At 62.9% G+C, this 57,126-nt stretch carries 50 protein-coding genes, 1 tRNA gene and 1 rRNA gene (1 of these 52 only partly in view); 20 read left to right on the top strand and 32 right to left on the bottom strand.

What is annotated here, in order from left to right; genetic code table 11:
- A 5S ribosomal RNA gene (rrf, locus tag VIG90_RS11005) occupies positions 1-108 on the top strand; the annotation flags it as partial.
- 91 nt (positions 109-199) lie between these two features.
- Positions 200-276 (top strand) — tRNA-Met (locus VIG90_RS11010).
- 362 nt (positions 277-638) lie between these two features.
- Here VIG90_RS11010 and VIG90_RS19870 read toward each other — a convergent pair.
- Complete coding sequence (locus tag VIG90_RS19870) at positions 639-893, bottom strand: ogr/Delta-like zinc finger family protein (RefSeq protein ID WP_414695494.1); 255 nt, start codon at positions 891-893, stop codon at positions 639-641.
- Positions 894-1,071: 178 nt separating this feature from the next.
- Here VIG90_RS19870 and VIG90_RS11015 point away from each other — a divergent pair, with 178 nt between their 5' ends.
- Entirely contained in the window at positions 1,072-1,737 is a 666-nt protein-coding gene (locus VIG90_RS11015) for an XRE family transcriptional regulator (RefSeq protein ID WP_331593563.1), read from the top strand.
- A 271-nt stretch (positions 1,738-2,008) separates the two neighbouring features.
- On the top strand, positions 2,009-2,266 hold the full coding sequence (locus VIG90_RS11020) for a YjhX family toxin (protein WP_331593564.1): 258 nt from the start codon (positions 2,009-2,011) through the stop codon (positions 2,264-2,266).
- Between the two features lie 152 nt (positions 2,267-2,418).
- Here VIG90_RS11020 and VIG90_RS11025 read toward each other — a convergent pair whose 3' ends face one another.
- From VIG90_RS11025 to VIG90_RS11125, 21 genes are all read right to left on the bottom strand, one after another.
- The gene (locus tag VIG90_RS11025) at positions 2,419-3,315 is read right to left on the bottom strand and encodes an alpha/beta hydrolase (protein WP_331593565.1); all 897 of its coding nucleotides are present in this window, start codon (positions 3,313-3,315) and stop codon (positions 2,419-2,421) included.
- Positions 3,316-3,467: 152 nt separating this feature from the next.
- A complete protein-coding gene (locus VIG90_RS11030; protein ID WP_331593566.1) occupies positions 3,468-4,475 on the bottom strand; it encodes a contractile injection system protein, VgrG/Pvc8 family in 1,008 nt (335 codons plus the stop codon).
- A 3-nt stretch (positions 4,476-4,478) separates the two neighbouring features.
- Positions 4,479-4,889 (bottom strand): phage tail protein, encoded by a 411-nt coding sequence (locus VIG90_RS11035; RefSeq protein ID WP_331593567.1) that lies wholly within the window; start codon positions 4,887-4,889, stop codon positions 4,479-4,481.
- Between the two features lie 10 nt (positions 4,890-4,899).
- Positions 4,900-7,311, bottom strand: a complete 2,412-nt coding sequence (locus VIG90_RS11040) for a phage tail tape measure protein (RefSeq protein ID WP_331593568.1) — start codon at positions 7,309-7,311, stop codon at positions 4,900-4,902.
- Positions 7,277-7,438 carry a GpE family phage tail protein gene (locus VIG90_RS11045; protein WP_331593569.1) on the bottom strand — a complete coding sequence of 54 codons (162 nt, stop codon included), beginning with the start codon at positions 7,436-7,438 and terminating at the stop codon, positions 7,277-7,279. The genes VIG90_RS11040 and VIG90_RS11045 overlap by 35 nt, the downstream gene beginning before the upstream one ends.
- Positions 7,439-7,446: 8 nt before the next feature.
- Entirely contained in the window at positions 7,447-7,767 is a 321-nt protein-coding gene (locus VIG90_RS11050; protein WP_331593570.1) for a phage tail assembly protein, read from the bottom strand.
- Between the two features lie 72 nt (positions 7,768-7,839).
- The gene (locus VIG90_RS11055) at positions 7,840-8,349 is read right to left on the bottom strand and encodes a phage major tail tube protein (protein WP_331593571.1); all 510 of its coding nucleotides are present in this window, start codon (positions 8,347-8,349) and stop codon (positions 7,840-7,842) included.
- Positions 8,350-8,416: 67 nt separating this feature from the next.
- On the bottom strand, positions 8,417-9,562 hold the full coding sequence (locus tag VIG90_RS11060; protein WP_331593572.1) for a phage tail sheath protein: 1,146 nt from the start codon (positions 9,560-9,562) through the stop codon (positions 8,417-8,419).
- 15 nt (positions 9,563-9,577) lie between these two features.
- On the bottom strand, positions 9,578-9,937 hold the full coding sequence (locus tag VIG90_RS11065) for a GPW/gp25 family protein (protein WP_331593573.1): 360 nt from the start codon (positions 9,935-9,937) through the stop codon (positions 9,578-9,580).
- A complete protein-coding gene (locus VIG90_RS11070; RefSeq protein ID WP_331593574.1) occupies positions 9,934-10,485 on the bottom strand; it encodes a phage baseplate assembly protein V in 552 nt (183 codons plus the stop codon). The genes VIG90_RS11065 and VIG90_RS11070 overlap by 4 nt, the downstream gene beginning before the upstream one ends.
- A 104-nt stretch (positions 10,486-10,589) precedes the next feature.
- Positions 10,590-10,808, bottom strand: a complete 219-nt coding sequence (locus VIG90_RS11075; protein WP_331593575.1) for a hypothetical protein — start codon at positions 10,806-10,808, stop codon at positions 10,590-10,592.
- Between the two features lie 14 nt (positions 10,809-10,822).
- A complete protein-coding gene (locus tag VIG90_RS11080; protein ID WP_331593576.1) occupies positions 10,823-11,218 on the bottom strand; it encodes a phage tail assembly chaperone in 396 nt (131 codons plus the stop codon).
- A gap of 2 nt (positions 11,219-11,220) precedes the next feature.
- Positions 11,221-13,599, bottom strand: coding sequence for a gp53-like domain-containing protein (locus VIG90_RS11085; protein ID WP_331593577.1), 2,379 nt, complete (start codon positions 13,597-13,599; stop codon positions 11,221-11,223).
- A gap of 96 nt (positions 13,600-13,695) precedes the next feature.
- Complete coding sequence (locus VIG90_RS11090) at positions 13,696-14,235, bottom strand: phage tail protein I (RefSeq protein ID WP_331593578.1); 540 nt, start codon at positions 14,233-14,235, stop codon at positions 13,696-13,698.
- Positions 14,232-15,134: a baseplate assembly protein gene (locus tag VIG90_RS11095; protein ID WP_331593579.1), complete on the bottom strand. Its 903-nt coding sequence runs from the start codon at positions 15,132-15,134 to the stop codon at positions 14,232-14,234. Before VIG90_RS11095 ends, VIG90_RS11090 begins: the two co-directional genes overlap by 4 nt.
- 204 nt (positions 15,135-15,338) lie before the next feature.
- Positions 15,339-15,827: a phage tail protein gene (locus VIG90_RS11100; protein ID WP_331593580.1), complete on the bottom strand. Its 489-nt coding sequence runs from the start codon at positions 15,825-15,827 to the stop codon at positions 15,339-15,341.
- A complete protein-coding gene (locus VIG90_RS11105; protein WP_331593581.1) occupies positions 15,814-16,014 on the bottom strand; it encodes a hypothetical protein in 201 nt (66 codons plus the stop codon). The genes VIG90_RS11100 and VIG90_RS11105 overlap by 14 nt, the downstream gene beginning before the upstream one ends.
- Before the next feature lie 37 nt (positions 16,015-16,051).
- Entirely contained in the window at positions 16,052-16,519 is a 468-nt protein-coding gene (locus VIG90_RS11110) for a hypothetical protein (RefSeq protein ID WP_331593582.1), read from the bottom strand.
- Positions 16,503-17,171, bottom strand: a complete 669-nt coding sequence (locus VIG90_RS11115) for a glycoside hydrolase family 19 protein (RefSeq protein WP_331593583.1) — start codon at positions 17,169-17,171, stop codon at positions 16,503-16,505. The genes VIG90_RS11110 and VIG90_RS11115 overlap by 17 nt, the downstream gene beginning before the upstream one ends.
- Positions 17,168-17,509, bottom strand: a complete 342-nt coding sequence (locus VIG90_RS11120) for a hypothetical protein (RefSeq protein WP_331593584.1) — start codon at positions 17,507-17,509, stop codon at positions 17,168-17,170. The genes VIG90_RS11115 and VIG90_RS11120 overlap by 4 nt, the downstream gene beginning before the upstream one ends.
- 4 nt (positions 17,510-17,513) lie before the next feature.
- Positions 17,514-17,825 carry a tail protein X gene (locus VIG90_RS11125; protein ID WP_331593585.1) on the bottom strand — a complete coding sequence of 104 codons (312 nt, stop codon included), beginning with the start codon at positions 17,823-17,825 and terminating at the stop codon, positions 17,514-17,516.
- Between the two features lie 646 nt (positions 17,826-18,471).
- On the opposite strand from VIG90_RS11125, the gene VIG90_RS11130 reads away from it, so the two are divergent.
- Positions 18,472-21,195 (top strand): PAS domain-containing protein, encoded by a 2,724-nt coding sequence (locus VIG90_RS11130; RefSeq protein WP_331593586.1) that lies wholly within the window; start codon positions 18,472-18,474, stop codon positions 21,193-21,195.
- A 72-nt stretch (positions 21,196-21,267) separates the two neighbouring features.
- On the opposite strand, the gene VIG90_RS11135 is transcribed toward VIG90_RS11130, so the two are convergent.
- From VIG90_RS11135 to VIG90_RS11150, 4 genes are all read right to left on the bottom strand, one after another.
- Positions 21,268-22,059: an SDR family NAD(P)-dependent oxidoreductase gene (locus tag VIG90_RS11135; protein ID WP_331593587.1), complete on the bottom strand. Its 792-nt coding sequence runs from the start codon at positions 22,057-22,059 to the stop codon at positions 21,268-21,270.
- Between the two features lie 206 nt (positions 22,060-22,265).
- A complete protein-coding gene (locus tag VIG90_RS11140; RefSeq protein WP_331593588.1) occupies positions 22,266-23,963 on the bottom strand; it encodes an alkyl sulfatase dimerization domain-containing protein in 1,698 nt (565 codons plus the stop codon).
- A gap of 143 nt (positions 23,964-24,106) precedes the next feature.
- Entirely contained in the window at positions 24,107-24,928 is an 822-nt protein-coding gene (locus tag VIG90_RS11145; RefSeq protein ID WP_331593589.1) for an SDR family NAD(P)-dependent oxidoreductase, read from the bottom strand.
- Between the two features lie 36 nt (positions 24,929-24,964).
- Complete coding sequence (locus tag VIG90_RS11150) at positions 24,965-26,224, bottom strand: TetR/AcrR family transcriptional regulator (RefSeq protein ID WP_331593590.1); 1,260 nt, start codon at positions 26,222-26,224, stop codon at positions 24,965-24,967.
- Positions 26,225-26,471: 247 nt separating this feature from the next.
- On the opposite strand from VIG90_RS11150, the gene VIG90_RS11155 reads away from it, so the two are divergent.
- From VIG90_RS11155 to VIG90_RS11165, 3 genes are all read left to right on the top strand, one after another.
- Positions 26,472-26,882: a VOC family protein gene (locus VIG90_RS11155; RefSeq protein WP_331593591.1), complete on the top strand. Its 411-nt coding sequence runs from the start codon at positions 26,472-26,474 to the stop codon at positions 26,880-26,882.
- Positions 26,883-27,041: 159 nt separating this feature from the next.
- Positions 27,042-28,355, top strand: coding sequence for an MFS transporter (locus VIG90_RS11160; RefSeq protein ID WP_331593593.1), 1,314 nt, complete (start codon positions 27,042-27,044; stop codon positions 28,353-28,355).
- Positions 28,356-28,439: 84 nt separating this feature from the next.
- On the top strand, positions 28,440-30,848 hold the full coding sequence (locus VIG90_RS11165) for an AI-2E family transporter (protein ID WP_331593594.1): 2,409 nt from the start codon (positions 28,440-28,442) through the stop codon (positions 30,846-30,848).
- 22 nt (positions 30,849-30,870) lie between these two features.
- Here the strand turns inward: VIG90_RS11165 and VIG90_RS11170 are convergent, their stop codons facing one another.
- Positions 30,871-32,100 carry an aminotransferase class V-fold PLP-dependent enzyme gene (locus VIG90_RS11170; protein ID WP_331593595.1) on the bottom strand — a complete coding sequence of 410 codons (1,230 nt, stop codon included), beginning with the start codon at positions 32,098-32,100 and terminating at the stop codon, positions 30,871-30,873.
- A gap of 242 nt (positions 32,101-32,342) precedes the next feature.
- On the opposite strand from VIG90_RS11170, the gene VIG90_RS11175 reads away from it, so the two are divergent.
- From VIG90_RS11175 to VIG90_RS11185, 3 genes are read left to right on the top strand one after another with little or no spacing between them, the layout of a single operon-like run.
- Positions 32,343-33,857, top strand: coding sequence for a S10 family peptidase (locus tag VIG90_RS11175; protein ID WP_331593596.1), 1,515 nt, complete (start codon positions 32,343-32,345; stop codon positions 33,855-33,857).
- A 1-nt stretch (position 33,858) separates the two neighbouring features.
- Complete coding sequence (locus VIG90_RS11180; protein ID WP_331593597.1) at positions 33,859-34,827, top strand: ornithine cyclodeaminase family protein; 969 nt, start codon at positions 33,859-33,861, stop codon at positions 34,825-34,827.
- Entirely contained in the window at positions 34,824-36,875 is a 2,052-nt protein-coding gene (locus tag VIG90_RS11185; RefSeq protein ID WP_331593598.1) for an amidohydrolase family protein, read from the top strand. The genes VIG90_RS11180 and VIG90_RS11185 overlap by 4 nt, the downstream gene beginning before the upstream one ends.
- Before the next feature lie 45 nt (positions 36,876-36,920).
- Here VIG90_RS11185 and VIG90_RS11190 read toward each other — a convergent pair whose 3' ends face one another.
- Complete coding sequence (locus VIG90_RS11190) at positions 36,921-38,408, bottom strand: S10 family serine carboxypeptidase-like protein (RefSeq protein ID WP_331593599.1); 1,488 nt, start codon at positions 38,406-38,408, stop codon at positions 36,921-36,923.
- A gap of 283 nt (positions 38,409-38,691) precedes the next feature.
- On the opposite strand from VIG90_RS11190, the gene VIG90_RS11195 reads away from it, so the two are divergent.
- From VIG90_RS11195 to VIG90_RS11210, 4 genes are all read left to right on the top strand, one after another.
- On the top strand, positions 38,692-39,843 hold the full coding sequence (locus VIG90_RS11195) for a pyridoxal phosphate-dependent aminotransferase (RefSeq protein ID WP_331593600.1): 1,152 nt from the start codon (positions 38,692-38,694) through the stop codon (positions 39,841-39,843).
- Positions 39,844-39,979: 136 nt separating this feature from the next.
- Positions 39,980-40,462, top strand: coding sequence for an Lrp/AsnC family transcriptional regulator (locus tag VIG90_RS11200; RefSeq protein WP_331593602.1), 483 nt, complete (start codon positions 39,980-39,982; stop codon positions 40,460-40,462).
- A 305-nt stretch (positions 40,463-40,767) separates the two neighbouring features.
- Complete coding sequence (locus tag VIG90_RS11205) at positions 40,768-42,267, top strand: S10 family peptidase (protein WP_331593603.1); 1,500 nt, start codon at positions 40,768-40,770, stop codon at positions 42,265-42,267.
- Positions 42,267-43,574, top strand: a complete 1,308-nt coding sequence (locus VIG90_RS11210) for an APC family permease (RefSeq protein ID WP_331593604.1) — start codon at positions 42,267-42,269, stop codon at positions 43,572-43,574. The genes VIG90_RS11205 and VIG90_RS11210 overlap by 1 nt, the downstream gene beginning before the upstream one ends.
- A 3-nt stretch (positions 43,575-43,577) precedes the next feature.
- On the opposite strand, the gene VIG90_RS11215 is transcribed toward VIG90_RS11210, so the two are convergent.
- Both VIG90_RS11215 and VIG90_RS11220 read right to left on the bottom strand, forming a co-directional pair.
- A complete protein-coding gene (locus VIG90_RS11215) occupies positions 43,578-45,146 on the bottom strand; it encodes a hypothetical protein (protein WP_331593605.1) in 1,569 nt (522 codons plus the stop codon).
- Positions 45,143-46,912: a peptidase M61 gene (locus tag VIG90_RS11220; RefSeq protein WP_331593606.1), complete on the bottom strand. Its 1,770-nt coding sequence runs from the start codon at positions 46,910-46,912 to the stop codon at positions 45,143-45,145. Before VIG90_RS11220 ends, VIG90_RS11215 begins: the two co-directional genes overlap by 4 nt.
- Positions 46,913-47,291: 379 nt before the next feature.
- Between VIG90_RS11220 and VIG90_RS11225 the strand changes: the two genes are divergently transcribed.
- On the top strand, positions 47,292-50,297 hold the full coding sequence (locus tag VIG90_RS11225) for a TonB-dependent receptor domain-containing protein (protein WP_331593607.1): 3,006 nt from the start codon (positions 47,292-47,294) through the stop codon (positions 50,295-50,297).
- A gap of 193 nt (positions 50,298-50,490) precedes the next feature.
- On the opposite strand, the gene VIG90_RS11230 is transcribed toward VIG90_RS11225, so the two are convergent.
- Both VIG90_RS11230 and VIG90_RS11235 read right to left on the bottom strand, forming a co-directional pair.
- The gene (locus tag VIG90_RS11230; protein ID WP_331593608.1) at positions 50,491-50,751 is read right to left on the bottom strand and encodes a hypothetical protein; all 261 of its coding nucleotides are present in this window, start codon (positions 50,749-50,751) and stop codon (positions 50,491-50,493) included.
- Positions 50,752-50,842: 91 nt separating this feature from the next.
- Entirely contained in the window at positions 50,843-51,697 is an 855-nt protein-coding gene (locus VIG90_RS11235) for an AraC family transcriptional regulator (RefSeq protein ID WP_331593609.1), read from the bottom strand.
- Here VIG90_RS11235 and VIG90_RS11240 point away from each other — a divergent pair.
- The 4 genes from VIG90_RS11240 to VIG90_RS11255 form a co-directional block, all read left to right on the top strand.
- Entirely contained in the window at positions 51,681-52,031 is a 351-nt protein-coding gene (locus VIG90_RS11240; RefSeq protein WP_331593610.1) for a hypothetical protein, read from the top strand. The genes VIG90_RS11235 and VIG90_RS11240 overlap by 17 nt on opposite strands.
- Positions 52,031-54,379, top strand: a complete 2,349-nt coding sequence (locus VIG90_RS11245) for a TonB-dependent receptor (RefSeq protein ID WP_331593611.1) — start codon at positions 52,031-52,033, stop codon at positions 54,377-54,379. Before VIG90_RS11240 ends, VIG90_RS11245 begins: the two co-directional genes overlap by 1 nt.
- Before the next feature lie 75 nt (positions 54,380-54,454).
- Positions 54,455-55,318, top strand: a complete 864-nt coding sequence (locus VIG90_RS11250; protein ID WP_331593612.1) for an alpha/beta hydrolase — start codon at positions 54,455-54,457, stop codon at positions 55,316-55,318.
- Positions 55,311-57,126 carry the 5' portion of a long-chain-acyl-CoA synthetase gene (locus VIG90_RS11255; RefSeq protein WP_331593613.1) on the top strand. 5 nt of this gene lie beyond the right edge of the window, so only the first 1,816 of its 1,821 coding nucleotides appear in the window; the start codon lies at positions 55,311-55,313; its stop codon lies beyond the right edge, outside the window. Before VIG90_RS11250 ends, VIG90_RS11255 begins: the two co-directional genes overlap by 8 nt.

Below are 57,126 nucleotides of genomic sequence, written 5' to 3' on the forward strand. Positions count from 1 at the left end.
GCCATAGCGCCTGTGCCCCACCCGATCCCATCTCGAACTCGGCCGTGAAACCAGGCAGCGCCCATGGTACTAACGCTTAAGCGTTGGGAGAGTCGGACGCCGCCAGGCTCAGAAGAAGGCTTCACACAAACCCGTTCACAAGCTCACAAGACCCCTGTCTGCTTTGCCCCAGAGGGCCAATCACACAGCACCAGTTCATCGCGGGGTGGAGCAGCCCGGTAGCTCGTCAGGCTCATAACCTGAAGGTCGTCGGTTCAAATCCGGCCCCCGCAACCAAATACACCAAAGCCCCCTTCATGGGGGCTTTGGTGTATCTGGCTGTGTAGGTCTGTGAATGACCCGACCGTTCGGCCGGAGGGAGGGCAAAAGGCCCGACCGAAGGCAACGCGAAGGCCTCGCAGAGGCCAAGCGGTCAATCCGACCCCCGCAACCCAAACACACCAAAGCCAGCCCCAAGGGCTGGCTTTTGGCGTCTGAGGGGCGCTCGGGTCTCGATTAAGTGCTGACCGTTGGGACCGAGTTCCGCATAATCCCAGCAGCGCCGCACTTACTGAAAATCTTAACGGGCCCTAATTCACGGTGACGCCACGTTCTAACCGACGCTGCTGTGCATCAATCCGCCTGCGGTCTTGATTAAATCAAGCTGGCTGCTCTGCCTTACGTCTCGCGCTCAACGGGAGAACGATTCCCGGATTGGGTTTGGCACTTGGCGAAATGGTCCGCATCACACTCAGGCTGGCTGCAAATGTGTGGCCACACTCGACGTCAGAGCATTGATAATGAATTTCCCGGTAGAGCGCGGTTACGGCGCGGCTCGTTCTGGCAGCGGCCGGGGCTGTGCAGTGAGGGCACTGCATTGCCGGAAGGCGGGGGGCTTTTCGCAACTGATGCATCGAACTTACTCCGTCGGTCAAAATCTGAAAGCTGATTTCTGCCTCTCGGTACCGGACCCAATACTGTATCCGATACGAAGGATATATTCATTGCTATACCGATATAGGATTTTGTATAGACAGGCAATACGTAAAAATATAGATAGTCCCTATTTGTTTTCGTATAAAGGTGAAACCCGTGAGCGAGATCGTTGGCGACCGGATTAGAAATCGTATGTCGGAGCTTGGGCTATCACAGTCCGAGCTGGCCCGGCGCGTGGGCGTACGCCAGCCCACCATCAGCCGTCTGCTAATGGGCGAAGCCGCGGGCTCTCGGCACTTACATGTGATTGCCCGTGAACTTGGCACGACGCCTCAGTATCTGACTGGCGAGACGGATGACCCGTCCGAAGGGGCACTGCCTGCTCCGACGCCCGAGGCGCTTGCCGAGCAGCTGGACCTCGTTGAAATCAAGGAGCTGGACCTGAAGTTCGGGATGGGGGCCACATATCTGGATGTACCGGTGGCACCCGAGAGCCGGTTTTTCTCGGCAAGCTGGCTGCGTAACTACACGACAAGTCACCCGGACCAATTGTTCTTTGCTCGTGGCATCGGCGATTCCATGGCGCCGACCATCCTTGATTCCGATATGGTGCTGGTTGACTGCACGCAGAAGACCCCGCTCATGGGCGACCAGATCTGGGCAATCGCATATGGCATGACTGGCATGATCAAGCGCCTGCGGCCCATGCCGGACGGCTCGGTGAAAATACTGTCCGACAACGAGCGTGTACCGCCCGAGATTGCCGTTGATGGTGAGATGCACGTCCTCGGGCGCGTGGTAGCAGTCATCCGCAAGGTTTGACAGTCGTCACTAACAGAAGGCTCGCCGGATGCGGCAATGCGTATCTTTGGGCATGGCGCGCCGACGCGGCTCTCTTGACGGACTAGGTACTGCGCGCTAGCCTGAGCGTGTCGAATTCTTATCGAGGGTCAGATGTTGGAGATTGCCGCCCGCTGAAGATTGCTTTCCGCATGAAATTGCGGAGAGCTCGTCGCGTGCCGGGCAGCCCTGAATTCTCCTGACCTCCTGCCGGTACGCTTGACGTTGTTCCAGGCGGACGGAAATTCCAGACGTGAACATTTCTAAAATTGAGCAGCGTGTGCTTCACACGCTGGCGCAGGGCGGCTGCATTGTGCACCGCCGTGATCAAAGCGGTCGGATTGTCGAGGTGGATTGCTTCAATCGAGATGGCTATCGCCTGACTGACTGCACACTCTCCCTGTTCCAAAAGTTGCGAAAAAGGCGGCTGATCAGCAGCTGTGGTGGGGCACCTTATCGCATCACGCGCGAAGGGCTGACGGCCGTCAGATCCCAACTGGACAATCGATGAGTAACTGCCACCGGGTCAGCGTTGCGTTGACCCGGTGGCAGTATCGAGACGAAAGCCGGAAAATAAGCTGAGCCAGCCTCGCCAGCATTGTCATCGCCAAGCGCATGCCCCGCCGCCGGCGTCCGGGCCTTGAACAATCTCTGGCGCGCAGCTCAGACCTCGGCCAGCCGCGCCGCAATGTCGGCCGCAAGGCGCGCCGTGTGCGTGATCATGATGCCGTGGGCGGCACCTTCATAAATCACAAGCTCGGCGCCGGATATGATTTCGCGGTAGCGCTGTCCGGTGATCTCGAGTGGCGTGGAGGCATCCTGCGTTCCATGGATGACGGTCACGGGGACCTTGAGCGCTGCGGCTTCGGCGCGCAGGTCGGCCTCGGCAATTACTTGCTGGAAATCGAGCAGCAGCCGTCGCGAGGTTTGCAAGACAAGGCCTGCCAGCCAGTCGAGCGTACGCCGGGTGGCACTTGGCGCGAAAGGCTCCACATTCGCATCGATCCAGCTGGGCAGATCGTCGGAGAGTTGACTCAACACTGCGCTGATCGCCTCGCGAGGTAGGCCATACGGATTGTCTGGTCCCCCGATCATGCAGGGCCCGGCCGGGCCGACTAGCAAAAGGCGGGCAAGCCGCGCATCGCCATGCCGGGTGATGTAGCGAATGGCTTCGCCAGCAGCGCCTGAGTGCGTGACGATGGTCAAATCATGCAGGTCGAGGGTTTCGATAACGGCGGCAAGATCATCGGCGAGCAGGTCATAGTCGATAGCGCCCGGGTCAGTTGACCGGCCGTGACCGCGGCGGTCATAGGCGATGGTGCGCACGTTGAAAGCATTTAGCGCGGCCATGGTTGCGCCCCAGATTGAGGAGTCCATCGCCCAGCCCGCCAGAAACAGCACGGGTCTGCCGCGCCCCCAGTCCCGCAGGAATAGCCGGTGGCCCGCGCCAATATCGACGAACGGTCGGTGTGCCTGCTGCAATTGGTCGTCGGACGGGCATGCCGTGTTAAGGGCCACGTTATTAGAACCGAATATCCATTGATCGCGAGTCATCTGCATCTCCATTCCAGCAATGACGGCGATTGTGGAGGGGGCGCTGGCGCAAAGCGATTACGTCGGGGGTAATTCTGCTCAATCCGTCCCGACTCTGGTCATGGTGAGGGCGTCTGACTGAACGCGCAGGCGTAAAGGCCGACACCTAATGGTGAGGGTCAGTCCGGGCTGTTTTCCAGGCTCAGGTCCGTCTTTAGACCCTGAGTAGTAAGGCTGTGGTTGACCTCGGTGATGAGCCAGCGATGGGCGTCAATGTCTGCTTTGAAGCCTGCGAGTTGGACGCGCTGCTCGGGATAGAGGTCTGCCCGGCCAAGCGCCAAGCTGAAGCTCATGGCGACAATGCCGCGCTGGATCCGGCGCCATTCGGCGTCAGCAGCAGTGCGGGCATCCTGCTCCGTCGCATAAATGCGAGACAGGCGCTTGGTATTCTTGTCACTGCCGACTGTCACGTCATGGCGCTTGGAAGCCTTCACGTCCTGCCACGCGGCGATGACGCCGGTATAGTCTTCCCGCTTGCGCCGGCTGAAACTATGGCGGTCGCCCTGCTGGCGCAGAATGGTCACCATGGGCAGGGGTTGGCCGCCCGCGGTCTCACCGGCGCCGATCGGCAGGAACAGAAGACTGCCGTTCTTGACGGTCGCTACCGCGTCGTAGGTGCGGCCAAGCCGCTGCAAGAAGGCCATGTCGCTTTCCCGGCTCTGGACGAGGCTGGGTAGGGCGATGCTAGCAAGCCTGGGGGAGACGCGGGCCGCGAGGCCATTGCGGTCGGCGATGCCCCTGATAACCGCACCTAAGGTGGTCTCGTGCCAGCTTTGGTCCCGGCGTGCGCGCAGCTCGGCGGTCATGTCCGCCGAGCGGGCGCGGACAGTCACGACATCTGGCGATCCGCTGTGCTCAACCTCATCCACAAGGAAAGTGCCCTTGCCGACCAGGCCTTCGGGCACTCCTGTTCCTTGCTTCCAGCCCAACTGCAACTGCAAGCGTGCGCCCTCAACCGGCAGGGCGAGCCGCCCGTCGCTGTCATCGATTTGCAGATCCAGCTGGTCTGCCTCGTCGTCGCGCTTCTCTGTCAGGCGCAGAGAAATAAGGCGCGGACGAATGCGATCACTTAAGTCCTGACCGTCCAGCACCAGCTTAAAATCCGGAATAGGATTACGTACAGCCATGAATTAAGCCTCCGCAGCGACGCGAGCGGCAGCGTCCACATCATCCACTCGCCGCAACTCCAGGCCAAATTCGATCCGCCGGGCCGTACCGTCCGGGTTGAACAGGCTCTGGCTCTCATCCATGCCGGTGATGACGAAGCTGCCAAACACGCGCCCCGTGCCATCGACCAGCGGCCATGCCTCGCCTTCATCTGCCATGGCGCGAAGGCCATCCAGCGAGGCACGCCCATCCATCAGCTCGGGTGCCACGATACCCGAGAGAGCGACGGTTTCATCGCCCGGTCCCAGGAACTGATTGGCATCGCGTGCGCCAACGCGCCCGGACTTCTGGTGCTGCCAGCTTAGGCGATGTTTCAACTCCTGATGGGCAAGAGTAGAGAGGGAGAAGACAAACTGGCCAAGTGCCATCAGCATTTCAAAACTCCTAGAGTGTATCCCGGTAGGATGAGCGGGCACGGGCCGCGCGCTCGCGCTCAAGCCGCTCGATCTCAGTGCGCACGGCCTGCGCAATGCCCTGGCCTGCCGCGCCGGTCGGGGTGTTGATGGTGATGTTGTAGGTGATGGCGGAGCCGGTTGCCCCGGTCGCTGCGGCAACCGGCTGTGCCATGGCGGGGGTGGCAACGAGACCGGCGGTTGCCGCGCCAACCGTCATGGCGTCGGTCATGCGCTGGGCGAGCGAGGAAACCCGGCTGAGCGGACCCTCCTCGTTCATGGCCAGCCCTTGGGATAGACCGGCCATGGTCTGGCCGCCCAGCTCGGCAAAGACACGGCTGGGGGAATGGATGCCCAGTGCCTCTTTGAACCAGTCCCGCACGCTATTGGCGGCCCCCAGCAGGGTTTCCTTGAGCGCCGTCAGCTTGCCAAGGACTCCATCGATCAGCCCCTGAATGAGGTTGGCCCCGAATTCACGAAAGGTGGTCCACAAGGTGGAAAGGGTGGCAAGCGCCCCGGTAAAAGAAGCCGTGACCTGCGACCACAAATTCGAGAAGTAGGCGGTGATACCGTCCCAGTTTGTGTAGAGAAGATAAACAATCGCCGCGAGCGCAGCGATGGCCGCCATAACGGCAAGAACGATGCCGATCAGCGGCAGAAGGCCGATTCCGAACGCCCCGGCGATGAAGGCAAGAGCCGCCAATGGGGCCAGCAGCACGGCTATAACGTTGGCCAGCCCGCCGAACACTATCATCGCTCCGGCAAGAATGCCGGCCACCAGCAGGATGCCTTTGGTCAGACGCGGATTTTCAGCGGCCCATTTCCGCATCCAGTTAATGACTTCAATGGCTTTGTGCGCAAGGTACTCAACTGTGGGCAGCAGTTGCGCGCCGAGTTCCGTCCTGAGCGCGGCGAATGCGCCACCTGCCTGAGCAACTGCGCCATTGGAGGAATTAAGGTAGTCCTGATATTCTTTGCTTGTAGATGTCGAATAGGCATTGGCCTCGGCTACGAGGCGGAGGTTTTTCTCTAATTGGTCCAGGTCGGAGAGCAGCGGCGTCATCGCCTTGGCGGAGTCTGATCCGAACAATTTATTCAGGGTTGCAGCCTGCTTATCCGGAGCCAGGTTCGACACACGTTTCATCACATCAAGAAGAGTGCTTGAGGCATCCGCCTCCATGCCTTTGCTGACCGCGGTCGCATCAAGGCCGAGCGAGCGGAAGCCTTCCTTCTGAGCTTGAGTGGCAGATCCGCCGCGTGTGAAGGCCGTCATCATGTTCTCGATGGTTGTCGCGCCTGTATCCGCGTCAATGCCTTTGTCACTCAGAATCTGGCTGAGGGCTGCGATCTGCGGTGCGGTTTTGCCGGCCATCTTGTCGAGCCCGTCGATGCGGCCGATCATGTTCGTCATTGCCTGGGCATTGCTGCCGTAAGTATCGGTGAGCGCATTGATCTGGTCGCCGAAGCGCACGGCCTCTTCCCGTCCGAGGCTGAAGGCCGTGCGCCAATGGGCCATGGCTGCGCCCGCGGACTCTGCGGGAATTTTCAGAGCGATGGAGAGCTTCGCCGCATCTTCGGTCAGGCCCAGCAACTCCTCCCGCCCGACGCCGGCCTGCGCGGCCGCAGTGGCAACGCGGGCAAGGGCATCGCTGGCCACTGGCACGCGGGCCGAGAGATCGAGGATATCGCGCGACATGGCCGCAAAGGCCTCAGGGTTGGGAAAATTGACCGCTTGCCGCAACCCGCCCATGGCGCTCTCGAATGTCATGGCCTCACTGGCTACGGCAATCAGTGGCGCGCCGATTGCCGTGCCTGTCTGGCCTGCTGCCGCGCCCACCGCTGCCAGGCCGGAAGCTCCGTGCCGTACCTTCCCGAAAGCCGCTCGGCCAGCGGCCAGCCGCTGGCTCCGCTTGGCTGCCGCATCGGCGCGAAGGGACAGCTGTGAGAAGGTCTCATTAGCCTGTGCCGTCTGGGCGCGCAGCTTCGCCTGCCCGTCCACCAGTCTGGTCGTGGAGATGCCAGCAGCTGCCAGTCGGTTGCGAACTTCTTGAAGGCGCACGGCTTGCGCTTGATGCTCTGCCTTCAGGCTTGCGGCGGCGCGGCGGGCGTCGTCGAACCTGGCCTGAAGCGCCTGCGCGGGGGCGCCTGCCGCCTTCATCTGGTGGGCCAGCGAGGCGACTTGGTCCTGAGCGGCGCGCATTGCCTGCTCGGATTGCGTCATCCCGAGCTTGAGTGTTCGGAACTCTCCGATGTCGGCTTGTGTCCGGTTGAGCGCACGCAGCTGGTCCTGGGTTTCCCGGAGGGCCTTGGAGGCCTTGTCCGAGCCGCCAGCGATTTCGCGCAGGGGCGTGTTTGTCTTGTCCAACGCTTCAAACAGCACGCGAATACGCAGGTCGCGGTCCATGATGAGCTCCTTCAGCAGGCGGGGTGGCGCGCGCAGCGGCGCGGGAGCGCCAGGCCATCAGCTCGCTGACGGCCATGGCGCTCATCTCGGAGAGGCTCCAGTGGAAGATACAGGCGATGTCGGCCATGGCTTCGTCTATGCTGTGGGCAAGGCCGCTCGGATCCGCTTCGGCAGCAAAAAATCCACAACCTCCGTGCCCATCTGCATCAGGTCGGACGGGTCGAGTTCTGACACGTCCTGCTTGGTCAGCATCGGCGTGGTGATGCGCGGCAGCAACGTCTCGAGCGCGACGTAGTCCAGTTCGCTCAGCGCGCGCAGGTTGAGGCCGCGCAACTCGCCCGCCTTGGGACGGCGCACCTGAACGGTATCCAAGGTCTGCTCGCCACGGATGAGGGGACAATCAAGCGTGACGGTGCGGGTTGCAGTATCAATCTTGGCTTCGGCAATATCAGTCATGGTCATGGCTCCAAAAACAAGGAAAAGGAAAAGGCGCTCCCGCCCGCAGACGGGAGCCAGTTACAGGGAGAGTTAGAGGCCGATGGCTTGGCGGATGGCGGCGAGACGGTCGGTGCCGCCCACGTTCTCGACCATGTTGAGCAGATCGATTTCGATCACGGTCGCGCCGTTCCAGGTCAGTTTGTAGTAGGAGCAGGCGGTGGTAACGCTGAACTCGGTATCCTCGCCCGCCTGGGCATCACCAAAACCGATCTCGGTGTGGCGGCCACGGACCACCACTTCGACTGCATCGACTGAGCCGGAGCTGTCGCTCTGGTAAGCCCCGGCGAAGCGCAGCTGCACACCATCGACGGTCGTGATGCCGTACTGGGCGAGAACGCCCCGCAAGGGACCGCCGCAGGTCCACTCGAGCGTGATCGCCTCCTGGCCCTGGTCGATCAGGATCGGGCCGGACATGCCACCGCCGCGCCATTCCTCGGTCTTGCGGGTGAGGGTCGGCAGGGTGACGGTCGCAACGTCGCCAAGGTAGATGTTGCCGTCATTGAACAGCATGAAGTTTTTCAGTTTACGGGGTGCGCCCATTGGTCAGTCTCCAAATTTATGAAGGTCAGGGAGGGGGCAGCCATTGCCGGCCACCCCCACGGGGGGATCAGAGGCCGGTTGCGAAATCGGCCAGGTAGCGGTCGGTAATCCGCTGGCGTAAGCTGAGGCTCTCCAGCGGCGGGACGGGTGTATAGTCGTAGTCGATGATCAACTTGCCGGCCGAGAGCTGGCTGGCCGGGTTCTGCTCCGCATCGAACCAGGCGTTGGCATCAATGATGAAACCCTGGGTCTTGAGAGAGCGGAACGAGGCGTTGATCGTCTCGACGATGTCACGCACCAGCGACTTGTGAAGCGGCTTGTCGACCGCCCACATCAGTCCGTCGGCGATGGTGTCGGAGAGCACCTGCGCCGTACGGGTGGCGCTTTCAAAGGCGAACAGAGGCTCATCCGAACAGGTGCGGTTGCCCCAGAACCGGAAGCCGCTGCGATTGACGAGCGTGGTGATGCCTGCCGTATTGAGGACGCCGGCATCGGTCGTCTCGTCCTGCAGGTCCCAGCTGATGTCGCGCGAGAGGCCCATCACGCCATTGACTGCAACGTTGGAGAGGGTCTTGTGCCAGCCCTGCTCCTGATCGATGCGGGCACGCAGGCCAAGTGCGTAGGCGGATGCCGGGCGGGTCACGGTCGCATTGGTGGCGCCATCCCACATCAGGAAATCCGGCCAGATCAGCATCAACTCGCGCGCTGCAAAATTGTTGCGATAAAGGACGGCCTCTTCAACGGAGCTGGCGATACAGCCTGCATAAGCGACAGCCCGCAGCTTCTGGGCGACGCTCACCATCGCGGTTGTGACCGGCTGGGTATCAAGGCCGGGCGCGCCGATAATGCGGGGCTTAACGCCCAGCTGGTTCTCGGCGGCAAGCAGGGCCTGAAGGCCCGTCATTTGACCGTCGGCAACCGTCCCGATCACATTGCTGTTGGTTGCGTCTGCGTCCTGCCCTTCGGCAACCCGCACCACGACGATGATGGGTGAGCTCTGTGCAGCGATGGCCTCCAGCGCTGGCCGCAGGGTGCCATCGGTGCCTGCCTTGGAGATGGCGTTGGCAAGATTGGTGATCAGCACCGGCCGGTCCAATGGAAACAGGGTGGCGTCCGCCGTCGTGCCGGTGGCGACCAGGCCGACAACAGCAGTTGAGACGGTTGTTAGCCGACGAGCGCCGTCGTTGATTTCAATTACTTTGATGCCATGCATTTGAGTGAGGCTCCTTCAGGATAAAGTGCCGCTGAGCGGCAGGGTAAGGTGGATGAGGCCGTTGGCGACGGGCGTGTCCGCAGGCACACCCTCAACGGTGAGATGGAAGCCGCCGGGCTCGCCCGACGGCGCGATGGTGACGCGATGGAGGCGCAGGCGCGGCTCCCACCGCGCCAACGCCTGGGCCACCGCAGAGGAGAGGCGCAGGCGGGTCGCGGGGTTGAAAGGTTGGTCGATGAGTTCGCTGATCAGCGATCCGTAATCGCGCCGGGCGACACGGGTGCCGATGGGCGTGGTCAAGATGTCGGCGATGGACTGGCGCAAGTGCGCCTCGCCCTCCATCACCTTGCCGGTGATGGCGTTCATGCCCTTCATTGCGGTGCTCCTGAAACAGCTGAACCGGAGGCGACGCTGCCGTGGCGGTGGTCTTTGAGGCTGATGCCGGCGGCCTTGACGTCCTCATTGGATTCCGTCAGGCCTGTCACAGACAATGTGCCGTTGATGCGAACGTCGCCTTCGATCTCGATGCCACCGGGCGCATGAATGCGAGCCGCACCGCCTGCAGGCAGGCTTGCGCTCAGCCTGTGGGCTCCGGGGTCGTAGGTAAGTACCGCGCCATCGGAGAAGGTGAGGAGCATGATGTCCTCACTCGCTGGTGCAGGGTTCTGATCAGAAAACAGACCCGTCACCACCAGCCCGAGTGCGATATCGGCCTCTGGGCAGAGCAGTATCACCTGCTCACCGATTGAGGGGGGCGACCAGATGCGGCTACCACCTGCGCGCGGAGCGAGCCAGGGCAGGGGCGGGGTCGTGATTTCACCGACTGTCACCTTGCAGCGTGCAGCCTTGAGGTCGACCTCGGCAATCGTGCCGATGCGGATTAAATCGCCGATTAGGCGGAGGATTTCTGGGGTGTCTGTCATGCGGGTAGCATGCCCGCATTTTTTACTTAAAGCTCGGCCCCCATGTTGTGCATTAAAGCGTCACAACATGGGGGCCGAAAACTTACTCAGTAAGGCAAAAGTTATTAAGAGTGAGCGGGCGCAGCGGTGATGATTCCGAGCGCGATTTTATTGGCAACACCGCGCGCGACCTCTTCGATCCGCTGGGCAGTTGCTGCAGCATCGTAGGCGCCGTTCTCATCATGACAGGCATTAACGTGACGCTCGTGAACGACAGCGTCTTTCCGGAACGTCACCGGGACGTTCCGCTGTTCTTCGTTATAGGTGCCAACTTCAATTTCCATGGAACTTCTCCTTTTTAAAGCTGTGCGGGCGGTACGGGCCAGATGGCCTCGCCCGGATTGTTGAAATAAAGTTCGGGCAGGTCACGCAGTGCCTGCCGGTAAATGCGCCAGGTCTCGCGCTGGGCGGGACTGAGCGGTGCGTCGGGGATCTGGGTGAAGTCGCTCTCGCGCAGCCGCTGGTCGCGCTGCCGGCGCAAGCGCGCGAGCTGTTCTTCAAGGCTCGGCGCGCGCGGTTCAGCCAGCGTCGGCGCGCCGTCTGCGTCTGCGACGATTTCCAGCCCTTCAGTCTGACCTGCCATCAACGCTGCGTAGTCGTCGCTGGAAACGGGCCGGGCATCAGCGGGAATGGCGCTGCCGTGAATCGCCGGGTCGAAAAACCCGGCAGCTGTGGGGGAATAGAAGAGAGCCATGATTAATATCCAAAGGCGATGAAGAAGGCCTGGGTGGTGTCGGCGGCGTTGAACACCTGAAACTGATTGAGCAGCACGGTGCCGTTGCGCACGGCCGGGTTGTTGTCCTGCGCGTCGGCGCTGAGGTGGGCGGTGCCAGAGACGACGACGCCCATGCAGAGGCTGGGAAAAGCAATGGGGAACGTGACTGTGACGGTCGTATCATTTGATGCCGTGAACCGGCCTGCCTGAATGATCATGCCGTTTGGCAAGCGGCAGTAGCCGTTGGTGGTTTTGCTGGCGATAAAATCGGCTACCTTGGCGTAATCGCTGCCATGGAGCCCGTCGAGTGTGTCGGCATCAAGGCCGGAGCCCGAGCCGTCATTGCCCGAATGCCAGATCGGACCCGTGGAGCCCCCACCTTGCGTCCAGACCAATTCCGAGCCCGCCAGCTGGAGTTGCTTCCATGCTGTGTTTTGGCGGTCATATGCATAAACGAAGGCGCGGTTCGCAGCAGCATGGCCCCCGATCTCGATACCCGTTTCAAGGTAGCTACTGGCCCCCACACCGTAGTCGCCGGCTGCTCGGATGCCCTTGGCGGAAAGGATACGGGCCCCGACGCTCACATCTCCCGTGAAAGTCTCGCCCGACTTATTCGCGGGGGTGTACCCCAGCCGCGCTGGAATGTTCGAGTAATACGAACCCTGCTGGCCATCGAGCAAATCCGCGTCAAGCCCAGAGCCTGCGCCATCGTTGCCCGCGTGCCATACCGTATTACCCAGCACGGAGAGGACCCCACCTTCGGTAAGGGCCATTTTTTCGATGAAATTAGAGCCTTCCCACCGAAAGATTTGATACTGCGGGGAACCCGTGATGATGTTGAACTGCCCCATCGCCGTTCCCACCGTCCGCAGGCCAATGAGGTCCGGGGCATTGTTATAATACAGGCTGAAACGCCCCGTGGTTTTCACGTCTCCCGTGAAAGTCGCCCCGGAAAGCTGAGCGAAGGCCGCCGCCTGGAGCCCATCGAGCAAATCCGCGTCCAGGCCGCTGCCAGCACCGTCGTTACCCGCATTCCACATGCGGTTCTGCCCGGGCAGAGGGCCCGCATACCAATCGGAACCATCGGTATACAGATGCCAGCGGGCCTGCCCCGGCGTGCTCGTTTGGCGTTGGTAGAACCCCCCTACGCCTTCCGCGTTGAACATCGCGGCGGTCGCCGAGAGTGTTTCACCGAAGAGAATACCGTAATATCCGCCGCGTGCCGCCTTCAGCCCATAAGCAGCGTAATCGTGATAAACGGACGCCGGGCCGATGTATTGGCTGGGCGTAAAGCCCCCTAGCAGGCCAGCGTCCAAGCCCGAGCCCGCGCCATCGTTCCCGGCGTGCCAAACAGGGACGGAGACAGACGAGCTGCCTTGTTTCCAGACCAGTTCCGAACCGGCTAAGAGGAGTTGCTTCCAGGAAGCTGCGGACCGATCATATGCGTAAACAAAGCCCCGCCCTCCGGCTTGGTCACCCCCGATTTCAATGCCCGTGCCAAGATAGTCTGCGGATCCAGAAAGGATGTTACCCGTGGCCCGCATGGCTTTCGCGGATTGGACGTTCGCCGCGACGAGGATATCCCCCGTAAATGTGTCGCCCGCCTTATTTGCGGGGGTGTAACCCAGGCGGGCGGGGATATTCTTGTAATAGTCCCCGTGCTCGCCATCGAGTAGATCCGCATCCAGTCCCTTGCCTGCGCCCTCGTCCTTCAGGGCGGCAGATTTAAGCCCAAGTGATAGGCGCAAAGCGGCTGCGCTGGAGCTGGTCAGCAGGCCTTTGACGAAAGGGGATGGCGCGCCGTCCCCAAACCGGGTGTTGAGCCAGCTAGTGACAGCCCCCTTCAACCCCTTGGGCGTGACGGCGCGGGTCGCATCGATACCGGTCGTAGCCTCGGCATCGGTCGCCAGTTCGACGACGCCTTGCCGTTCGGTAGTGGCAGGCGGGTTGATGAAGAACGTGTCGCCAAAGCTGATCTGGTTGGCGTTGATGTCGGCAAACGCGACATCGATGGCCAGGAGCAGCATGGCCTGCGCCGACTTCTCCATGATCGGGTTGGCCTGGCTGTAGACGGCAAAGAGAGTGCCATCAGACAGGTAGAGGCCGAACGAGCGTACCGTGTAAACGGCATTACTCTCGTCGCGAACGGTCACATGAATGGTGTCGTTGGCGACCGCCTCCCCGGCGATGGTCGAGATACGCTTGATCTCGCCCGGCAGACTGGCGGTTGCGGGCGAGGGCGTGAAGCTGGTGGCCGAGACGCCGACGCTCGCCATCAGGACTGCATTTGTGCCGGTGTTGGGCAGGTTGACGAGGGCGGCACGCCCCGCGTTGGTGACCGTGAGGATCAGTCCGCTCATGCCTCGGCCCTCCTGAGCAAAGCACCAGCAAGCGCGGTGCGGGTAGGCAAGCGCTCTCGTTCAGTTTGGTGTGGTCTTGATCGTTTCATTGGTTCCTCATGCTGCAAAAGCGAGACGGGTGTAGGTGACAGTGCGGACCGCGGCAGCGATCCCAGTGTGGGCGCTTCCCGCAAATCCCTGAGTGAAGGTGAAGTGGCTTCTGGCCGGCTTGGTGCGGGACACCTCGGCAATGACCGCATCGACAAAGGCGGCGCTGGCCGGGGTGGAGGCGCCGCCCAGCGTCAAAACCAGATCGAAGGTGTGCGGGTCTCCTTGGGGGGCTTTTTGCCACCATTCGCGGATGGCTACCGACCCGCCGAAGCTCTTGACCACCTGGCGCACGCTTTGGGCCGTGCCCTTGCGGCGCTGAATGGCAATGGCCTGACGCACTCGCTCGCGCTTGACCTCCTCCGGCCAGTCCGAGGACCAGCTGTCGATGGAGAGCGCCCAGGCAAGCCAGGGGAGAAGGTCGGCAGGGCAGGCGTCGGGATTCCACAGTTGACGCAACGGAACGGGGATGTCGGCAAGACGGGCGCTTGCGCTCTCAAGCGCCCGTTCCAGCGCCGAGGCATTGGGGGGGAGAAGGGAGGTCGTCATTCGCCCACTCCCGTGTGACTAACGCTGACTGCGGTGCACCAGCTGGCTTCCATGCGACTGACGATGATGTCGGTGGTTGGCGCAAGCAGTCTGACCTTCTGCACACCTTCGGCATGCAGGGCGGCGTAGAGGCCAGAGAGGGTGATGTCCCGGCCAAGGCGATGGCTGGCCGTGATATACTCATCGAGCCGGCGGCGGCTCTCTGCCATGACGACGCCGCCGTCCGGCCCCGAGAAGGTGGTAATTTCAGCCTTGACCGTGTAGGGAATGATCGTTGCAGACTGGACGTTGACCTGGTCGGTCAGCGGCCGCACCGCTTCGTCGGAGACCTTTGCCGCGACCCGCTCCAGGAGCGCGGCGGAAGCTGTGCCGTCACCGGTACGCGACAGCACGGTTACAGCGACGGTACCCGGCGTCGGGCTGGTGGCAGAGGCGTCGAGCACATCGCCGTCGGCGGACAGTGCATGAAAAATATAGGCGCCCTCCGGTCCGGCGACAGAATAGCCCTCGGGAGCCAGCACCATGCGGCGGCGTAGATCTATATCGCTCTCAAGTGCGGGCGGGATACCCCGATCCGGATTGCCGGGGTCAAGTTGTAGGCGGGTGATTCCGAGGAGCGCAGCCAGATTATCGAGGTCCGGTCCGATGGCATAGGCGGGCATGACAGCACGGGCTGCCTCGTTGATCCGCTGTCGCAGCAGCAACTCGCGGTAGGCTGCAACCTGCAGGACCTTAATGGCCGGGTCTGATTCAACGGCCGCATTGAAATCCGGCAGGAGTTGACGCAGTCGCGCCAGCATGGCCGCATAAATGGTTTCATAGGATAGAGTCTCGACCACTGCCGGTGCTGGCAGTTTGGAGAGATCTACGGCGGTGAATGTAGCGGAATGTTCAGTCATGTCTGGCATGAGACCAAGACATGAGCGTCTGCGGAAGGGAGGCGCTGTTGTGGCAAAAGCTGTCACAACAACGATCGACCAGCCTGGGACCAAGGCAATGAAAAAAGCACGCGTAGAACGTCAGTCCCGCTTCTGCAGGGGCCTGACGAACGCATGCATGTAGAGTTTGCTAGAGCCGGAAAATGTAGTACCGCCTAAGAGGCATCAGCTCTCGGGTGCTATATCGAACACTGTCGCGCCGCCTAACACCAGCGTCCACAGCCGAGCGCTGTCAGGAACACCATCAAAGGCGGAATCATAGTCCGGCTCAGGAACATAGGTCAGGGTGTAGCTGCCGTTCTCACCTGCCTCGACAAGCACCTTTTCGGTCAGCGCCAGCACAATCGTGGCGTTGATCCGGTTGGTGTTCGTCGTCTGCATCTCGAAGGTCAGGGCTTCATGGGCTGGAAGGCGCAGCCGCTCGGGCTGATGGCGCGCCAGCCATGCGAGCACTGTCACCATAATCACATCAAGATTGCCCTCAAAGTCGCTGACAGAAATAGTCAGGTCGTAGCGATATTCAAAGCTCAGGGTTTCAGACTGGGCGATGGCGGTTCGTCCCTGGGTGATGGACAGTCTCAAGATCTCCGGATTGAGGGCGAGGCCAGGCACCGCCTCAAGGAGATGCTGGCGCAAAGAGTCAGGTTTGATCATCAGATTCTTCCTTACAGGTATTGGGTGCATGCCAAGCAATAAGCCGTTCAAGCTGACTGATCGCTTCGGCATAGCTCTGGGCAAGGCGCATGATGGCCTTGCGAACGGGGCGCGGCACCACCGCTGTGACTTCGGTTGGAAAGCCCTCGGGGCGTTCGGGGCAGGCGAGGAGCTCTGCTGGCGGCATATCCCGAGTTTCAACCGCAATGATGGTAGGCGGGGTTTCAGCGGCTCGTTGGGCGCAGGCCTGCAACGCGGTTGAGAGCAGCAAACCAGCTGCCATTGACCTGATCATCATGAACCTGTTCCTCAGCATGAATCATAGCGGTGGCGGCGGCGCGCTGCGCTTCAAGGGCAGCTGCGCGCCGTTCGGCATCACGTGACTGCTTGTCCTCCCGCTCCTGCAGCACGGCGATCAGGCGCTGCGCGGTTGCCGCCTGGGTGTCGCTTCTGAAAGCAGAAAGCAGCTTTACTTTTCTCGCACACAGCTCGCCGGGTGTGTCCTTGTTGGATTCAAATGTACTGCCGGCACTGGCGCAGATCAGTTCGGCCATGGCGAGGATGTCATCCCGCTCCGCACGCACATTGGCATATGCGGCCCACAGTCCAGCTGCCATTCCAGCGACCAGGAACAGTGTGAGAAAGCCGCGATGCTGACCCAAGAAAGAGAGTAGCTTAGGCAAAGCGATCATGGCTCAACCCCCAGATGGCTTTGGCACGGGCAAGATAAGCGCGCCGGTCGGCAAGCCCATTGGTGCCGCCATTGATCCGACGCGTGACGGTCTCAAGGTCATCCCTGTCGGCTGCGCTGTTGAGCGACCGGTCGGTCCAGAACAGGCAGGCGATGCGCACAGCCAATTCCGGTTCGGCCGCACGGTCCGGGTGGCTGATAAGGTCGATCCCCAGCCGCGCACCATAGGTCTGGTAATTGGCTCGGCCAGTCAGCTGAAAAATGCCGCGGCCGCGATACCGCTCGCCATCGCCTGCGGCGAAATTGCCCAGATCCTGCCGGTGATCGTAGCGCTGTAGATAATCATCCCATGGATCCGGATCAGGTCCATCGCCCGAGCCCCGCTCGACAAGATAGCGAAAGCCGCCCGTCTCATGCGCTGCCTGGGCCAGGAAATGGCTCATACGCAACGGCGTGACGATGCCGAAGTAACGAAAATCGGCGGCCATGGCCGTACCCAGCTGTTTGCCGCGCGCGGCTAATTGGCGGTTAGCGGTGTAACTGGACCAGGCGGCAAGGCTCCTGGGGCCAAAGACTCCGTCAACCGGGCCTGGGTCATAGCCAGCCTTGAAAAGACGGGTCTGGGCAGTCAGATACTGCGCGGCTGGGATCATTTTGCTCTCCCAAGAAAACTTCTGAGGAAGCCCGGAATTTCTGCCGCCAGATCGCCGGCGGCACGGGTGAATTTTGGCGCGGCCTCGAACGCCACCATGGCGATGACAAAACCCACCGCTTGGGCGACAAACGGCGAGAAATCGAATAGCTCGCTTGCGGCCATGGTCACGTAGTAGCTGACGCAAATGCCGGTCACCCACTGGATCAGGCGTTGTCGCCAGGAGAGGCCGGGCCGCCAGGCCTGGCCAACGGCCGAGCCAAGGGCAGCCGGGGCCAAAGCTGCCGCAGCAGTTTGACCCCAGCCCCAGATATCGTTGATGATTTCAGAAAGGGGCATCGCGCTAATCCCAAAGTTGAACCAGGGGAAGGCTGGCTGGACCCGGCCGGAGGTCAGGCACGACGACTGGGGTCCCGAGGGGAAGGCGCGGGCCCAAATCGGCAAGGCCGGGGTTGGCCTCGAGCACGGCCGGCAAGGCGTCCACACTAAGGGCGGCCTCCCGCCAGATGAGACTATCAAGGACATCTCCTTGGGCAGCGGTCAGGGTACGGGGCATGAGCAGATCTCCAGGATGGCTTGGGAGTTGGAAGGGATGAGCGGCACGGAGGGTGGCTTCAGGGCAAGCCCAACCATGAAGGTTGGGCGAACGCGGCATGCTGATCGTGTTGTGGCCATGGTCCCCCTCGGTCGGCTGTCCGCAGCCAACAAAAAATTCATGTGGGTATGAGGGGGTAATCAGCCGTTTCGCTCAAGCACGGGCTGTTGTGTGGATCAACCATACAACACGTGAGCAGGCACACGCTTGACCTTGGGCCGGGCCGATGAATGGTTTTGTGACCGGGCCAGGCGGCAAGCTCTGCCATTTGAGAGATCCCCGAGGATAGCCAACGGTTACGACACGTTGGCTGTTAACTTCCCTGTAACCAACTGTTTCACTGCAGCTTATATGAAAAGAGCCCAGTGATGCGGCGGTTGGCCGCCAGCGCTCTCGGTTTTGCACTCTAAGGCTAGGTCACTTCTGCGACAGCCGCCCCCTAATTGTGCTGTCTTGCCTTTTTATTAGTAGACGTTGCTCTAATATACGTTGGCTGGTTCCTTGCTGAAGAGCTTGGGATCAGCAGGTTGTTAACGTGACAGGCTGAGCCTTTATGTATCCCGATGACGCTGTCAGTGAACCAGCCCGTAGCTTCCTGAGCGCGGAGTGCGAGACAGCCGCGCTGATGCGTAGCCTAGACTGGGCCAGCGGTCCGCTCGGTCCGCCGCACCGGTGGCCCCAGTCCCTCAAAACCCTTGTGGAGGTGATGCTCGCGGCCAAGCAGCCCATGTTCATTGCCTGGGGTGCAGAGCGGACGCTTCTATATAACGATGGTTATATGGAGATTCTGGCCTCCAAGCATCCAAGCGCGATGGGACGGGACTTCCTGAAGGTGTGGTCGGAAATCCAGGACGACCTCATCCCGATTGTCGCGCAGGCCTATGGCGGGCACCCGGTGCACATGAGCGATATTACGCTCTTCATGGAACGCAAGGGGTATCGGGAGGAAACACATTTTTCCTTTAGCTATACGCCGGTTCGTGACGAACGCGGTATAGTTGCAGGTTTCTTCTGCCCTTGTGTCGAAATAACGGATCACGTCTTTGCGGAACGACGTCGCATCGCTGAGGCAGCGCGGCTGCAGCGGCTGCTTGAGAGTACGCCGGGTTTTTCGGCCTTTCTCAGCAGTCCGGACCTTCGGTTCGAGTTTACCAACCGGGCGTTTTCGAGGTTGGTCGGAGGGCGGGATTGCATAGGCCGCACGGTAACCGAAGCCTTGCCTGAGATCGCGGCTCAAGGCTTTCCGGCCGAACTCTACAATGTCTACGAAACAGGGGTGCGGTACAAGGCATACCGTACGCCGGTTCGCATCCAGGCGTCTCCGGATGCACCGGCAGAAGAGCGCATTCTTGACTTTGTTTACGAGCCTGTCTTGGACGACATCGGCGGTGTGACCGGCGTTTTTGTCCAGGGATATGACGTCACTGAACAAGTACGCGCCGAGGCGAACGTTCAGGAGCATCAAGCGCGTCTGGCTGTCATTCTTGAGCAAGTTCCGCTTGGTGTCGGGATGTTCGGTCCGACTGGCTGCTTTACACTTCACAATGCGGTGCTCGCGGACTTGATAGGGGATAAAATACCGTCTCGCCAGCACAAGGCGATGGAGAAGTGGCAAGCCTTTGACGCGAGAGGAAACCTGCTGGATGTGGAAGATTATCCTGGTGTGCGCTCCTTGCGAGGAGAGGACGCATCCCAGCCGGTGAACTTCCGGCATGTGCAGGGCGGAGAAGAGCGATGGATTCGTGCATCGGCAGCTCCGCTGAGGGATTCGGCAGGCCAGGTAACTGGCGGTGTGTTGGTGGCGCAGGACGTAACCGACGAGGTCAACAATCAGCGCGCGTTGCGCCAGAGCGAGGAACGCCTGCGCAAGATGCTGGAGATTGGCACGGTCGGTATTATTTTCTTCCGTATTGATGGCTGTATCGTTGAGGCAAATGACGCCTTCTTCGCCATGACCGGATACACCCGAGACCAGGTTGCCGCCGGTGCGCTACGCTATGATGACCTGACCTATACGGGGTGGGAATGGCGCGACCATCAGACATTTTCTGAACTCTCCGCCACCGGGCAAAGTGGGCCATTCGAAATGGAGTTCTCCCTGCGGGATGGCTCACGCAAGTGGGTTCTGTGCGCGAGCCAAAAGCTGGATGATGCGACCGCTATCGAGTTCATCATCGACATCTCTGCCCGCAAGGAAGCGGAGACCAAACTGCATGAACTGAACGATACTCTCGAATACCGGGTCTCACAGCGAACGGCCGAGCTTGCGCAGGCACAGGAGGCGTTGCGGCAGAGCCAGAAACTGGAAGCCATGGGCCAGTTGACGGGCGGTGTTGCTCACGACTTTAATAATCTGCTGATGCCCATCATCGGAGGACTGGACCTTCTGCAGCGGCGCGGTATCTTCGATGAACGCGCGCCCCGTATCATTGAGGGCGCGCTGGCTTCGGCGGAACGTGCAAAAACGCTGGTGCAGCGGCTGCTGGCTTTTGCTCGGCGTCAGCCGCTCCAGCCGACAGCCGTGAATATAGGAAAGCTCATTGAGGGCATGGTCGACTTGATTTCGAGCACGACCGGGCCGCAGGTGCGCGTGACAACGCAAGTGGAGGAAGGCTTGCCGCTGGCCTGGGCTGAGGCCAACCAGATCGAAATGGCCCTGCTGAACCTCAGCGTCAACGCCCGTGATGCCATGCCAGAGGGGGGCGTTCTCACCATTTCCGCCACCGAGGAAACGGTGGGCGGAACGCATCAGGCTGGATTACGTGTAGGGCGCTATATCTGCCTCTCGGTTACCGATACCGGGATCGGCATGGATGAGGCCACGCTCAAGCGGGCAATCGAGCCGTTCTTTTCGACCAAAGGCATCGGCAAGGGGACGGGGCTTGGTCTGAGTATGGTCCACGGTCTGGTGGCGCAGTTGGGTGGCGGCATGACGATTGCCAGTCAGCCAGAACGCGGCACGAAAGTTCAGATCTGGCTACCCGTAGCGGCAAACTCTGTTGAAGTCGTTGCAGCAGAGGAGGCGGCCGAGGCGACCATGACCGTCGGAACCGCACTTCTTGTAGATGACGATGAACTGGGGCGCACCAGCACGACCGACATGCTGGATGATCTTGGTTACACCGTGGTTGAAACAGCCTCGGCTGAGGCTGCTCTACAGTTGCTGGCGGAAGGGCTGCGACCGGATATCGTCATAACCGATCACCTGATGCCGGGTATGCCCGGCACGAAGTTCGCCCGGAAGGTCCGCCGTCAGTTCCCGGCAATGCCTGTTCTGATAATTTCGGGCTATGCCGAAGTGGAGGAGATTGGCTCGGATCTTCCACGTCTCACAAAGCCGTTCCGGCGGGCTGATCTTGCCGCAGCGATTGCCGACATGAAAACCGCAGCGAGGCCGGAGCCGCTGTTATCCGGGCAGCCCTCCGAGTAGCTCTGGTTGAGGACCGCTGTGAAGGCATCCCTCGTGCCGATTGTCGCAGCACGAGGGTCGCACCGATGCGCTTCAGTCTTCTACCTCTGGTCTCCAGGGAACGCCGTTTATATGGCCGCCGCCATCAACGAAGAACGTGTTGCCGGTGGTGTAAGCGCTACCCTCGCTTGCAAGAAACACGGCAACCGGTCCGATATCTTGAGTTGCATCACCAAAACGACCGGCGGGAACCTGGGCCAGAATCTTCTCGGTCATCTCGGGATTGGCCGCGAAATAGTCCTTCGCCTGCGGGCTGGTGGCAGAGGGACAGATGATGTTGCAGGTGATGCCGTAACTGCCCCATTCAACGGCGGCTGTGCGTGTCAGGGCGCGCACGGCTTCTTTGCTGGCGTTGTAGGCGACGGTGAACATGTGGGCGTTGACGCCATTGAGTGAGCCCAGGTTGATGATGCGGCCGTACCCCTGCTTCTTCATGAACGGAAAGGCCGCCCGCATGGCCCGGAATACGGCCCAGTAGTTGAGATCGAAGGACCGGGCCATGTCCTCATCGGTATGGTTTTCCAGCCGCTTCGGGAAACTGCCGCCCGCATTGTTGACGAGAATGTCGAGGCGGCCGAGTTGCTCAACGGCGCTGTCGATCATTCGGTTCACGTCATCGGCCTGGGTAACGTCAACCGCCTGTGCAAAGGCGCGCACGCCGTGGGTATCACGAAGCCAGGCAGCTTCACGCTCTGCTTCCTCTATCCGGCGTTGGGCAATAACAATGTCGGCACCTGCCTCGGCAAGCGCGCGGGCAATACCCTGTCCTACCCCCTGTCCGCCACCGGTTACGAGCGCGGTGCGCCCCTCAAGCATTTTCCCCATGTTGCCTCCGCTGTTATCTTGGCGTTTGCCGTCAAGGATAAGCCCAAACAGCGGGGCGGAGTAGCTATGCAGATACTGCAGGTTTGAGGCGGGCCATCGGGGCGTGTCGTAGGCCGGATCAAGCTGTAACTGGACAGGACGAGCGAGGAGTGACGGGGCTGAGCCCGCATCACTCCTCCAGGCCCCTATCACTCCTCGAGGATCGCCTAGCGAACCACGAGATTAATGGGTTCGGCCTTGAAGTCGACGGTAGACAGGATGCGCTCCAGCGCGTCGGCACCTGCTCCCGTGACCTGCCCCGCTTTGACCAGGCCGGAGACAGGGCTGCCGGAGACAAGCTGAGCCAGCGCGGCACGGTCCAGCGCCGCTTCCGGCGTATCCAAAGCTGGCGCATCCTTAAGCTGCACGGCCTTCAAGGTGCTGTTGCGCAGGTGCAGCAGCCAATTGCCGTCGGCACCGAGGTTGAGGCGGACTTTAGCGTCAGCATCACCGGCGCGGGTTGGATCGACGCGGAACCGTAAAGTCTGGAGCATGGCGGGAACGGGAAGGCGCTTCACGTAGTCCGCGCTCACGTAGCGCTGTGTCAGGTTCTGGCGATTGAGCGACCCATCAAGCTCCTTGGCTCCCATCAGATAAAAGCCGCGGCGGCTTGAGTTGTCCGTCGCATACCCGAGTTTGCGGAACGCGGCGGCCTTGATCTTGCGGGCCTCCATATCCTCGTGATTGATGCGGATCAGCGGTGTGGTCAGCTCGGCGGCCCACTGGGCGTCGCCGGCCTTGAACGCGTTCATGGCTGCGGCAAGCACGCGGTCACGGCCCCCCATCAGCTCGACGGTGCGCTGTGCGGCCTCGATCGGCGGCGTTGGGTCCAGCTCCGTTGCATCGCCTGAAAACCAGCTGATGTAGCCCACATAGTAGCTGCGGGCAGAGTCAGGCACCGTACCGTAGTACTCCCCCGTATAGGGATCGGAACGCAGGAAAGGGGGGAGCTCGTCCAGCGCTTCGGGAAGCTCCCGCACCGTCAACCCCTTATTGATCAGCCGGATGGTCTGGTCGTGCGTGTACTGGATAGCGTCTTCGTACTTCGACAGCAGGCTTTTGACCCGCTGCGTGCCGCTCACCACCGGGCCATGCAGCGGCACCATATGTTCGGCATCGAAGGCTTGCATCCGCCGGAGCGCCTCAACCCAGCGCGGCGCATCCCGCATCTTGGTGCCACGCATCGAATGGAGTTGAGGGAAGGTCGGCCCCTGCACTTCGTCGCCCGAGATTAATGTTCGATGATCGGGCAACCAGACCGCGATGTGGGAGGCAGCCTCGCCGCCTGTGTGGAACAGGTGCATCCGGACCCCTGCAATCTCTACGTCGCGCGCGCCATCCACATCAACGAACTGTGTCGGCGCGATGTAGCCGGACGTGTTGGCGCTTGCGGTCCCCAGACGGCCGCAGCATCCAACGTGATAATCCGCAGCTTCCTGTCCTTCCAAGGCGAAGCCGAACATATAGGCCGAACGGGCAGCCACGATCGGAACTGTGGCGACGCCCTCGTCCGCAAGCTCCTTGAGGAAATTCGAAGCCGCAAAAACGGGCACGGCGCCGCTGGCAACATCCTGTGGATCGGCAAAGACCGCCGCGCCGTTGATATGGTCAGTGTGGTGGTGCGTGTAAATGATCGCCTTGACCGGTTGCGTGCCGATCTCCTTGCGGATCTTCGCAAGGGCACGGGTGGCCAGTTCGCGGTTCATGCCGGTGTCGACCAGGATCAGGCCATCCTGTCCCTGAATGACAACAAGGTTTTGGCCGTGAAACTCGATCTGCCAGACAGGTGCATTGCCAACGCGGGTGACCCGTTCCTGGAACATTTTGCCGTGGGCGATGTAGTTTGCCGGTGCCGAATAAGGCACTTGAAGCTCGGTTGCGCTTTCGGCGGAAACCGGAGAGACAGGCGCGGCAGCAATGCTGCCTGCCGCAAGCAGCGCGTAGGCGCCGCTGCGGAGGAATGTCTGAATGTTCATGATAGGGCTCGCCTTTCGTCTGGGCGTAAAACTTACATGCCGAGCGGCGCCGGCGCGCGGCGGCTCAGGATCATGTCCGTGCGCTGCTTGAGCGGTTCATCAACCGCCTCGGGGTGAGGCAGGAGCCAGTAGTCCCCTTTGCGGATGCCGGAGAAAACGAAGTCGGCCAGCGTGTCGGGCGACATACCGTTCGACGTCAGCATGTCGCGCAGCATGGCGACGAACTTCTCTTCGGCCGGACCGGTGGTTTTGCCGAACGGATCCTGGAAAATAGCGCTGGTGACCGGACCGGGGGCGAGCAGGGAAACGCCAATCGGAGCATTGATCATGCGAAGTTCGGTCTGCAGAGATTCCGTCATGGCGACGGCTGCGGCCTTGGTGGCCGAGTAAGGCGCCATGAGTGGGCTGGGCAGGAAGCCGCCGATTGAGGCCGTGTTGACGATATGGGCCGGACGGCCGGCTTCAAGCATGCGCGGCACGAAGGCGTGAATGCCGTGCATGATGCCTTTAACGTTTACATCCAGAGAACGGGCCCAGCGTTCAGGCTCGATTTCCCAGGAAAAGCCCGTGGCCATGACGCCCGCGTTGTTAAAAAGCAGATCAACGCTGCCGAAGGCAGCGTACGCTTTTTGAGCCAGCGTCTGGACGGATGCTGCGCTGGCCACGTCAGTCGGCACGGCCAGAACTTCACCGGCCAGAGTTCTGGCGAACTCCTGAAGCTGATCCGCCTGAATATCGGCCAGCACAACGCGCATGCCCTCTGCCAGCGCCTTGCGCGCCAGACCGGTGCCAATGCCGCTTGCCGCTCCGGTAATAACGGCAACGCCTCCTTTTATACGCAAAGCATCAGACATTCTGTTCTCCCCATTATTATGAACTTTGTGCCCGCCTCAGGTGAAATGCGGGGGTGTTTGGGCGCAGCCGCGCAGAAAGAGGCGCACGCCGGTTGCGGCGAGGTCTGCATGGTGTTGCTCGTTGAGATCTTCTGCTGTGATGACGAACCGCAGGCCGTACGTCACGAGGGTGAAGAAGGCGCGCTTGGCGAATGGGCCGGGCGGCGGCGCGCGATGTGCGGCGATCCGCTCCTGCAGCGCACCCTCCGGGGCCGCCAGCATCTGTTCGTAAACCCAGCGCGCGGTCGCGGGAAACCGGTCGGCTTCGCGGATCATCAGGCGCTGAAGGGCAAGGCTCTCCGGTGCAAGGTGACGCTCCAGCGTCCAGCGGGCAAGCTGGGCCAAATCCTCTTCAAGCGAGGCATCGGGGCGCGCTGCGGGGCAGTCTTCGCACCAAAGTAACTTAGCCAGATGCTGGACCGCGCGTATGAACAAGCCGTTTTTGTTGACGAAATGACGATGAAGGGTGGCCGTTGAAACGCCAAGGGTGCCGATGATGCGATCGAGATTGGCCTGTCGAAACCCGTATTTCAGAAACTCGGCGGCAGCGGCATCCAGAATTGCCGCGACGCGATCTTGCGGCAAACGCAGGGACAAGGCCTTGGCTTTCGGGAACTCGCCTTCCAGATCAGTCTGCGAGCCCGCATCGCAACCGTCCACGCCTTCAGCCAGGCAGGCCATATAGCCTTCAAGCATCATCAGGACGCTGGTGCGCGCCAATGTCTGCAGCGCCTCTGGCGTCGGCTGATCATAGCCGAAAAGGTAGCGCGAGCCCTCAGCGGCAAGGCTGGCAAGGCGGCGGCTGGTCTCGACCGCATCTGGGGCAGAATGATCGCCGGCTTCCAGCAGGGGTGCCAGCTGCTCGACCGGGATTGCGAACGTGCCGAGGCGAAGGCGTCGCAACTCCTCGTACAATTCCGGAAACTGTCTGGCCGCAACGATGTTGGCTCGAACCAGACCCCGACGCTCAGCTGTCAGGGCGGCTTGCAGATAGTGCTGAACATGGCTCGTCAGGAGCTGGCTGGGCGAACGGTTTTCTGCCGATGCCGCCACAGGCTGGGGAACGGCCGGGTTCTGCATGGCATCCCGCATAACCGCTGCAAACAAGTCTGCCTTGCTGGGGTGCAGGGTGTAGATGCTCTGCTTGCTGACGCGAGCGACCCGCGCAATCGCATCAATGCTTGCGCGCTCGAAACCTTTGTCCAGAAAGACTTGGCGAGCGGCGGTCATGATGCGCTGCGTGGCTGAAGTCTGCATTGCCAATCTCCCGGCTGAAACCCTCGCGCAAGTGTGCATGAGAGGTGCACTGCCAACCGCAGGCATTCCAACCACCCCTTGGCGCCAAGGGATAAGACCGCTTTCCAGTCTTAGCAAGTACGAAAATTTTTAGTACAGAGATGCCTGAGGTCAAAATATACCCTTGGGGATAATTGCCTTGCATCCGGATGCGGAGATGCCGCAGATTTGAGGCCTTGGTGGTGTCCACGGCAGGGAGAGGATATCGGTGAGCATCAATTCGCTTGATCACGTGAACATCCGAACCTCGCGGCTCGATGAATCGATCGCGTTCTACCGGGACATCCTGGGTCTGACCGTCGGAACCATCCCCGGGTTTCAGGACACGTCGCGGGGGGCGTGGATCGAGGCAGGGAATGGACGCGCAGTCATTCACCTGAACGCGGCGATGCCGGGGCCAGACTTTCTGGGAGAGGACCGGAACTGGTCAGAAATCAAGGGGTCGGGCCGCGTTCACCATGTGGCGTTCGACTGCACAGATTTCGAAGCCATGCATCAGAGGCTGACGGACGCAGGCATTCCGCTGAAGCTCAACACGGTGGAGGCCATAAACCTGCGACAGATTTTTATCCAAGACCCCAACGACGTACTGCTTGAGCTGAACTTCCACGGCGATTGATCGTCGCTGCAGAATTGCATCTAGCGGCCTCGCGCAGTTGCGTGACCAGCGGCCGATCGTGATACGGGCTGGCGGCGGGGGAAGGATCGCGTTACCAGAGCAGGCTGTGCTGCCGAGTGCGGCGGTGGAACAGGGCTTGGCAAGGCGAGGGGGCGGCAAATGAGCGTGACGACGGTTGACGCGGTTCAGACCATCCAGAAGAGCCGTTTGAAATCAATCGTTGGCGGGTCTGCCGGCAACCTTGTCGAGTGGTTCGACTGGTATGTCTATTCGGCCTTCACCCTTTATTTTGCGCCCAAGTTCTTCCCGGATGAAAACCCGACGGCGCAGCTGCTGAGCGCGGCGGTGATTTTCGCCATCGGCTTTCTGATGCGCCCCATCGGCGCATGGGTGCTGGGGACCTACGCGGACCGCAAGGGGCGCAAGTCGGGCCTCAGCCTGTCGGTCAGCCTGATGTGCCTTGGCTCGCTGATCATCGCCTTGACGCCCACCTACGAGACCATTGGCATATGGGCACCCGTCCTGCTCGTGGTGGCGCGCCTGATGCAGGGCCTGAGCGTTGGCGGCGAATACGGTGCCAGCTCCACCTATCTCAGCGAAATGGCCGGTCGGAACCATCGCGGTTTCTTCTCCAGCTTTCAGTATGTCACGCTGATCTCCGGGCAACTGCTTGCCTTGCTGCTTCTCATCCTTCTGCAATCCACCCTGACGGATGAACAATTGCACGACTGGGGGTGGCGCATCCCCTTCTTCATCGGTTCGGCACTGGCGGTTGTGGTCTATTTCATCCGTCGCGGCCTGCTGGAAACCCAGTCGTTCGAGGAGAAGGACAGCCACGCCCGCGCCGATCAGGAGAAATCCAGCCTGTTTACCCTTTTCATGCGGTATCCACGCAAGGCGCTGACGGTGATGGCGCTGACGGCAGGCGGCACGCTCGCCTTCTACACCTACACCACCTATCTCCAGAAGTTTCTGGTCAACACCAGCGGTTTTTCCAAGGAAGCCGCCACGCAGATCACGGCTGGTGCGCTGTTCGTTTTCATGCTGGTCCAGCCGCTGGCTGGCCTGCTGTCGGACCGCGTCGGGCGCAAACCCCTGATGATCGGGTTCGGCATTCTGGGGGTCGCCTTTACCTATGTGATCTTTGATGCCTTGGCCAATACCCAGTCCGTATGGGTGGCCTTTGGCTTGTGTCTGGCCGGGCTGCTGATTGTCACCGGGTACACCTCCATCAATGCCGTGGTGAAGGCGGAAATGTTCCCGGCGCATATTCGCGCGCTGGGCGTTGCGTTTCCCTATGCCTTGGCCAACACTCTGTTCGGCGGTACCGCCGAGGCCGTGGCGCTTGGGTTCAAGCAGGCGGGGGCAGAGAACTGGTACTTCTGGTATGTGACGGGAATGATCGGACTATCACTGCTCGTCTATATTTTCATGAAAGATTCCAAGCGCCATAGCGAAATTCTCGAGGATTGAGCCGGCTCCCTTCCAGTTTCATTTCGGATCTGGAACCCCAAGGCGCGCTTTGGCGTTCAGGTTGGCAAGCTTGGAGCCTTTCAAATGCCCCGAACCCGGTCCCTGCCGCCGCATGGTCGATCCCTGAGCCCTCCTGAATATCTGGCTGCTCAGCCCAGAGTTTCAGGCCTGATCAAGGTGTCGGCCACGCTGGTCTCAGCCGCCGTCATCATCGCCGGGCTGTACTTCGGACAGGATCTTCTGATCCCGTTCGCCATCGCCATTCTGATCAGTTTTGCCCTTAACCCTGCCGTTGCGTGGCTTGGGCGGCTCGGCATGCCCCGGGTGGGGTCGGTACTGATTGTGCTGGCGCTGATGCTCGGCCTTATGGGCGGGTTGCTGTTTGTCCTTGCCACCCAGGTTCGCGCCCTCAGCGCCGAGCTGCCGACCTACCAGACGACCATCCGCGAAAAGATTGCTGACCTGCGCTCCAGCATGACCAGCCCCGGCATGTTAGATGGCGCGTTGCAGACGGTCGATATCGTCCAAAGAGAAGTGGAGGCCGCGGAGGCTCAGGCGGAGGCACGGGAAGATATCCAGCGGGTCGAGATGGTGCCGGCGCCGCAGTCCCCGTTCGACATGGCAATGACCTGGCTTGGGCGGTCTGCCGATCCGCTGGCCACGGCAGGTATCATCCTGATCTTCATCTTTCTGGCTCTGCTCGACAGAAGTGATCTGCGGGACCGCTTTTTGCGCATGCTGGGCGGCAACCTGCACCGTTCAACGGATGCAATCGAGGAGGCCGGTGCCCGCATCAGCAGATATCTTCTGATGCAACTGCTGGTGAACGTGACGTATGGCGTGCCGATGGCGCTCGGCCTGTGGGTTATCGGCGTGCCCGGTGCCTTGCTCTGGGGGGTGGTGGCCACTGTCCTGCGGTTTGTGCCGTACGTCGGGCCCGTGATCTCGGCGCTCTTCCCGCTTACGCTGGCTTTCGCGGTTGACCCCGGCTGGAACATGGTTCTGTGGACGGCAGCGCTGATCGTGGGGCTGGAGCTTGTCAGCAACAACGTGGTCGAGCCATTGCTGTACGGCTCCAGCACCGGGCTGTCGGTCATGTCGCTTATTGCAGCCGCCATGTTCTGGACGGCGCTTTGGGGACCGGTCGGCCTGATTCTGTCCACGCCGCTGACCGTGTGCCTGCTGGTGCTTGGCCGCAATCTGCCGCAGCTGCAGTTCCTTGAAATTCTCCTGGGTGCAACGCCGGTGCTCGACCTGCCGACGCGCATCTACCAGCGTCTGATTGCCGACGACGTCGATGAAGCGGTCGAAATTGCCGAGGCCGAGATCGAAGAAGGGTCCGTCACGGATTTCTACAATGACGTCGGCATCCCGGTTCTCCGGCTGGCGAGTGAAGATTACCTGCACTCTGCAACGGCCGAACACCGCCTGCGCTTCGCCAACGGCATGGACGACATGCTGGAGGAGTTGCAGGAGCACTATGCTCCGCGCGAGCTTGCGCCTGATAAACCGGCAGTTATCTGCATCGGCGGGAAGTGGGAAATCGATGCCATGGCGTCGGTCATGCTGGCGCATGCGCTGTCTCTTGAAGGGGTCTCGGCCGCGACACGCCCCTTGAAAGCGCGATCAAGCGAACCCGCGGCCTTGCCGGAACTGGATGGCGCGAAGGTCATTTGCCTCAGCTTTTTCAGCGCATCGCCCGTCATGAGTGCGCGTGTTCTCTGCCGCCGCCTGCACCGCCGCTGGCCGGGCGTGCGTATTGTTCTCGCCTTCTGGAATGCCCCGGCGGATATTCTAACCGATGAAATGCTGGAGCAGCTTGGCGCGGATGAGGTGGTGACTTCCATGGAAGAAGCCGTGCTGCGGCTTCAGCGTATGGTTTCCCCGGGCGACGCGCGCGTGATTCAGCGTCCGGAGCGGCCGGAAAACGAGCAGGAGCGGGTCAAGGCGCTGCACCAGTCAGGCCTTCTTGAGGACCGCTACCGAGAGCAGCTTGACGCCATCGCCAAGCGGGCGGCGGATGTGTTCGATGTGGGGCTGGCCATCGTCACTGTGGTGGCAGAAGATGAGGAGCGGATCATCGCCCAGAGCGGACCACTGCCGCGCAGTCTCGTGGATGAAAGCAACCGTCCCCGGATGCTCCCGCGTGACGATGCCATTTGCAGTTACGTGGTGGCGGACGGCCAGACCCTCAGCATCGCGGACCTGGAGCGGGATCCGCGATTTGCGGACAATCCGGCAATAGAGGCGTCAGGCCTGCGGTTTTATACCGGCGCGCCGCTGCGCGTCGGCAAGGATCTGGTACTAGGGGCCATCTGCATTCTGGATACCAAACCGCGCGCTCTGGATGCGGATGAAATCGAGCTTCTGGAGACCATGGCGGCCGACGTGATGGAGCTCGTCGGCGCGCCAACCCAGAAGGAGCCGGCGCGTGGCAAGGACGCGGACAGCGACGGCGCCACCGCAACGGTTGGCCAGAAAGTGCCGGATTGAGCGCCGTCGGTCGGCCCCGCCCTCAGGGCAAGGCCGCCAGCAGCCGCTCGATGTCTTCCATGTCGTTGAAGACCGAAGGGGTCACCCTGAACCGGTTGCGGCTGACCATGATCTGGACGTCTGCGGCGGCCAGACGAGGGCGCAGCTTGCCGGCAGCGTCCTCAAGGATACACGTCACGATCGGCGCGCGGCTCTCCGGCGGGGTTGCAAGAACGTAGCCCCGCTTCGGCAGTTCGTCCTTCAGCCGGGCAGTCAGGGTCTGCGCGTGGGACTGAATGTTCGCGGGCCCGAGCTTCAAGATGTAGTCCAGCGAGTGGTGCAGCTGGGCAACAACGGTATGCGCGTAGGTCCCAAAAGCGAAGTGCCCCATGGCCGATGACGGAAAGCCGTAATCGGCAATCGTCTCGCCCGGCGGATCGAGCGGGTAGGCGTGGGAGGTGAAGCGGTTGAGCCCGTAATAGCCCCACTGGGTGCGCGGCAGCAGGTCGAGCCGATCCTTGCGCGCATAAAGAAAGCCCAGGCCAAAATCGCCCATCAGCCACTTGTAGCTGGCGCAGGCGGCAAAATCGACGCCGCTTTCCTTCACATCCAAAGGCATGCAGCCTGCGGCGTGGACGATATCCGCATAGACCATGGCCCCGTGGGCATGGGCGATCTCACAGACCTTCTTCAGGTCATGGGTGAAACCGTTGAAAGTGGAGACCAGAGACAAGGCCACCAGCTTGGTGCCCTTGCGCACGGCGCGCTCGATATCCTCCAGCATGATGCGACCGTCGCGCGGGCGCAGCCACGTGACATCACAGCCGAGCTTTGCCATTTCCTCATAGAGCGGGAACGAGCCGAAGAAGTGCAGGGTATCGGTGACGATATGGGCATCCCTGGCAGGTAGACCGAGCGCCCGCAGCACCATATGCTCGCCTGTCGTCGTGCTCTGCACGAAGGCGATTTCGTCCGGCTCGGCATTGATCAGCCGCGCAAACTTTGCCCGCACGCCATCGGAGTCCAGTTTGTGGCCAGCGGCGGCGGGATCAAGGCTGCGCTTGGCAAGGTAGGCCTCGATGGCGGCACGCGCTCCGTGGCTCATCGGATGGCTGGTGCCGGAGTCCAAATAGACCCCGCTTGTTTTCTGAAACGAGGCCTTGTCCGGCAGTGAAGGTGGGGCCGGCGTTGCCGTATGACCTGAGCGAGAAGCCATGGCGACGACAGGCAGGGTGGCTGCCATGCCGATCCATTCCCGGCGGGTTACGCTCATGCCTTGTCCTCCTTGTATTCCGGCGCGCAGTATAACACGGCCCATGGGCACAAACCGTTCAGGTCGGGGGGTGATTGGAGGCGGCGCGGGAGAATTTTATTCCCTGAATCTGCCAATAGAGCGTCTACTATGTCGGGAAGCGCTGCTTTTTTCTTGCATGAAAAGCAGATTGCCCTCTGGCCTCCGGTACGATTGAGCTGTGGGGAAACCGAGTGCGCACACCGACGTGCGGGGGAATTTGCATGAAGAACTGGCTGTTGTTGCCTGCGGCTTTTGCCTGCCATTTGGGGGTAGCTACGACTCCCGCAGCGCTCGCCTCCAGTCCGGTATCGCAGGCACAGATCGCCTCGGCTCAGCCTGCGGCGATCGTGACCCAGCATGTCGGCACGTTCAATGGCAAGCGCGTTGTCTATTCGGCGCTGGTGGAACCCATCGACGTGCCCGATGCCAGCGGCAAGCCTGCGGCCCGGCTGGTGAGCTTTTCCTATGTGGCTAGGGATCAGGGCAAGCCTGCGAACCGCCCCGTCCTGTTCCTGTTCAACGGCGGGCCAATCACGCCTTCCATCTGGCTGCACATGGGCTCGGTCGGCCCCAAGCGCATCGCATTCCCGGATGACCTTGCGGCGGATCCTTCCAGCTACAAGCTCGTCGATAACGCCTATTCCCTTCTCGATGTAGCGGATCTGGTGTTCATCGATCCGGCCTCGACCGGCTACAGCCGCACCTTGCCGGGCACGCCGCCGGAGGCCTATTTCTCGGTCGACAGCGATGCGCAGCAGGTCAGCGCATTCATTGTGGAATGGTTGAAGCGGCACGACCGGATGCAGTCGCCCAAGTATGTGCTGGGGGAGAGCTACGGCACCAACCGCGCCGCCGCCGTCACCAGCCAGCTGGCGGCACGGCCGGAGCCGGTGCTGCTGGATGGCGTCGTGCTGTTCGGTCAGGCGTTGAACATCGTTGAGTACGTGCAGCGCTCGGGCAACATCATGAGCCATGTCGTCTCCCTGCCGACGCTGGCGGCGCTGGGCTGGTATCACGGCAAGGTGGAGAAGAACGGGCGCACGTTCGAGGCCTTTCTGGATGAAGTGCGCGCCTTTGCCCGCACGGAGTATCTGACGGGGCTGGTACAGGGCAATGCGCTGGACGTGCAGACGCGCGAACGGCTGGCGGTGCGGCTTGCCGGATACACCGGCATTCCGGCCGGCTATTTCCGCGTGAACGACCTCAAGATCAGCAAGGAGCGGTTCCGTGCGGAACTCCTGAAGGAGCGAGGTCTCCTGCTGGGCCGCGCGGATGCGCGCTACACTGCGCCTTTAACCGAGAAGGGGCTGGGGCCTGATCCCTCCAACATCACCCGGCCTGCCTTCGAGCAGTTCATGAACCAGTATGTGCGCGAGCATCTGAAGGTGACGTGGGATGCGCCCTACGTGCTCGACTCCCCAATCAAGGGCATTGATGAATGGGACTGGGGCGGCTCGACCCCGTTCTCCGACTGGCCCTACATGTCCCTGATTGGGAAGGTTATGGAACAGGCGCCGCAACTGCGGGTCATGATGAGCAACGGCTATTTTGATACCATGACCACTATCGGCGCGATGGAATATGCCGCCGTGCAGTCGGGCTGGCCCAAGGAGCGCGTGAGCCTGGCCTACTACGAGGGCGGACACATGGCCTATACGGTCGAGCGCAGCGCCCGCAAGTTTGCGGATGACCTGCGCGCGTTCATGCAGGCAGGCCAGCACGAGGGCGGACGGTGAGATGACGGATTTCCTGACCTTTCAGGCGGCGGACGTCGAGGCGCTGCTGGACTATGACGGCTGCATTGCGGCCATACGCAAGGCCATGGCGGCGCTGTCCGCCAGCAGCGAGCCACAGCCGCTGCGCACGATCCAGACGCTCGCGCCGGGCAAGATGTTCGGCCTGATGCCGGGCGCGTTGCCAGGAGAGGGCAGGTTCGGGGCCAAGCTGGTCAGCGTGTTCGGTGATCCTGAGCGCCCGGGCCGTGCGGCCCACCGCGGCGTCGTCGTGCTGTTCGAGGGCGATGCAGGCACGGTTCTGGCCGTGGCGGATGCGGGCACCATCACCCACATCCGCACTGGCTGCGCCAGCGCGGTGGCCACCGATGCGCTGGCCCGCCCGGATGCCCGCACCCTGGCCGTGTTCGGCACCGGTGCGCAGGCAGAGTCTCATATTCTGGCGATCAGTCGCGTCCGCAAGCTTGAGCGCATCCTGCTGTGGGGCCGAGCGCCGGAGCGCGCCGCAGCGCTGGCCGCGCGGTTATCGCCCGCCGTAGGCCTGACCATCGAGGCAACGACGGATGGGCGGGCAGCAGCCGAGGCGGCAGACATCATCTGCACGGTCAGCGGCGCGGACAAGCCGATCCTGTTCGGGGCATGGGTGCGCCCTGGCACCCATGTGAACGTGGTCGGCTCCAGCTACCTTGGCCCGGTTGAGGTGGATGCCGATCTGGTCGTCGCCAGCCGGTATTTCGCCGACTATCGCCCGTCAGCGCTTGCTGCTGCGTCAGAGCTAGCAGAGGCCAAGGCCGAGGGGCGCATTGATGACAGCCATATCGCCGGGGAAATCGGCGAGGTGCTGCTGGGGCGCATCATGGGGCGGCAGAGCGCTGAGCAGATCACCCTCTACAAGTCTCTCGGCCATGTCGTGCAGGACCTGGCCGCTGCCACCTATGTTTATTCCCGTGCCGCCGAGCGGAGGACCAAGTGAAGCTTTCCAATCTGTTGCGTATTTCCGCGCTGTTGCTGCTGACGTCGGCATCAGGGGCGCTCGCCGCCACGATCGAGCGGCTGTCCGTCGTCAGCAACGGCGAGGTCGTCGGCACGGTTGTCGGCACGACGGAGGGCAACCGCACGGAAGTGACGTACGCCGTTGACGACAACGGACGTGGCCCCAAGCTGCGCGAGGAAATCGAGCTTGGGAAGAACGGCATTCCGGTGCGCTGGACCTCGACAGGCCGTTCGCTGATGGGCGGCACGGTAGACGAGCGCTATGTGTGGGAGAAGGGCCGCGCCACGTGGTCCAGCCAAGCGGACAAGGGCGAGACCGAGGCGGCAGCGCCGCCGCTCTACATCATGAATGACAGCAGTCCGTGGGCGGAGGGTGTTTATGCCCGCGCCGCGCTCTTGGCAAAGGGCAACCGGCTTGCGGTTCTGCCCGGCGGCGAGCTGCGCCTGACCAAGGTGCGGGACCTGAGCGTGGGTGCGGGGGCCAAGGCGACCGCGGTTACGGCCTACCGGCTGGACGGTGTGCAGCTGGAGCCGGGCTACCTGCTGCTGGACGCTGAGCAGCGGTTGTTCGCCACGTTCAGCGCAAAAAGCGCCACGGTGCGCGAAGGCTACGAGGCCGAAGTGCCGCAGCTTCTGGCGCTGGGTACGGAGCTGGAAACCGAGCGGATGCAGACCCTGCAACAGCAGCTGGCGCATCGCTTCGATGCACCGGTGCGCATCCGCAACGTGCATGTTTTCGACCCGCGCACTGGAAAGCGCGGTCCGTTGTCGACCGTTGTCGTGATGCGGGACCGTATCACGCAAGTTTTGCCTGAGGACGGCAAAGCGGCACCCGCCGATCAGGTGGTGATCGACGGCGCGGGCGGCACGGTCTACCCCGGCCTGCACGACATGCATTCCCACACGACCCTGCAATCCGGCCTGTTCTATCTGGCGGCGGGCGTGACGGGCACGCGTGATCTGGGCAACAACAACGCTTTCCTGCAGAACCTTTTGCCGCGCCTCGAGGCGGGCCAGATCGCCGGGCCGCGCATCGTGCCGACGGGGTTCCTTGAGGGACGCAGCCCGTATTCGGCCCGCCACGGCATCATTGCCGCAACGGAAGAGGAGGCGGTTGCCGCCGTGCGCTGGTATGCGGACCGGGGTTATGAGCAGATCAAGATCTACAACTCCCTCGCGCCGGAATGGGTAAAGCCAGTGGCGGACGAAGCCCACAGGCTTGGTCTGCGGGTAACGGGCCATGTTCCGGCCTTTTCCAACCCGGACCGGGTCATCAATGACGGCTACGGCGAGATTGCGCACATCAACCAGCTGATGCTGGGCTGGATATTGGGGCCGGAGGAAGACACGCGCACGCCGCTGCGCCTCACCGCTATGGCGCGCGGCGGTGACCTCGACCTGAACAGCGCGCGGGTGCGCAAGACCGTTGACCGGATGAAGAAGGATGGCATCGCGCTCGATCCGACCGCGCTCATCCTCGAGCGTCTGATGCTGAGCCGTGCGGGCGAGGTCAATGCGGGGGATGCCGATTATCTGGAGCACATGCCGATCGGCTATCAGCGCTACCGCAAGCGCAGCTTCGTCACCATCAAATCGCCGGAAGAGGACCAGGCCTACAAGGACGGCTTCGCCAAGGTGCTGGAAGTGCTGGCAACGCTGCACAAGGAAGGCATTCAGCTGCTGCCGGGCACGGACGATACCACCGGCTTTACCGTCCACCGGGAGTTAGAGCTTTACACCAAGGCGGGCATCCCTGCGTCCGACGCGCTGCGCCTCGGCACGCTGGCCAGTGCCGAATATCTGGGCCGTGACCATGAGCGCGGCACCATCGAGCAGGGCAAGCTGGCGGATTTCGTGCTGGTGGCCGGCGACCCGACGCAGGATATCCGTGAGATCAAGAAGGCGCGCATGGTGCTGAAGGGCGGTGCGATCTACTTCCCCTCGGAGATCTACAGCGCGCTCGGCATTCGGCCGTTCGCCTCCGCGCCGGAAGTCAAAAAGCCTACAGAGGCTGCAAGCGCAAACTAGCCTCTGGCTGATGGGAAAGGGGGGGGAGGATGGCCTCCCCCCTTTCTACTTTGCCCGCAGGAACTGGCGCACGATATCCGCCGTGTGCTGCCGGTTGGCGTCGCCCTCGAACGGAGAATGCCCGGCGGGCAGGAGGACGCGGTTCACCCGCTCCAGCGGCACGCCGCCATGAGTAATGGCGTACCACGGCCCCAGCACTGGCGTTGCAAGGTCATAATAGCCGCCGAGCAGGAGCAGGGAGACATCAGGCTTGGCCTGCATCAGCTTTGCGATGTTCGGCGTCGCGTCACGGGAGGACGGGTAGCGGTTGTCTCCGCGCCAGTCCCAGTTGAAGTTCACGTCGAGCGTCAGGGAAAAATAATCCCGGCGCGTTTTGACGCCGATGTCCCGCCGCAGATAGTCGGCGATGGGGGCCGAGCGGATGACGTTGGTCTTGCCGAGCCCCAGTGCGGGGTCATTTGCCGCCGCCGGGCGGTTGCTGTTGGTGGGCGGCTGGGCCTTGGGAGCGGTCACGCGCACATCAAGGCGGCCGACCAGCTTGTCCGCCAGAAGGGATTCCAGGAAATTCTGGCTGCCGACGCGCAGGTTCGCCTTGCTGATGGCTTCCTGAGGCAGGCCGATCAGCGTCGCCATGCGTTCGGCCAGCCGATCCCGCTCTGGCCCGGGCAATGCGCTGCCCTGTTGCAGGGCAAGGGCATAGTCGCCTTGCGCGAAGGCGCGCGCTTCTTCCCAGACCATGTCAGGCGTGCGGGTGTCATCGCCAGATTTGCGATGATGCCAGGCGGCGACGGCCAGTGTCGGCAGGGTGATGATGTAGTGCTGGTCGCCCGCGCTGAGGCCGGGGTCGAGCAAGGGAGAGAGGAGGATCAGCCCTTTGACGTTGAGGTCCTCCATATGGCGGGACATGAGAGCAAGGCGGTAGCCGCCGTAGCTTTCACCGGCAACGAACACGGGAGAGGCGGTGCGGCCCTCCTCCTTCAGCCAGTTGCGAATGAAGACATGAGCGGCCTGCGCATCGCCCTCGGGCGACCAGTAGGCCTTCCCGCCGCCTTCGCGCAGCTCCCGGCTGAACCCGGTGCCGACAGGGTCGATGAACACCAGATCGGCAACGTCGATCAGGCTTTCGCGGTTTTCAACCAGCCTGCGTTCGCCGCCCGGCTTGTCCTGCGCAAGGCGGCGGGGGCCGAAGGCGCTGAAATGAAGCGGGGAGGAAGAGGCCCCCGGCCCGCCGTTGAAGAGGAACAGCACCGGCCGCCGAGCCGCATCGCGCACATCCTCGCGGACATAGCTGGTGGCGGAAATGGTGGCCTGAGGAGCGCCGGCATCATCCCTCAGCACGGTCTCCGACCAGCGGGCCATATAGCGGACGGCAGCATTGCCCACGGTGACGCTGTGCCGGGCGCGGGCAGGGGCAAGCGGACCATCGCTGGCAACCGGCGTCGGGTCCGGCCGGACGGCGTTGATGTCGGGCTGGGCCACGGCAACCGTCATGAGGGCCAGTAGTGCCGTTGCGGTAACGCCAAGCAGTTTCACGCGCGTTGCTCCCTTCCGGTTGTGGCAACGAAGTATAGCAACGCCGCCTGCGGAAATTTTCCTGTGTTGGGCGGATCTGGCGTTCTCGCGCCGGTTTTTATGCCGCAAAGCCCCGCGCGTTGAATTCGGGCGGACAGCCCGGGCGGCTGTGCCACCACATTGGTTGCAGAAGCGACCATTTTTATGCGCGGCGCGCCATAAAGGTCCGGATAATGAGAGAACATATTCTTCCCGCTCCGCCGTAGGTTCCTCTCAGTTGAGTAGTAGAGAGATCGGCGGACCTGTGACCCGAGTGTTTGAGCGGCCCTCTGAGGAGGCCTATGCCCAGTGGATTCGGCGTGTCGTCAGGCGCAGCCGGCAGGATGGCCGTTCGTTCATCTCCCTGTTCGACAGCTCTGTGCCCGAGCCGGTCGAGCTGTTGCAGGAAACGATCGCGGCGGGCTTCTCCCGGCCGCTGACCTCCCGCTATACCAGCGCATTCTCTGGCGGTAACCCCTATGTGCTGGACGTGGTGGCGGCCCGTCATGGTGTGCCGCGCGATCAGGTGATCTGCACCACCGGCGCAACCGGTGCGCTGGCATTGCTCTACCGTGCCCTGACCCGTCCGGGCGATCATGTGCTGGTGGAAACGCCCGGCTTTGACCTGTTCACTGATCTGGCCAAGGCACAGCACCTCTCCGTCACCTCGTTTGCCCGGACTGGAGAGCGCTACGAGATCGATGTGGATGCGGTCATGGAGGCGGCGCAGCCGAACACCCGGCTGATCGTGATCTCCAACCTGCACAATCCGTCCGGTATGTTGGCCAGCCCTGAGACTCTCGTGGCGCTGGCAACGGCTGCCGAGCAGAGGGGCATTCGCGTGGTTGTGGACGAGGTGTATGGCGACTATGCCGATGTGGCGGCGCGGCCCGAGCCGGCGGCCTGTCTTGCGCCGAACCTCATTACCATCAACAGCGTCACCAAGATCTATGGCCTTGCGACCCTGCGCTGCGGCTGGATCGTTGCCGCGCCAGATATCATGGCCAGCATCCGCGCGCTCAGCGACCGGACGGAGTTCGGCATCTCCAACCTGTCCCATGCCGTGGCGGCACTGGTGCTTGAGAACAGCGCGCCGTTCGAGGCTTTCTCTGCGGACATGATTGCGGCGGCCCGCCCGGTGCTGGAGCGCTACTACAACCGCTGGCAGGCCGAAGGGCTGGTGGAAGGTCAGTTGCCGGACGCCGGCTGCATCTGTTTTCCGCGCCTTGCCGGCATTGCGGACAGTTACAGCTTCTCCGAATGGCTGGCGGCGGAGCAGCAGGTGATCGTTGCTCCCGGCGAGTATTTTGACGCGCCCGGCCATATCCGCATCGGCTTCGGCAAGGAGGCGGACCAGCTGGAGCAGGGGCTGATGCGGCTGGAGGCAGGGCTGCGCACCTGGCGTGCCGGGGTGTAGCCGGCCGCTTTGCTGCCCTGCGCCATTCGCAGTGCCTTTGATGTTCGGCGTTTGAAAAGCGCACATATTCCCCTATTGATTGGGAATCGGCCGGGTAGAGTTCCGGCCGGTTCGCTGTCTCGTGCGTGGGGTAAGTATGTCTGAGGGACTGACCGCCTTCGATATCAAGATTCTGGAAGTGCTCCAGAAGGACGCTTCCCTGTCGACGGCGGAAATCGCGGAACGGGTCGGGCTGTCTCAGTCGCCCTGCTGGCGGCGGTTGCAGCGGCTGCGGGAGGAAGGGTACATCTCCCGGCAGGTGGCGATCCTCAACCGCGAGAAGCTGAACAACGTCATCTTCATCATCTCGACACTGAAGATGTCGACGCTGACCGACGAGCAGCGCCGCGAGTTTCTGCGCAAGATCGATGCCATTCCGGAGATTCTGGAATGCTACACCATCTTTGGCGACCGGGACGTGATGATCAAGGTCGCCGCACCGTCCATGCCCTGGTACCAGACCTTCCTGACCGATGTGGTCCTGAAGCTGCCGGGCGTGCTGGATGCGCAGTCCATCGTCACGCTGGCCGAACTGAAGCACACCACGGCCATTCCGCTGCGGGGAAATCTTTCCCTCTGAGGCAGGCAATCAGAAACGAATTATGCGCTGCCGCACTCCTCGTCGCAGGATTGGCATAACCTGCGCCAGAGCCAGTCTCTAGAGTTCGATCCGTCATGGGCCTGTTTTCCGCGTCAGGGTGGGGTCGCATGGCAGGGACTTCGCCGAAGGCTGATCCGCGGGGCGGAAGCATGGGGCCTTCGGGGAACCAGAAAAGGAACAGCACGGTGCGCCAGCGTCTCGCGTGGACGACCTTCACGCTTCATCACCCGGGGACTGCAAAAGGTGAGGAGACGCGGCGCAGTCCGTGCCGGGCGGCCGGTATCATGACGGGCTTGCTGGCTGCGACCCTGCTGGCCAGCCAGGCCCTGATCCCGGCCGCCCACGCTGCCCCGGCGCAGGACAGTCAGGCCGCGGCGCCGCGCAGTTTCACGACCGGCCACAGCGGCGTCTTCGGGGGGCAGCGGCTGAGCTACAAGGCGGTGGTGCAGGAGCACTTCGTCACTGACGCCGCAGGCAAGCGCACCGCCAGCATTTTCACCACCAGCTATGTTCGCACCGATGGCAAGGCCAACGAGGCCCGTCCGGTGATCTTTGCCTTCAACGGGGGGCCGGGCTCGTCCTCCATCTGGCTGCACATGGGGTTCCTCGGGCCGCAGCGGGTGGATTTTGATGATGCGACCAGGCCCGCCACCACGCCGCCGTTCCGCACGCAGGCCAATCCGGACAGCCCGCTGGACGTGGCCGACATCGTGCTCATCGACCCGCCCGGCACCGGCTTCAGCCGCGTGCTGCCGGACGGCAAGCCGGAGCAGTTCTACGGCGTCGAGCAGGATGCCCGCGCCACCATCGAGGTCATGCACCAGTGGGTCCGCGCGCACGGCCGCTGGAACGCGCCCAAGTATCTGGTCTCGGAGAGCTACGGCACGGTGCGGGCGGCGGCCGTCGCCAAGCTGGCCGCCGGCGGACCAATGGAAACCGGCGGCATGGACGGCCTGACGCTGAACGGCATCATCCTGCTTGGCCAGGCCATGGACATGAGCGGCGGCGATGGCGACCTTGGCGTGGCGATGGCTCTTCCCTCGCTTGCAGCAACGGCCTGCTATTTCGGAAAGGTGGCCGAGGGGTGCACGGCGGAGGGGCAGGCAGAGGCCGCCCGGCGGTTCGTTGCCGAGCGTTACCTGACGGCGCTTTATGCCGGGTCCGCCCTGCCTCAGGCAGAGCGTGAAGCCGTGGCCGCAGAGCTTTCCCAACTGCTCGGCCTGCCCAAGCCTGCCATCCTGGCGAGCGATCTGCGGCTCTCGCCAGGCGCGTTCGCGCGTCAGGTGCTGGCGGGCGAAAAGAAGCAGGTGGGGATGTATGACGCGCGCTTCACCCTGCCGCTGGCGCCCAATGGTAATGATCCGGTCGCGGATGATCCAGCCATGGGCCAGTATGTGCCGGGCTTTGTGGCTGCGTGGAACAGCTACGCGCGGGCAACCCTCAAGGTGACGCTCGACTTGCCCTACGAACCGATCGCTTTCCGCTCGGTCAACGCGCGCTGGGACTACGGCTTTGGCCCCGGCGTACCGGTGCGCCGGAACTATGCAACGGATCTGGCGGTTGCCATGCGGCGCAACCCGCAGCTGCGGCTGCTGGTGGGCACGGGCTATTATGATCTGGTGACGACGCTGGGTGCCGCCGAATACACGGTGCGCCATGCAGGCATGCCGCTGGAGGCGGTCACCTTCCGCGAATATGAATCCGGGCACATGCCCTATCTGGGCGCGGCCTCCCGCGCGAAACTGGCGGCGGACGTGCGCGCCTTCGTGCAGGGGCAGAAGTGATGGCGACGAGCGTATCCGAGACCGCGCAGCGCCGGGACGTGGGGCTGGCCGGGGTCGTGATGTTCGGCACCGGCACGGCCATCGGCGTTTCCATTTTCACCGTGTTGCAGCCGGCGGCCTCCGTGGCCGGAAGCGGGCTGCTGCTGGCGCTGCTGCTGGCGGCGGTGCCGATGCTGCTGTTTGCCGTCACCTATGCGTATCTGGGCTCCGCCGTGCCGGTGTCCGGCGCGTCCTATGAATGGCCGCGCCGCTTCCTGCATCCGTTCGTGGGCTTCCTGATTTCCTGGCTGCGCATTCTCAGCAATGTGGGGGCGCTCACGGTTCTGGCGCAAATTCTGATCAGCTATGTGGGCATGGTGGTGGCGCTGCCGCTGAAGCCCACCATGGCAGTGCTGCTCACGATTATCTTTGCGCTCAACTACATCGGCGTCTCTGTTGCCGCTCGGGTGCAGAACCTGCTGATGGTTCTCCTGCTCGGCGTGTTCGGCGTGTTCGTGGCGGGCGGCCTGCCGCAGGCGGATTTCTCGGTGCTGACGCAGGCGCTGGAAGCACAGCCGCTCGTCGTGCTTGCGGCCGTGCCGCTGATGATCAGCCTGTTCCTCGGCATCGAATCCGCCGTCGAGATCGGCGAGGAAGTGCGCCAGCCAGGCCGCAACATTCCGCTCGGCATTGCGCTTGCCATCGGCCTGACGGCGCTGGTCTACGGTCTGGTCTCCATCACGGCACTGGGAGCGCTTGGGCCGGAGGGGTTGTCGTCCAGCGCTGCACCGCTCCTCGAGGCGGCTCAAGGATCGCTGGGCAGCTGGGCAACGCCGGTGGTCGTGGCCGCAGCGGCGGTTGCGATCCTGACCTCGATGAACTCCATCGCGCTCACCTTCTCGCGCAGCCTGCTCGCAATGGGGCGGGCGGGCGCATTCCCGACGGCGCTTGGCAAGATCCACCCCCGATTTGCAACGCCGCACCGTGCCGTGGTGGCGGGCTATGCGCTGGCGATGACCGGCTTGCTCATGCCCACGAGCCTCATTTTCCTGCTGCTCGCCGTGAACATTCCAACCATGCTGAAATACGTCGCCTGCTCGCTCTCGGCGGTGCGCGTGGCAAAGGCGCACCCGGAGATCCACGCGCGCAGCTCGCTTGGCCTTGGCCGCCGGGCGGCGGCACTTAGCGGCATTCTTGCCGCCGTATGCGGTCTTGCGATCATTGCTGTCGGCTTCCAGGCGGACTGGCGGGCCTATGCGCTGGTCGCGGGCTGGGCCGTGGTGGGCGTCGTTTTCTGGGTCGTGCGCCGCCGCATTATCGCGGCGTAACGCCTACCACACGCGGCACTGGTCCTCCGGCACCGTTGGCACCCGCACCCAGCGGAAGCCTTCGCGGGTCTCGCCCGCCACTGAGTAACGGGCGGCCAGACGGGCAAAGCATGGCCCAAAGGCGTTGCTGGCGGGCTGGAGCACTTCCGCGCCTTCCAGAATGACGCGCTCGAAGCGCTCGCGCTCGCCCTCGTCCAGCTCCTGCGTGATCAGCTCCAGCCAGCGTGCGTGGTCGAAGCGATGGCCGCTTTCCCGCTCGCGGAAGATCTGGAACAACAGGGTCTCCAGCGTGCGCGCGCCGCCAGATTTCGCCCGGATGCGGGCGTCCAGATCGGCAAAGTAGAGCGCGCCGCGCTGGTAGGGCATGTGCCGGATGACGGCATCGCTGAAGCCGACTTTCGTGATCTCGGCGGCGGACATGCGCAGGGCAGGGTTGGAGTAGTAGTCAGACGCCAGATCGTTGATGGCGGCCTCATACTCGTCCAGAGTTTCAAAATTGCCGCGGGCCGGCAGAATGGTCTGGTAGTAGGTCGTCAGTCCTTCGCTGAACCAGCTGGAGATGCCGTGGGGCGCATCAATGCCGCCCGTCCACTGGTGCAGCATTTCATGAATGAGCGTGGTGCGCGGGGCGACCGCGGCTTCGCCCGGCTCGAGCGGCCCGCGCGACAGCATGAACGACTTTGGCAGGGCAGTCGCCCCGCCATAGGGCGGCTGCTCGTGGAACCGCATGAAGACGCGGTAATCCGGCATCGGCTTCAGGTGCGGGAAATAGCCGGCCAGCCAGCGATAGACCTCTGCCGCCCAGGCCATTTCCATGGGCGCATCGAACGTCGGCGTGCCGAGCCATGCGGCGCTGAAGCCATGGCTGCCGTTCTCCCGGGGATGGCGTCCGGCCGGGCCTGCCAGATACCAGCCTTGCGCCAGATCGCTGGGGGAGGCGGCCGTTGCCGTGCCTTCGCCGTGGGAGGTGACGGCAATGGAGCCTGCCGGAAGATCACCCAGATCCCAGTGCAGGGTGGCGGGCATGTCGGTCTGGTCCGCGGGTTGGATCAGAATGCTGACGCCCGCGCCCGAGACGCCGCCGCCAACCGGGCGCATGGCGAACGGCGGGCCGTTGGGGGCGCCGTCGGGCAGAACCTGCGCGCGGTAGCGCACGGTGACCGGGTAGTGCGCGGTGCGCTCCGCCGTCCAGTGACGGAAATAGGGAAAGCCCCCGGGCACGGCCGGGTCATCCTTCACGGACATGGGCAGCGGGCCGGACTGGTCCTCGATCACGAGATCGATCATCCGCTCCGCCGCGCCGGGCACGCCGGGGTAGACGATGGGAGCAACGAGGCGCAGCGGCTCGCCCCGTTGGGACGCGGGCGCGCTGATTTCCAGCGTCACGTCAATGGCGCTGACGTGCGCGCCGCCTTCCCTGACGGGCCTCAGTGTGGCGACGTACCAGCCCTTGCTTTCCAGCGCCTGCGACGGGGGCGAGGCAGGGGCGGCTGCATGGCCGGGCAGGGCAAGCAGCAGGCCGCCCGAGAGTGCGGTCGCAAGCGCGGTGGCGAGAAGGAAATGCGGGCTCATCGAGCGGCTTCCTGCTGTACCGAAGCGCGGCATTCCGCCTTGCCGACACTGGCCGGGTTCAGCTCCCACTGATAGGCGTCGACCGTCTCGCCGCGCGGCTGGTAGCGGATGGTGAGCTCCTCGTCGCCGCGCCGGATGTTCAGCGTCAGATATGCGGTCTGGTTGGCCTGTAGGCCATCCTGCGAGAAGGTGTTGAGGATCACATCGCCATCGCGCAGGCCCGCCGCTGCGGCCTCTGAGTTCGTCTTCAGCCCGCGCACGATCTTGGGCGCTTGCAGGAGCGAGGCGGGATCGAAGCCCAGATCGAAGCGGCGCAGCGGCTTGGTCACACGCCGGAAGCAGGGGCCGAAGGCATCAGAGGGCGGCAGCACGGTGCCGCCTGCCAGCATGGCGTCGAGCTCGCGAATGCCGCTCTCGCCGAGTTCCGCACGCAGCAGGCGCAGCCAGAGCGCCTGATCCATCGGCTCGCCGCGCAGGCGGGTCGCCAGCATGGTGCGCACGAGATCGTCCAGCGAGCGCTTGCCGTGGCTGCGCGCGCGGATGTCCGCGTCCACTTTGGCGAAGTAGAGCGAGCCCCGGTCATAGGGCAGCACGCGCACGCGCGTGTCGCGCCAGAAGCCTGCTGGAATGTCCGCGTTGGGCGTGCCGATCATCGCATTGGTGTAATAGCGCCCGGCGGTCTGGTTCAGGTCTTCGAGGAACTCGGCCTGCGACATCAGACCAGCGCGATAGGGGAGCAGGCGCTGATAATGAACCGCCAGCCCTTCGCCGAACCATGAGGCAGCCAGTCCGCCGCCTTCATAGTCCTGATTGTCGAAAGAGCGCACCCAGGCGTGCAGCATTTCATGGGCCAGAAGCCCTCGCAGCCCCCCAGGCTCTGAAGTGTGGTTGTAGGTGAAGGCGAAGCTGTGGGTCAGGCCGATGCCGCTGCCGGGGTTCACCGGGTTCGGGCGCATGAACACGCCAAAAGTCTCGGGCATGTAGTTGAAGAAGCGGCCGTAGAACTCCTGGAGGTTCGCCGCCCACTGCATCAGGCCCGTGGCGGGGAAGGGCGGCTCGCCCTGCCATGCGCCGAAGAAGCCGCCTTGCTCGGCTTTGTACAGGCCCGGCTTGCCTGCCATGATGTAGGTGGAGAACATCTGCTCGGGCTTGAAGGCCTCTTTGGTTTCCACGTTGCCGATGCCAAAGCTGCTCACGCCCAGAGCACCGTCTCCCAGCGCCGAGAGATCCCAGCGCACGTTCACGTGACGCGGCGTTGCATCGTCGGGAAGCGGCAGGAAGCTGGAGGCGCTGCCGGAAATGGTGGCGTCGCTGGTGCGCAGCTCATACTGCGGCTTGGCAATGGGCGGCTGGGTTGCATCAACCGGCACGCGGTAGCTGAAGCGCAGCGTGCCGTTGACCGGCCGGTCGGCGACCCACGTGCGGTAGGCGATGGAGTTGCTCTCCGGCAGATCCACGGCCTTGATGCCGAGGGGGCCGGCGTCGTCAGAAGCGGAAAGGGCGGTGATGTCCCTGGCGCTGGTCACCACCGTATGCAGGGAAGACGGCAGGCGCACCACGGTCTCGCCGGCCTCGGCCTGGACATCGGAAATGGCAACGCTCACGTCGATTGAGGGGATGACGCCGGAGACATCGGGCTTGGCCGGTGTCAGCGTGATGCCGAAGTGGCCGGGTGTGCCCGTCGCTGCGAGCGCGAACGTTGACGTGCTAGTTGCCAGCAGCACGCCGCCTGCCGTCAGAGATGCCAAGAGTGCCAGCCGCCGCATAAGTTTTCCGCCCCAATTCACTGTATCTGCCCGGTGCCGTGTGGCAACGGGGGATGGAAGTCTCCTACGGCTGTGATCTTACTGGCCGACTGACGGGCATTTCTATTCTTTCTGGCGCTCGTGCGGCCCGCCCGCTGGCAAGAAATTGCGGCAGCAGGGGAATAATGCGCGCGCGGCCTGTGGAGCAGGGTGAACAGATTTGCCGGGTGGGGGCTCCATTTGGATAAAAGTTGCACAACCGCTGGTTGGGGAGCCGAGGATCGCCCAAAAAAATGCGGCCGCATCCCGCTATGGTCCGCACGCTCAGGAAGTGCGGAACAGCACGCAGGGGCCCGAAGGTTGCGGAAGCGCCGAAGGATCAGAACAGGGGTTAAGTGAAGTGAAGACAAAGGCAGTTTTTTCCCGCGGCCTCATGGGTTCGGCAGCGGCGCTTGCATTGCTGGCAGGCGGCATGGCTCGGGCTGCGGCCTATCAGGATGCGGCTCAGGATGCTGCAGCGCAGGCGGACGGCTCGGCTGTGCTCGATGATATCGTGGTGACCGGCTCGCGCATCCGGCGTGGCACAGCGGAGACCGCACAGCCGATCATCAGCCTCGGCAGCCAGGCCCTGACCGATCGCGGCAACATCAGCGCGGCAGAACTGCTGAACCAGATCACTTCCCTGACACCGATGCTGAACCAGGCGGACGGCAGCGGCGAGTCCAGCGGCACGGGCCAGCAGGCCCCGCAGCTGCTGGGCATGGGCCCGGGTCGCACCCTGACGCTGGTCAACGGCCGCCGGTTCGTCACCACGTCCAGCGGCCTTGCCGACGCTCAGGTTGATGCGAACATCATCCCGACCGGTCTTATCGAGCGCGTCGAGGTCGTGCAGGCAGGTGGCGCGGCCGTTTACGGCTCTGACGCCATCGCCGGTGTCGTCAACTACATTCTGCGCAAGGATTTCGAAGGTGTGGAGCTGGACGGCCAGACCGGCATCTCCTCGCGCGGCGACTACGCCACCTACAGCCTGCGCGGCACCTTTGGTAAAAACTTTGCCGACGGCCGGGGCAACATCGCCGCCAACGTCGAGTGGTCCAAGTCTCCGCAGCTGCGCTTCTCCGATCGCCCGCGCACCAATCTGGCGCGCCTGACGGTGACCAACCCGGAAAACACCGGCGAGAACGACGGCATTCCGTCGGTCATGGAGATCTTCGACGCGCACTTCTGGCCGTTCAATCCGAACGGCATCGTGTTCAACATTCCGGCGCCGCTGGATTTCATGCTGACCAAGGTGAACGGCTCGGCCGTTCAGTTCGGCAAGGACGGCAGCCTGATCCCCTATGATCCGGGCACCATTCACAACATTCCGTTCGCAAGCGGCGGTGACGGCTTCCGTTACTCGAACCTGCTGGGCTTGCGCACCGGCGTCGAGCGCCTGACCACCAACGTCATCGGCCACTACGAGATCAGCGACAGCATCACGCTCTCGACCGAGTTGCTGTACGCGCGCACCAAGGGCGAGTCCCTGCCGCAGGGCATCTCGCGCACCGTGCTGAACACCACCTCCCCCGTGCTGGGCAGCATCGGGTTCAACAGGAACAACCCGTTCCTGACGCAGGAGACGATCGATGCCCTGAGCGCGGCCAATGCGGGCTTCGCGAGCGGCGGCAACCTGTATCTCTCCAAGTACTTCTATGACCTGCTGCCGAGCGGCATGCAGGAAAACACCACGGACACCTATCGCGCCCAGATTGGTCTGGATGGCGATTTCTACGTGGGCGACCGCAACTTCTACTGGTCGGCCTCGATCAGCCACGGCCGCGTTGAAGGCAAGGAGCGCCTGTGGCAGCCCCACACCCAGCGCTTCAACAATGCGCTGAGCGCGGTGCGCGACGGCAGCGGCAACATCGTCTGCGCCATCAACGCGGATGGTATCTCCACCAATGACGACGCGGCGTGCGCGCCGATCAACCCGTTCGGCGACGGCAACGTGAGCCAGGCGGCGCGCGACTATGTGTCGATCATGACCGGCACGGACTACGTGAACAAGCAGACCGACGCGCTGCTGACCATCGGCGGCTCGCTGTTCACCCTGCCTGCCGGCGACCTGCAGTTCAGCGCGGCCTACGAGCACCGCGACGAGCGCGTGACCTTCACGCCGATGGAGGCGAACCAGCTGGGCCTGTTCGGCGTGGGCGGCCGGGAAGTGCCGCAGTCCGGCCAGTACAACACCGACGAGTTCTCGGGCGAGCTGCTGGTGCCGATCCTGGGCGAGGGCTTCAACCTGCCAGGCGCACAGTCGCTCGAACTCAGCGGCGCCTTCCGCTATGTCGACAACTCCCTTGTCGGTACCGAGAAGGTGTGGAACGTCGGCCTGAGCTGGGAACCGGTGGATGGCGTGTTGCTGCGCGGCTCGCGCAGCCGCAACTTCCGTGCGCCGACGCTCGCGCAGCAGGTTGCACCCACTGCCGTTTCATATGACTCGACCGGTTACGACCCGTGCGATGCCGACCGCATTGCAATGGGTACCAATCCGGCCGTACGCCGCGCCAACTGCGAGGCGCTGTTCGCCGCGCATCCGGAGTGGGGCAATCTTGCAGACTTCCAGAGCTCGTCCGAAAACTTTCAGATCGCCGAAATCACCACCGGCGGCAATCCGGACCTGAAGAACGAAGTCTCCAAGACCTGGACCTACGGTATCGTTCTGCAGCCGCGCTTCATCCCGGGCCTGACCATTATGGCCGACCGTATCGAGATCGACCTGCGGGACGGTCTGGAAGCCTTCACCACCGAAAACTTTGCAGCTGCCTGCTTTGACTCGCCGGACATGCCGGAAGAGTACTGCAACGCGTTCCAGCGTCTGGCCGTTGGTTCGGACGGCATGGCTGGCGGTTCGATCATCTCGGGCCGCACCACCACGGTGAACGCCGGTATCGTGCGGTATCGCGGCGAGGTCTATACGGTTAACTATCTGGTGCCGCTGGAGAGCATCTTCGCCAATTCCAACCCGGGCAGACTGGAGCTGGGCCTGGAAGCCACCCACACGTCGCTGCTGACCACCGAGGTCACGGGTTCGTTCTTCGAGCGCAAGGACAACACCGCCTTGCAGCCGGAATGGACGGTGCGGTTCGATGCGCGCTATGGCTACGGTCCGTTCCGGTTCACCTACCAGCTCTTCTACATGGACAAGGTGAAGGCGAAGCCGGACGCCACGATCGAGAACAACCCGAACCCGATCATTGCCAGCAACATGACCCACAGCATCTCGGCGCAGTACACGATCGGGAACATGGAACTGCGGGCCGGCGTGTCGAACCTGTTCGACAAGCAGCCGTCCTATCCGTCCATCGGCTATGGCGACATTCTGGGCCGTCGTTTCTACGTCGGCGCCCGCGTGCGCTACTAACACGTTTTGCCGGGCTGGGACCCCCTCTCTCAGCCCGGCAATACGTTTGTTCGTGTTGCTTTTTGCGGAAAAGTTGCGTTGCGCCGCCCCGGTTCATGAAGGTGAGCCGGGGCGGTTTTTCATTGGCGCAGGCAAAAGCGGCGCGGAAGGGCATTCCTTCCACGTCCGGCGGTCTTGCAGAGTGCGGCAGTTTCTACCGGTAGAAGCCGGGAGGCGTCGGGCCCTGACGGCGGCTGCGCCCGCGTCGCAGCTGCGCGCGGATCAGGCCCACGGCAATCAGGGTGACGGCGACAACGACCCCAACCAGAATGGCGCCGAGCGCAAAAGCGGCGAGCGCGGCCAGGAGGGCAAGGCCGCTCAGGGTGACCAGCAGACGGGAAAGCCTGCTTTGCGGCTGCCACGAATAGGTGCGGCCGTCGTTACGGGTCAGAGTGATTTCGGCGTGCTTATCCATGCCCCCAATATAAGCACGTTACGGCCCTGATGAAACCTCTGCGCCAGCTGTGCGGCACAAAATCACCGCACCGGGAGGTGATTCCGGCCCGTTACTGGTACTCGGTGCGGTAGCTTCCGGGGGTCAGGCCGGTGAGGCGGCGGAACGCCAGAGAGAAGCTGGCGGGCGTGGCAAAGCCCAGCTGTCCGGCAATCTGCTTCAGCGGCATGTTGGTTGTCGCCAGCAAGGTTTGTGCCTGTTGCAGGCGAAGCTGCTCCACAAAGGCATGGGCCGTCATCCCGGTCGTGGCCTTGAACAAGCGCATGAAATGGGCTCGGCTGAGACCGACGAGCGCCGCAAGATCCTCGCACCGAACGCCGCCGGCTGGCCATTCGCGCACATAGTCCTCGATGGTTTGCAGCTGCCGCTGGCTCAATTGCCCACGCTTGGAAACCGGCGTGGTTTGGGCCTCCGGGTGGGTCTGGAAATACCGTGAAAGTTCGACGGGCAGGGCGTTGATGAGGGCATCGATGAGGATGTCGCTGGCAAAGCCCGGGGTCAGGACCTCCTGCGTAATCCGCCGCAGGGTATCGGAAATGCGCGGAGAGCGGATATCGTAGCACTGGGTAAGGTCGCTCAGATCCCAGCTCCTCTCCAGAGGAGACAGGGCGGGAATGGCGCCGGCTTCAAACGAACAGGCAATCATTTCCTGCGCGCCGCCCGGACCCATGCCGAACAGGGAATGGCCCGCGGGAATGAACATGAGGCTGCCAAGATCGGACAGACGATCGGCCTGATGGCGGTTGAAGAAGTGCCCGCGGCTGGATTTCTTGCGGGAGGACATGAGCGCCAGCGTGTGCCGCGAGGGCCGCCGCACCATCTCCGACGGGCTTTCGTAATAGAATGTCTGGACACGTAGCCGTGTGGCGCCTTTGGTCAATTCAGCCTGAATGACACTGCGTTTCATCGAGCCTCCCCATCCGCAACTGTACATTATCGTTCTTATTGCGGCGGATATTTACGCAAAAAAGCTATCACGTGACGGGCCCGACAATCAAGGGCGTGACACCGGGCCGAATCTGGCCCGTAATATTTTCCAGATGTTCACACAGGAACAGGCCGGGTGTGCCCGATTTGCCGATTGTGATCACTTTGGCAAAAAAATCGCACGAATTGAAAACGGATGCCCCCCTGTGCCGGCCGATTTAATCGGTACCATTCAGGTCGTCGGCGTATCGGCGTCGATGCGCGGACCGGTCCAGGCGAGAGACCGGCCGCACCTAGAGGGAGGATGGCGGTGATGACACCCGTGAAGCAGGGCAACACTCGTTGCCTGAAGCAATATTTCATATTCCTGCATGCGACCGCGGCGCTGATGCTGACGCCGATGCTGGCCCATGCTCAAAGCAATGATCAGGCTCCGGCCGATGCCCCGGCGCAGGCGAGCGGTACGGCGAGCTATGGTCTGGAGGAAATTGTCGTCACGGCGCAGAAGCGCAGCGAGTCCATGCAGCGCACGCCGCTGGCGATCAGCGCGGTTGGTATCGAGGCCATCGAGAGCCGTCGCATCAGCGACGCGACCATGCTCGGCTCTCTGGCGCCCAACCTGACCACCACCACTGGCCCGTCGACCAAGAACCACGTGATCGTGCAAATTCGCGGCGTTGGTGAATCAGAGCCCATCCTGACCGCCGACAGCCCGGTTGGCGTCTATGTGGACGGCGTGATCATGGGCCGCTCCACCGGTGCGGCGTTCGAGCTTCTTGATCTGGAGCGGATCGAGGTGCTGCGCGGCCCGCAGGGCACGCTCTATGGCCGCAACACCACCGGCGGCGCGGTCAGCATCGTGACCAAGAAGCCCGCTGATGAATTCGGCGTGGACGCCACCGCCAGCTACGGCAACCGGGATTACTGGCAGGGCAAGCTTAGCGTTGATACCGGCGAGTTCGGCGATACGGGCATCAAGGCGAAGATCCATTACCTGCACAAGCAGGCCGATGGTTATGTCGACAACATCAGCCAGAAGGGCAGCCGGGATCCGGGCGCGTACAACACGGATGCCTTCCGCATCGGCTTGGCCTACGACAAGGGCGGTGATTTCCGCATGACCTACTCGTTCGACTGGATCGACACCCGCGCGGTGGCGAGCCTGTCGCAGATCACGGTCGCCAACCAGAACCTGATCGATTATTTCAGCCGGTCCGCATCGCTGGGGGGCACGGAATTCCTTGGGCCGTCGGCCGAGCGGCGCGATTGGGCCAACCCGGATGTGACCTCGACGCATGACCGGAACATCAGCCACACGATCAACGCCGAGGTCGATCTGACCGATTCCATGACGCTGCGCCTGATCACGGGCTTCCGCAAGTGGAAGAGCACCATTCTCGAGACCGATCTGGATGGAAACTCGGGTCTGCGCGGGCTCGTCATGAACCCGGCGACCGGCCAGGTCAGCGTGCAGCCGGTGCATGTGTTCGGTGCGGATTCCTTCCGCCGCCAGTCCCAGTTCAGCCAGGAGATCAACCTGGTCGGCAACCTGGGCGAGCGGCTGGAGTACGTGCTGGGCGCTTATTATTTCCATGAAAAATCCCGCGAGGAAAATCCGCAGTTCTTCACGCTGGTACGGAACATGGGCCCGTTGGGTCTTGTCGGCATCAACGTCAACACCAACCTGAAGTACGAGCACAAGAACGACAGCCAGGCGCTGTTCGGTCAGGCGACCTACCACATTACCGACACGCTCAGCTTCACCGGCGGTTTGCGCTATACCGAGGACCAGAAGCAGCTGCTGGTGTTCACCAACACGCTCGGCCAGCTGAACCGCGACTTCTCGAAGCTGAATTACGCGGGTACGCTGTCCTGGCAGGCGACGCCGGACGTGATGGCCTATGCGCGCGTTGCCACCGGCTACAAGGCCGGCGGTTTCAGCGCCCGTGCAGTCAACACTGGCTATGATCCTGAAACCGTCACCAACTACGAAGTGGGCTTCAAGAGCGATCTGTTCGATCGTCGCCTCCGGTTCAACGCGACGCTGTTCTACATGGACCTGAAGGACAAGCAGCTGAATCAGCTGGTCGCAGGCACGGGCGGTTCGGCCACCCAGACGATCAACGCGGGCAAGGCCGACTTCAAGGGCGTGGAAGTCGAGTTCGAGGCCCTGCCGTTCGAGGGCCTGCGCCTGAACGGCTCGTTCGGATATGTCGATCGCAACTTCTCCGAGCTGCTGGCGCTCGACCCGGCGACCGACACGATCCGCGATTATTCGGACGTGGCCCAGTTCACCTACTCGTCGAGCAAGACGTTCACGGCAGGTGCCGAGTACACCTTCGGCGACGTGGGTGCAGGCGTGCTCTCGGTGCGCGTGGACTACAGCTACAAGGGCCGCGTGGGCTTCAACATCCTGCCGGTGCTGCCGTTCTCGCCGTATGATGCGGATATCGCAGCGCCCGCCTACGGCCTGTGGGATGCCCGCGTCATGCTTGCGGACGTGCCGCTTGGCCGCACCGAGGCGCTCATTACCCTGTGGGGCAAGAACATCACCAACAAGGACTATCGCACCGCGGGCATCGACTTCGGCTCGCTGGGCTTTGCGACCTCGAACTACGGCGAGCCGCGCAGCTACGGCCTGGACGTGCGCGTGAAGTTCTAGGCGTGCAAAAGGAGCCCGGCTGGCCGCGAGGGACCGGCCGGGCTTCCGGCTCTTACAATCGGAAGGGATTTTCAGGTGGAAAAGCTGAGCTTCCGAATGCGCGACGGCGTCAGCCTCGCGGCGGATGTGCAAGGTCCGCAAGAGGGCCCGCCGGTCATTCTGCTGCACGGCGGCGGACAGACCCGCGGGGCCTGGGGAAATACGGTCAGCGCCATGGCCAGCCATGGTTTCCGGGTGATCGCGCTCGATCTGCGCGGCCATGGCGAGAGCGACTGGTCGCCGGATGGGCGCTATGCGCTGGACCAGTTCGCAGATGATCTGCGCACGGTGGCGGCAACGCTGGACCAGGACCCGGTGCTGGTGGGCGCTTCCCTTGGCGGCCTTACCTCCATGCTGGCCTGCGGCGAGGAACCCAGGGTGGCGCTGAAGGCGCTGGTGCTGGTGGACATCGCCCCGCTGATCGAGAAGGCGGGCGAGAACCACGTGATCGGCTTCATGCGGGGCACCAAGGACGGGTTCGACAGCCTGGACGACGCGGCGGACGCCATTGCGGCCTACCTGCCTCACCGGCCCCGGCCCACGTCCCTTGGCGGGCTGGCGCGCAACCTGCGGCGGGGCGATGACGGGCGCTATTACTGGCGCTGGGATCCGGCCTTCGTTGCGCCGCGCGACGACTGGGACCCGGCTGAGATCAACCACCGTGTCGGCACGGCCCTGCGCCGCGTTGAGGCGCCGGTGCTGATGGTGCGGGGCGGGAAGAGCGAAGTGGTATCGGCCGCTTCTCTCCAGCACTTTCGCGAGTTGTTGCCGACGGCGGAAGTCGCGGAAATTCCTGAAGCAAGACACATGGTAGCGGGTGACGACAATGATGCGTTTCTCGGAGCAGTCCTCGACTTTGTCCGGAAGCACGCCAGTGCAGGCGAACCCTGTCATGGCTGATGAATGGGTGACACCGAGCCGGGAAGAGTCCATGGCCCGGTTGATGCGCGGCGCGAGCCGGGTGGCGGGCTTCGCCCGCGATCTGGAGTATACCGTGCCGGATCGGCTGGAAGAGCGGGCGGGCGACCACCCGGACACGCCGTTCATCATTTTCGAGGAAGAGAAAATCACGTTCGCGCAGGCCAACCTGCGTGCCAATCGTGTGGCCAATGCGGCGCTGGCCGCCGGTCTCAAGCGGGGCGACGTGGTGGCCCTGATGATGCTGAACCGGCCGGACTTCGTGCTGATCTGGCTGGGGCTTTCCAAGATCGGCGTGGTGACGGCGCTGATCAACACTTCGGCCACCGGTGACGTGCTGGCGCACGCGCTGGCGCAGGTGAACGCCCAGGCGCTGATCGTCGATGCGGAACTGGGGCAGGCGGTGGCCGACCTTGCGCCGGAGCAGAGGTCGCCGCTCGTGTGGGTGCAGACTGAAGAGGGCCGCCAGCCGTTCACCCTGGCGGGCGCTGAAGACTTCAACGCTGCCGTGGCGGCCGCAAGCGATGCCAATCCGAGCCGCGAGCATCGCGCCGGCATCGTGATGAGCGAGCCGCTCTACCTCATCTTCACCTCGGGCACGACCGGGTTGCCCAAGGCGGCCAAGATGAGCCACATGCGCTTCCTGAATTCAGGCGAGATGATGAGCGGCCTGATGGATATCGGTCCGAGCGACGTGTTCTACTGCGTGCTGCCGCTCTATCACGGCGCAGGCGGCATGGTGGTGCCGTCCGTCTCCCTGGCATGCGGCATTCCTTTCGTGCTGCGGCGCAAGTTCTCGACCAGCGGCTTCTGGCAGGATGTGCGCCGGCACAAGATCACGACCTTCTACTACATTGGCGAGATCTGCCGCTATCTGCTGAATGCTCCTGAAAAGCCGGACGATGCGGACAACAGCTTGCGCGCCATGGCGGGCGCGGGGCTGCGGGCGGATCTGTGGAAGAAGTTCGTCAAGCGTTTCGGCGTCTCGAACGTCATAGAGGGGCTGGGCTCGACCGAGGCCAATTACGGCATCACCAACGTGGACAACAAGCCGGGCTCGGTGGGCCGGCTGCCCTATCCGCAGCACACCAACATGCGGTTCATCCGCTATGACGTGGAAAACGGCGAGCATATCCGCGATGCCAATGGCCGCGTGGTGGAAGCCAAGGTGGGCGAGGTCGGCGAGCTGATCGCCGAGGTGCTGGACGGCACGGGCGTTCCGGGCTTCTTCGAGGGCTATACCTCGAGGGAAGCGACCGAGCAGAAGCTCATGCGCAACGTGTTCCGGCCAGGCGACGTGTGGTTCCGCTCCGGTGATCTCGTTCGCTTCGACGAGGAGGATTATTTCTACTTCGTCGATCGGATCGGCAACACCTTCCGCTGGAAGAGCGAGAACGTCTCGACGGATGAGGTCGAGGCCGTGCTGGGCGGCTTCGACGGGCCGGAGACGGCGAACGTTTATGGCGTCAAGGTGCCGGGCGCGGAGGGCCGTGCGGGCATGGTGTCGCTGACCTATGCCGATCCGTCGCGGTTCGATGGGGAAGCCTTCTATCGCTTCGCTGCCGAGCGGCTGGCCAGCTACGCCGTGCCGGTGTTCGTGCGCGTCTCGGGCGTCGCGGACATGACCACCACCTTCAAGCTGCGCAAGGTCGACCTGCAGCGCGCAGGCTATGATCCGGACCTGTGCGGCGGCGATCCGCTCTACATCGCGGACCCGCAGGCCGGGCGCTACGTGCCGCTGACGCGCGAGGCGCTGGACCGGCTCGGCTTTGCCCCCTTTGCCCAGGAGA

The sequence above is a fragment of the Pedomonas sp. genome, assembly GCF_036515995.1.
Classification (GTDB): Bacteria; Pseudomonadota; Alphaproteobacteria; order Sphingomonadales; family Sphingomonadaceae; genus Pedomonas.

What these genes read in the sequence shown, in the direction of transcription:
- VIG90_RS19870 (WP_414695494.1), bottom strand. Translation starts at nt 893, where the DNA reads ATGCATCAGTTGCGAAAAGCCCCCCGCCTTCCGGCAATGCAGTGCCCT.
- VIG90_RS11025 (WP_331593565.1), bottom strand. Translation starts at nt 3,315, where the DNA reads ATGCAGATGACTCGCGATCAATGGATATTCGGTTCTAATAACGTGGCC.
- VIG90_RS11030 (WP_331593566.1), bottom strand. Translation starts at nt 4,475, where the DNA reads ATGGCTGTACGTAATCCTATTCCGGATTTTAAGCTGGTGCTGGACGGT.
- VIG90_RS11035 (WP_331593567.1), bottom strand. Translation starts at nt 4,889, where the DNA reads ATGCTGATGGCACTTGGCCAGTTTGTCTTCTCCCTCTCTACTCTTGCC.
- VIG90_RS11040 (WP_331593568.1), bottom strand. Translation starts at nt 7,311, where the DNA reads ATGGACCGCGACCTGCGTATTCGCGTGCTGTTTGAAGCGTTGGACAAG.
- VIG90_RS11045 (WP_331593569.1), bottom strand. Translation starts at nt 7,438, where the DNA reads ATGGCCGACATCGCCTGTATCTTCCACTGGAGCCTCTCCGAGATGAGC.
- VIG90_RS11050 (WP_331593570.1), bottom strand. Translation starts at nt 7,767, where the DNA reads ATGACTGATATTGCCGAAGCCAAGATTGATACTGCAACCCGCACCGTC.
- VIG90_RS11055 (WP_331593571.1), bottom strand. Translation starts at nt 8,349, where the DNA reads ATGGGCGCACCCCGTAAACTGAAAAACTTCATGCTGTTCAATGACGGC.
- VIG90_RS11060 (WP_331593572.1), bottom strand. Translation starts at nt 9,562, where the DNA reads ATGCATGGCATCAAAGTAATTGAAATCAACGACGGCGCTCGTCGGCTA.
- VIG90_RS11065 (WP_331593573.1), bottom strand. Translation starts at nt 9,937, where the DNA reads ATGAAGGGCATGAACGCCATCACCGGCAAGGTGATGGAGGGCGAGGCG.
- VIG90_RS11070 (WP_331593574.1), bottom strand. Translation starts at nt 10,485, where the DNA reads ATGACAGACACCCCAGAAATCCTCCGCCTAATCGGCGATTTAATCCGC.
- VIG90_RS11075 (WP_331593575.1), bottom strand. Translation starts at nt 10,808, where the DNA reads ATGGAAATTGAAGTTGGCACCTATAACGAAGAACAGCGGAACGTCCCG.
- VIG90_RS11080 (WP_331593576.1), bottom strand. Translation starts at nt 11,218, where the DNA reads ATGGCTCTCTTCTATTCCCCCACAGCTGCCGGGTTTTTCGACCCGGCG.
- VIG90_RS11085 (WP_331593577.1), bottom strand. Translation starts at nt 13,599, where the DNA reads ATGAGCGGACTGATCCTCACGGTCACCAACGCGGGGCGTGCCGCCCTC.
- VIG90_RS11090 (WP_331593578.1), bottom strand. Translation starts at nt 14,235, where the DNA reads ATGACGACCTCCCTTCTCCCCCCCAATGCCTCGGCGCTGGAACGGGCG.
- VIG90_RS11095 (WP_331593579.1), bottom strand. Translation starts at nt 15,134, where the DNA reads ATGACTGAACATTCCGCTACATTCACCGCCGTAGATCTCTCCAAACTG.
- VIG90_RS11100 (WP_331593580.1), bottom strand. Translation starts at nt 15,827, where the DNA reads ATGATCAAACCTGACTCTTTGCGCCAGCATCTCCTTGAGGCGGTGCCT.
- VIG90_RS11105 (WP_331593581.1), bottom strand. Translation starts at nt 16,014, where the DNA reads ATGCCGCCAGCAGAGCTCCTCGCCTGCCCCGAACGCCCCGAGGGCTTT.
- VIG90_RS11110 (WP_331593582.1), bottom strand. Translation starts at nt 16,519, where the DNA reads ATGATCGCTTTGCCTAAGCTACTCTCTTTCTTGGGTCAGCATCGCGGC.
- VIG90_RS11115 (WP_331593583.1), bottom strand. Translation starts at nt 17,171, where the DNA reads ATGATCCCAGCCGCGCAGTATCTGACTGCCCAGACCCGTCTTTTCAAG.
- VIG90_RS11120 (WP_331593584.1), bottom strand. Translation starts at nt 17,509, where the DNA reads ATGCCCCTTTCTGAAATCATCAACGATATCTGGGGCTGGGGTCAAACT.
- VIG90_RS11125 (WP_331593585.1), bottom strand. Translation starts at nt 17,825, where the DNA reads ATGCCGCGTTCGCCCAACCTTCATGGTTGGGCTTGCCCTGAAGCCACC.
- VIG90_RS11130 (WP_331593586.1), top strand. Translation starts at nt 18,472, where the DNA reads ATGCTCGCGGCCAAGCAGCCCATGTTCATTGCCTGGGGTGCAGAGCGG.
- VIG90_RS11135 (WP_331593587.1), bottom strand. Translation starts at nt 22,059, where the DNA reads ATGGGGAAAATGCTTGAGGGGCGCACCGCGCTCGTAACCGGTGGCGGA.
- VIG90_RS11145 (WP_331593589.1), bottom strand. Translation starts at nt 24,928, where the DNA reads ATGTCTGATGCTTTGCGTATAAAAGGAGGCGTTGCCGTTATTACCGGA.
- VIG90_RS11150 (WP_331593590.1), bottom strand. Translation starts at nt 26,224, where the DNA reads ATGCAGACTTCAGCCACGCAGCGCATCATGACCGCCGCTCGCCAAGTC.
- VIG90_RS11160 (WP_331593593.1), top strand. Translation starts at nt 27,042, where the DNA reads ATGAGCGTGACGACGGTTGACGCGGTTCAGACCATCCAGAAGAGCCGT.
- VIG90_RS11165 (WP_331593594.1), top strand. Translation starts at nt 28,440, where the DNA reads ATGCCCCGAACCCGGTCCCTGCCGCCGCATGGTCGATCCCTGAGCCCT.
- VIG90_RS11170 (WP_331593595.1), bottom strand. Translation starts at nt 32,100, where the DNA reads ATGAGCGTAACCCGCCGGGAATGGATCGGCATGGCAGCCACCCTGCCT.
- VIG90_RS11175 (WP_331593596.1), top strand. Translation starts at nt 32,343, where the DNA reads ATGAAGAACTGGCTGTTGTTGCCTGCGGCTTTTGCCTGCCATTTGGGG.
- VIG90_RS11180 (WP_331593597.1), top strand. Translation starts at nt 33,859, where the DNA reads ATGACGGATTTCCTGACCTTTCAGGCGGCGGACGTCGAGGCGCTGCTG.
- VIG90_RS11200 (WP_331593602.1), top strand. Translation starts at nt 39,980, where the DNA reads ATGTCTGAGGGACTGACCGCCTTCGATATCAAGATTCTGGAAGTGCTC.
- VIG90_RS11205 (WP_331593603.1), top strand. Translation starts at nt 40,768, where the DNA reads ATGACGGGCTTGCTGGCTGCGACCCTGCTGGCCAGCCAGGCCCTGATC.
- VIG90_RS11210 (WP_331593604.1), top strand. Translation starts at nt 42,267, where the DNA reads ATGGCGACGAGCGTATCCGAGACCGCGCAGCGCCGGGACGTGGGGCTG.
- VIG90_RS11215 (WP_331593605.1), bottom strand. Translation starts at nt 45,146, where the DNA reads ATGAGCCCGCATTTCCTTCTCGCCACCGCGCTTGCGACCGCACTCTCG.
- VIG90_RS11220 (WP_331593606.1), bottom strand. Translation starts at nt 46,912, where the DNA reads ATGCGGCGGCTGGCACTCTTGGCATCTCTGACGGCAGGCGGCGTGCTG.
- VIG90_RS11230 (WP_331593608.1), bottom strand. Translation starts at nt 50,751, where the DNA reads ATGGATAAGCACGCCGAAATCACTCTGACCCGTAACGACGGCCGCACC.
- VIG90_RS11240 (WP_331593610.1), top strand. Translation starts at nt 51,681, where the DNA reads ATGACACTGCGTTTCATCGAGCCTCCCCATCCGCAACTGTACATTATC.
- VIG90_RS11235 (WP_331593609.1), bottom strand. Translation starts at nt 51,697, where the DNA reads ATGAAACGCAGTGTCATTCAGGCTGAATTGACCAAAGGCGCCACACGG.
- VIG90_RS11245 (WP_331593611.1), top strand. Translation starts at nt 52,031, where the DNA reads ATGACACCCGTGAAGCAGGGCAACACTCGTTGCCTGAAGCAATATTTC.